Raw genomic sequence first — 57671 nt, forward strand, 5'->3', positions numbered from 1 at the left:
ACCCTGGACCAGGACCTCATCCTGTACCTGTTCGGCACCCCCGGACAGGACCGCTTCTGGTTCATGTGGGACGACCTCGTCCGCGGCGCCATCGGTGCCGTCGTCCTCGTCGACACGCGGCGCCTGGCGGACTGCTTCCCGGCCGTGGACTACTTCGAGAACAGCGGTCTGCCGTTCGTCATCGCCCTCAACGGCTTCGACGGCCACCAGCCGTACACGCCGGAGGAAGTCCGCGAGGCCCTGCAGATCGGCCCGGACGCCCCGATCATCACCACCGACGCCCGCCACCGCGCGGACGCCAAGAGCGCGCTCATCACGCTCGTCGAGCACGCCCTCATGGCCCGCCTGCGGTAGGCACCGCGGCCCACGCGAAAGGCCCCCCGCACTCCGAGGAGTGCGGGGGGCCTTTTCGGTCTGTCCCGGAAGAGCCGTGGGGCTAGCCCTGCCAGCTGTGCGGGGCGCGGAAGCCGGGGGTGCGCTCCAGGCGGCGCCAGCGGGCCTGGGAGCCGATGCGGTGCACCGGACGGCCCTCGGGGGCGGACGCGGCGCGGGCCAGCAGGATCGCGGTGATCGCGGCCAGCTCCTCGGGGGCGGCGTTGCCCTTTTCGACGCGCAGCAGGGTGTCGGCGGACTTGGTGGTCATGGGTGGCAGGTCTCCTTCGCTTTACTGCGGCGGGTTGCCGTGCTTGCGGGACGGCAGGTCGGCGTGCTTGCTGCGGAGCATCGCCAGGGCGCTGATCAGGGTTTCGCGGGTCTCCGCCGGGTCGATGACGTCGTCGACGAGACCGCGCTCGGCCGCGTAGTACGGGTGCATCAGCTCGGCCTTGTACTCCTTGACCATGCGCGCGCGCATCGCCTCGGGGTCCTCGGCCTCCGCGATCTGCTTGCGGAAGATGACGTTGGCGGCGCCCTCGGCGCCCATGACCGCGATCTCGTTCGTCGGCCAGGCGTACGTGATGTCCGCGCCGATGGACTGCGAGTCCATGACGATGTACGCGCCGCCGTAGGCCTTGCGCAGGATCAGCGAGATCCGCGGGACGGTGGCGTTGCAGTACGCGTACAGCAGCTTGGCGCCGTGGCGGATGATGCCGCCGTGCTCCTGGTCGACGCCCGGCAGGAAGCCGGGGACGTCCAGCAGGGTGATGATCGGGATGTTGAAGGCGTCGCACATCTGGACGAAGCGCGCGGACTTCTCGGAGGCCTCGATGTCGAGGACGCCGGCGAGGTGGGCGGGCTGGTTGGCGACGATGCCGACGACCTGGCCGTCGAGCCGGGCCAGGGCGCAGATGATGTTGCGGGCCCAGCGCTCGTGGATCTCCAGGAAGTCGCCTTCGTCGACGAGCTCCTCGATCACCTTGTGCATGTCGTACGGGCGGTTGCCGTCCGCGGGGACCAGGTCCAGCAGGACGTCCGAGCGCCGGTCGGCGGGGTCGGAGGTCTCGTGGACCGGCGGGTTCTCCCGGTTGTTGGAGGGCAGCATCGAGATGAGGTAGCGCACCTCGGAGATGCAGGTCTCCTCGTCGTCGTACGCGAAGTGCGCGACGCCGGAGGTCTCGGCGTGCACGTCGGCGCCGCCGAGGCCGTTCTGGGAGATCTCCTCGCCGGTGACGGCGCGGACGACGTCGGGACCGGTGATGAACATCTGCGAGGTCTCGCGGACCATGAACACGAAGTCCGTCAGGGCCGGGGAGTACGCGGCGCCACCGGCGCACGGGCCGAGCATGACCGAGATCTGCGGGATGACTCCCGAGGCCTTGGTGTTGCGCTGGAAGATGCCGCCGTAGCCGGCGAGCGCGGAGACGCCCTCCTGGATACGGGCGCCGGCGCCGTCGTTCAGGGAGACCAGCGGGGCACCGGCCGCGATGGCCATGTCCATGATCTTGTGGATCTTCGTGGCGTGGGCCTCGCCCAGGGCGCCGCCGAAGATGCGGAAGTCGTGCGCGTAGACGAAGACCGTGCGGCCCTCGACCGTGCCCCAGCCGGTGATGACACCGTCGGTGTACGGCTTCTTGCTTTCGAGGCCGAAGCCGCTCGCACGGTGGCGGCGCAGCTGTTCGACCTCCTTGAAGGAACCCTCGTCGAGCAGCAGCGCGATGCGCTCGCGCGCGGTCAGCTTGCCCTTGGCGTGCTGCGCCTCGGTCGCCCGGTCACTGGGTCCACGCCGCGCCTGCTCGCGCAGGGAGTGCAGCTCGGCCACGCGCCCGCGGGCGTCCGTCGGCTCGCTCGGAGTCTGGTCCACAACGGTCATGTATCGACCTTACGAAGCGGTCGAAGAAAAACCTCCGTTGATTCCACACAGTCTCGGAAGTGTTCCGCTGTCCGGCCCGGACAGAACCGCCATGTGATGCGCGGACACCACCAGGCGGGGCCCCTCTCCTTTGTGGAGGGTCGACAAAACGTCGACACGCCGACCCTAGATGTTGAAATTTGAACGGAATAGGTCTAGCGTCGTTCTCGTTGAAAGTTCAACCAACATCGGGCACGACCGCACCAAGGAGCACATCATGGGTCTCTTCAACCGCCGCAGCCAGACCGCGAACGTCCAGGAGGGCACCGCCGCCGTCGCCACGCTCGACGTGGACCCGGCCCTCGCCGCCCTCACCGGCGACTACGTCATCGACGCCGCCCACAGCAGCATCGGCTTCACCGTCCGCCACGCGATGGTGACCAATGTCCGCGGCAGCTTCACCGACTACTCCGGCACCCTGCGGCTCGACGGCGGCGACCCGGCCCGCTCCGCCGCCTCCATCGAGGTGAAGATCGCCTCCGTGGACACCGGCATCGCCGACCGCGACGGCCACCTGCGCAGCGGCGACTTCTTCGACGCCGAGGCCTTCCCGGAGATGACCTTCCGCTCCACCCAGGCGGCCCAGCTCGGCGGCGACGCGTACCGCATCACCGGCGAGCTGACGATCAAGGACGTCACCCGCCCGCTCTCCATCGACCTGGAGTTCAACGGCTCGGCCACCGACGTCTACGGCAACGAGCGCGTCGGCTTCGAGGGCTCCGCCGAGATCCTGCGCTCCGACTGGGGCCTGACCTGGAACGCCGCGCTGGAGGCCGGCGGCGTCATGGTCAGCGACAAGGTGAAGCTGACCTTCGACATCTCGGCCATCAAGCAGGCCTGAACCGCCTGACGCCGCCGGGGCCCGGGGGCGGTGGCTAGAAGCCGCCCCCACCGTCGAACCCGCCGCCGCCGTCGAATCCACCGCCGCCGCCGAAGTCCCCTCCCCCGAAGTCGGAGGAGTTGAAGTCGGCGCCGGAGTAGTCCCCGCCGTCGTAGCCGCCCATGTCGGAGGCGTAGGCGGGGCTCGACATCATCGAACCGAGCACCGTGCCCACGAGCAGACCGGGCAGGATGCCGCCGCCGAAGTATCCGCCCGCCCAGGGCCCGTACGCCGGGCCCGCGTCGTAGTACGGGCGCGGCCCGTACTCGGTGTCGACCGTACGGACCATCGGGTCCTTGCCCTCGCCCAGCCGGACGGCGTCCGCCGCGCACACGGGGACGGTGCGCGCCGCCCCGCCGGCCGGCGACCACTGGGCGTCCTGCGTGCTCGGCCCGTGCCGCGGGTCGAAGAAGCAGGGGGACCGGCGCTCGGGCAGCGGCCTGCCCTGACGGCGGGCATCGAGGCTGGCCAGCGCGAACCTGCCGTCCTCCAGGGCCTGGGTGACTCCCTTGACCTCGTCGGGGTGCTGGACCGAGGCCATGATGTCCTTGGCCTTCTCGTACGAGTCGAGGCCCTGTTCGTAATCCGCCCGCATGGCGTCGTCCGCTCCGGGCTCACCGGGGTGGAAGTCCAGCCGGTCGAGCTCCTCGCCGAAGGCCGTGATGTCCTCGTCCACGACCACGCGCAGCTTCTCGATGGCCTCGCGCTCCGCCTCTTCCTTCTTCTTGCGGTTGCGACGCACCAGCGCGTACGCACCGCCGCCGCCGATCACGGCCACCGCGCCGAGCGCGACCAGACCGCCGACCGGGGTCCCGCCGTCGGCCCCCGTGTCACCCCAGGAGGCGGGAGCCTTGCCCCTGACCTGCGTCAGGGCCTGGTCGACGAAGTTGTTGATCTCGGTGCCCGCGTCCACGGCCCCGCCGGCCTTCACCGCGTCCGTCAGGTTGCGGACGGCATTGGGGGGCATGACCGCCCGGTCGGCGCCCGCGTTGAAGCCGTCGCCGAGCCGGATCGCATAGAGCCCGGTGATGCCGGTCTCGGCCCGGACCGTACGCAGCACGCTGTCGGCGGGGAACTCGGAGCCGGCCGGCAGCACGGCGACGAACACCGGCTTCCCGGCGTCCTTGATCTTCTTCGCGAGCGCGTCCGCCCGGGCCTTCGGCAGCTGTGCCTCGGCGCGGGGGTCCACGTAGACCGGGCCCTGCTTGAGGGCCTCCGCCACGGCAGCGGGCCCGGTGGCCGCCGATGCCTGCGGGGCGACCACGAGGGCGCTCGCGAACAGGGCCAGCAGCACAGCGGCCAGCAGCCGGCCGGGATACACGGACATCAGCCTGGTCCTCATACCCCCGAAACTACCCGAACGGGCCAGTTTCTGTGTGAGTGGGACATAAGCCCGCCCGGGCCCCAAGCGGGATCCGCACCCGTACGCCGGACGAACCGCGCCTCGAGCCCGGCAGGGAGTACGGCCTGAGCTTCCACGCCCCGGGCTACGCCGACGATCGGGGGAGCGTCGACTTCACGGCCGAGGACCTCGCCGGGCCGGAGCCCGGCGAGGTGTGGGGCGACGACAAGGCCATGAACCCGCGGAAGTTCCGCAAGCTCGTCGCGGACAAGTGCCGAACCGCGCCGGGACTACTCGGCGGGCTCGACGCCCGCGTGCAGGAGGCCGTACGTGATGGCGTCCTCCAGGGCCTGCCAGGACGCGGCGATCACGTTCGGGGCGACGCCCACCGTGGACCACTCGCGGATGCCGTCCGTCGTGGCGATCAGGACGCGGGTCGTGGACTCCGTGCCGTGCTTGCCCTCCAGGATGCGGACCTTGTAGTCGACCAGCTCGAACTTGGCCAGCTGGGGGTAGAACCGCTCCAGGGCCACCCGCAGCGCCCGGTCGAGGGCGTTGACCGGGCCGTTGCCCTCCGCCGTGGCGACGATCCGCTCGCCCTTGGCCCACAGCTTGACCGTGGCCTCGTTGGCGTGGGTGCCGTCGGGGCGGTCCTCGACGATGGCCCGCCAGGACTCCGTACGGAAGTACTTGCGGGCGCGGCCCTCGACCTCGGCGCGCAGCAGCAGCTCGAAGGAGGCGTCGGCGGCCTCGTACGTGTAGCCCGAGAGCTCCCGCTCCTTGACCCGCTCGACGACCCGGGAGACCAGGGCGCGGTCCCCGCCGAGGTCGACGCCGAGCTCCTTGCCCTTGAGCTCGATGGAGGCGCGGCCGGCCATGTCGGAGACCAGCATCCGCATGGTGTTGCCGACCCGCTCGGGGTCGATGTGCTGGTAGAGGTCCGGGTCGACCTTGATGGCCGAGGCGTGCAGGCCCGCCTTGTGCGCGAAGGCCGAGACGCCGACGTACGGCTGGTGGGTGGAGGGCGTCAGGTTGACGACCTCGGCGATGGCGTGCGAGATGCGGGTCATCTCGGCGAGCGCGCCCTCCGGGAGGACGCGCCGCCCGTACTTGATCTCCAGCGCGGCGACGACCGGGAAGAGGTTGGCGTTGCCGACGCGCTCGCCGTAGCCGTTCGCGGTGCACTGGACGTGCGTGGCGCCCGCGTCGACGGCGGCCAGGGTGTTGGCGACGGCGCAGCCGGTGTCGTCCTGGGCGTGGATGCCCAGGCGGGCCCCGGTGTCGGCGAGCACGGTCGCGACGACCGCGGTCACCTGGGCCGGCAGCATGCCGCCGTTGGTGTCGCAGAGGATGACCACGTCGGCGCCGGCCTCGTGGGCGGCGCGCACGACCGACTTCGCGTACTCGGCGTTGGCCCGGTACCCGTCGAAGAAGTGCTCGCAGTCGACGAAGACGCGACGGCCCTGGGCGACCAGGTGGGAGACGGTGTCGCGGACCATCTCCAGGTTCTCTTCGAGCGTGGTGCGCAGGGCGAGCTCGACGTGCCGGTCGTGGGACTTGGCGACCAGGGTGACCACCGGGGCGCCCGACTCCAGCAGGGCCCGTACCTGCGGGTCCTCGGCGGCCGATCCGCCCGCCCGGCGGGTCGCGCCGAAGGCGACCAGCTTCGCGTGCTTGAAGTCGATCTCGGCGCGGGCGCGGGCGAAGAACTCGGTGTCGCGGGGGTTGGCACCCGGCCAGCCGCCCTCGATGAAGCCCACTCCGAAGTCGTCCAGGTGCCGGGCGATCGCCAGCTTGTCGGCGACGGTGAGGTTGATCCCCTCACGCTGGGCGCCGTCGCGCAGGGTGGTGTCGAAGACGTGGAAGCTGTCCGTGTCGTCGGCGGGGTGGTGCGCCGCCGGCCCTGTCGCCTCTGTCGTCGTCATGCTGATCTGACTCCTGTCGGATGAGTGGTTCCGGACGCCCGCCCCGGGGCGGGCCGCCTCCACTGCCCCCATCATCGCGCGCGGCCCGCTCCCGGCAGGAATGGAGCCGGGAAACGAAAAGACCCCTCGCGGGTGCGAGAGGTCTGCGCGCGGGTCTGGGGCACTGTGGCCGCTTCCGCGAAGTTCTTCCACGGTTCAGCGGCCACTGCGGACCGGCGCGCTGCTGTCCATAATCATGAGCTGAGCAGGCACGTCCGCAGTGTGTCACACCGTCTCACCGCAAGAGCAGCGCGTCTCACGATACGAGAGCCTCGTCAAGGAATTCCGAGACGTGGGCCAGGATGTCCGCCCGCCCTATGCCGGGCAGGCCGACGGCGACCTGGATGCTGAACCCGTCGAGCAGGGCCCGCAGCCGGGCGCCGAAGCGGTCCGGGTCCACGGGCCGGAACTCCCCGCGCGAGATGCCCTCGGCGAGCAGGGCCACCAGGTCGCGGTGCCAGGCGCCCTCGATGGCGGCCTGGCGTTCGCGCTCCTGCGGGCCGGCGTTCTGCGAGCGGTTCCAGACCTCCAGCCACAGCGTCCAGTGCGGATCCCGGGCCTCCTCGGGCACGTACAGGTCCACGTACGCCTGGAGCCGCTCGCGCGCCGGGCCGCGGCGGGCCAGCAGGGCCCGGCGCTTGGCGCCCAGCGCCGCCTCGCTCCACTCCAGGGTCTGCAGCAGGAGCTCGTCCTTGCTGCCGAAGTAGTAGAGGAGGTGGCCGCTGCTCATGCCGACCTGGCGGCCCAGCCCGGCCATGGTCAGGCCCTCCAGGCCGCGCTCGGCGATCGTGGCCATGGCGGCGACGAGTACGTCCTCGCGCGGCGGCGCGTTCTTCCGTACCGCACGCACTCCACCCGCCGCCATGGGTCACTCCTTCGTCGATCCGCCGCAGGTCAGACCTGCGGCTGCTGCTGGGTGACGCAGTGGATACCGCCACCCCCGGCGAAAATCGTACGTGCGTCAACCAGCGTCACGGTCCGCTCGGGGAACAGGCCGCGGAAGATCTCGGCGGCCTCCTCGTCGCGCGGGTCGTCGAACGAGCACAGCACCACGCCGCCGTTGCACAGGTAGTGGTTGATGTAGGAGTAGTCCACCCACTCCCCGTCCTCCTCCAGCACGGTCGGCGCCGGGATCTCCACGACCTCCAGCCGCCGGCCCCGCGCGTCCGTGGAGGAGCGCAGGATGGCGGCGATGGTCTTGCAGCGCTCGTGGTCCGGGTGGGCCGGGTCGGGCTGGGTGTGGACCATCACCACGCCGGGGCGGGCGAAGGCGGCCACGATGTCCACGTGGCCCTGGGTGCCGTAGGTGCCGTAGTCGCCGGCCAGGCCGTACGGCAGCCAGATCGCCTTGGTGGTGCCGAGGTGGGCGTGGATCTCCTCCTCGACCTGCTGGCGGGTCCACTCGGGGTTGCGCCCGGCGCCCAGCTGCACGGTGTCGGTGAGGAGCACGGTGCCCTCGCCGTCGACGTGGATCGCACCGCCCTCGTTGACCAGACGGGTGCTGTACGTACGGGTGCCGGCGAGGTCCGAGACGTGCCGGGCGATCTTGGAGTCGTGCTCCCAGCGGGCCCACTCCTGGGCGCCCCAGCCGTTGAAGGTCCAGTCCACGGCGGCCAGCTCGCCGGCCTCGTTGGTGACGAAGGTCGGGCCGATGTCGCGCATCCAGGCGTCGTCGAGCTCCCGCTCCACCAGCTGTACGTCCTCGCCGACGAGTGCGCGGGCGCTCTCGGCGTCACCGGGCGAGACGACCAGGGTCACGGGCTCGTACGTGCGCACCGCGCGGGCGACGGCGCCCCAGGCCTCGCGGGCCTCGGCGAGCTCCTGCTCGTTGGTGAAGGTGGGATTGGGGCTCGGCCAGGCCATCCAGGTGCGCTCGTGGGGCGTCCACTCGGCGGGCATCCGGAAGCCGTGGTCCGTGGGCTTTGCAGTCATGGCAGGGGTCCTTTTTACAAGAAGTACAGGCGGTTGAGGGAGACCGAGTCGGCCGCTTCGGAACGCAGCGGGTCGCCGTCGAGGGTGACGAGACCGCTGCGCGCGTCCACATCGACCGCGCCCACCCGGGAGTTGAGGAGGAGGTTCCCGGGGCCGATGCCGCGGGTGCCGCGGACGGCGACGCGGCGGCGGCGGGTCGGCATCTCGTCGCTGCCGAGGGCGGCCGCGGCGGCCGAGACGAAGGCGACGGAGATGTCGGCGGCGGTGGCGCCGTACGAGCCGAACTGCGGGCCGAGGACCAGCGGTTCGCAGGTGTCGGTGGCCGCGTTGGGGTCGCCGGTGACCCCGTACGCGGGGAAGCCGGATTTGAGGACCAGCTGGGGCTTGGCGCCGAAGAACTGGGGGCGCCACAGCACGATGTCGGCGAGCTTGCCGACCTCGATGGACCCGATCTCGTGGGCCAGGCCGTGGGCGATGGCCGGGTTGATGGTCAGCTTGGCCATGTAGCGCAGGACGCGGGCGTTGTCGTCGCCCTCGCCGTCGCCTTCGAGCGGGCCGAGCTCGCCCTTCATCTTGGCGGCCATGGCGAAGGTGCGGCGGATGGTCTCGCCGGCGCGGCCCATGCCCTGGGCGTCGGAGGAGGTGATGCCGATCGCGCCCAGGTCGTGCAGCACGTCCTCGGCGCCCATGGTGCCCGCGCGGATGCGGTCGCGGGCCATGGCGGCGTCGCCGGGGAGGTCCGGCTTGAGGTCGTGGACGGAGACGATCATGCCGTAGTGCTCGGCGACCGCGTCCCGGCCGAAGGGCAGGGTGGGGTTGGTGGAGGAGCCGATGACGTTCGGCACTCCCGCCATCTTGAGCACGTTGGGGACGTGTCCGCCGCCGCAGCCCTCGATGTGGAAGGCGTGGATGGTGCGCCCGTCCAGCACGCGCAGGGTGTCCTCGACGGAGAGGCACTCGTTGAGGCCGTCGCTGTGCAGGGCGACCTGGACGTCGTGCTCCTCGGCGACGCGCAGCGCGGTGTCCAGGGCGCGGGTGTGCGCGCCCATGTCCTCGTGGACCTTGAAGCCGGAGGCGCCGCCCTCGGCCAGGGCCTCGACGAGCGGGGCGGCGTCCGAGGAGGAGCCGCGGGCGAGGAAGCCGATGTTGACGGGCCAGGCGTCGAAGGCGTTGAACGCGTGCTTCAGCGCCCAGGGGGAGTTGACGCCGACGCCCCAGACCGGGCCGAACTCCTGGCCGATGATCGTGGTGACGCCCGCGGCGAGCGAGGCCTCCATGACCCGCGGGGACAGCAGGTGCACGTGGGTGTCGACGGCGCCGGCGGTGGCGATCAGGCCCTCGCCGGAGACGATCGACGTGCCGGTGCCGACCACGACGTCCACCCCGTCGAGGGTGTCCGGGTTGCCGGCCCGGCCGATCGCGTGGATCCGGCCCTCGCGGATGCCGATGGACACCTTGCGGATGCCGAGGACCGCGTCGATGACCAGGACGTTGCTGATCACGACGTCGCAGGTCTCGCGGACGGCGGCGGCCTTCAGGTGCAGTCCGTCGCGGGCGGTCTTGCCGAAGCCGGCCAGGAACTCGTCGCCGGGCTTCTGGGCGTCGTACTCGACCCGGACGGTGAGCCCGGAGTCGCCGAGCCGGACCCGGTCGCCGGCGCGGGGGCCGAAGACGGAGGCGTACTCGTGGGGGTCGATGTGCCGGCTGCCCGGCGCACAGTGGTCGCTGTGCGGAGTCTTCTTGCTCATGCGGAGGTTCCTCCCGCGCGCGGGCCGTCGGTGTCGGGGGCGTCGGTCCCGGCCGTATGCCCCTCCTCGGTGTCCTGGTGCGCCTCGGCGCCCAGGTAGCCGCAGGCCGCGGCGCGACGCAGGGCCTCGTCCTTGGCTCCCGGGGCGTCCAGGGGGCCGTCGACCAGCCCGGCGAAGCCGATCGCGATGCGGGCGCCGCCGATGGGGACGAGGCCGACCTCGGCCTCGCCGTGCGGGTCGAACCGTACGGACGAGCCCGCGGGCACGCACAGCCGCATGCCGTAGGCCGCGGCGCGGTCGAAGTCGAGGCGGGGGTTGGCCTCGAAGAAATGGAAGTGGGAGGTGACGCTCACCGGCACGGAGGCCGTGTTGCGCACGTGCAGGTGCAGCGCCGGCTCCGGCTGGGGGGCGCCCGGGCCGGGTACGACCGCTCCCGGGGCGTCCTCGCCGAGCGGCACCGCGCCCCGGATCGGGGCCGAGACCACCGCGAGGCGGGAGCCGTCGTCGAAGACGGCCTCCACGTGCACCTCGGTGACCACGTCGGCGACGCCGGGCAGCACATCGGCCGGGCCCAGCACGCTGCGGGCCTCCTCGACGGCCTCCGCGAGCCGCTTGCCGTCGCGCGCGGCCTCGCAGACCGTGTCCGCGATGAGCGCGGTGGCCTCCGGGACGTTGAGCTTGAGTCCGCGGCCCCTGCGGGCCCTGGCCAGTTCCGCGGCGCTGCGCAGCAGCAGCCGGTCGCGCTCCGTAGGGGTCAGCCGCACGCCGATCCACCACCTTTTGAGTCGATGGGTTAGAGCATCACTCTAACTCTTCATTTCTCCGCAATGAAGCATTGACCTGGGACCAGGGGTTAGGTCACATTGAGTGTCGCTCAAACACATGCGAACCACCCCCCGCCCTGCCAAGGGAGTCCCCCCATGCCCATCGAACAGCGCGGAGTCGACACCATCCCCGAGGAGGAGCGGACGAGCGGTCCCCGTGACCTGATCTCGATCCTGCTCGGCTCCAATCTCTGCCTCGGCGTGATCGTGTTCGGCTGGCTGCCCCCGTCCTTCGGACTGGGTCTGTGGCCCTCGGTCACCGCCATCGTGACCGGCACGCTCGTCGGCATCGCCTTCACCGCGCCGCTGGCGCTGGTGTCCCTGCGCACGGCGACCAACCTCTCCACCTCCAGCGGCGCCCAGTTCGGCGTCCGCGGCCGGCTCGTCGGCTCGGTCGTCGGCCTGCTGCTCTCGCTCGGCTACACCGCCCTCACCCTGTGGATCGGCGGCGACGTGATGGTCGGCGTCCTCTCCCGGCTCACCGGGCTGCCGGACACCGGCGTCTCGCGGGCCGTCATGTACGGGGTACTGGCCGCCTGTACCGTCGTCGGGGCCGTCTTCGGCTACCGGCTTCTGCTGCGCATGAGCAAGGTGCTCTCCATCGGCATGGTGATCCTGCTCGCCGTCGGCCTCTTCGCCTACGCCCCCGACTTCACCACCGCCGCCCCGCCGCAGACCTCGTACCTGCTCGGCTCCTTCTGGCCGACCTGGCTGCTCGCCGCCGTCGCCGCCGGGCTCAGCGGGCCCGTCGCCTTCATCACCCTGCTCGGCGACTACACCCGCTACATCTCCCCCCGCAAGCACGGCTCCCGCAAGGTGTTCTGGTCCACGGCCCTCGGCCTGCTGATCGGCCTGCTGATCCCGCAGCTGTTCGGCACCTACACCGCGCTCGCCGCCAAGGCCGGGACCGACTACGCCGGGCCCCTCGTCGAGGCCGCGCCGTTCTGGTACCTGCTGCCGCTGCTCGCCGCCGCCGCGGCCGGCTCGGTGGGCAACGCCGGGCTGATGCTCTACTCCATGGGCCTCGACCTCGACGCCATCGTGCCCAGGGCCACGCGCGCCAAGGCCACGCTGGTCGCCGCCGCCGTGGCCACCGCGTTCGTCTTCATCGGCTCCTTCGAGTGGGACGTGCAGTCCGCGATGACCTCGTTCGTCCTGCTGCTGACCGCGATCGGCACCCCCTGGGCCGTGATCACCCTGATCGGCTACGTCCGCTGCCGCGGGCAGTACGACGCCGACGCGCTCCAGGTCTTCAACCGCCGTTCGGTGGGCGGGATCTACTGGTACCGCGCCGGCTGGAACGTGGCCGCCACCGTCTCCTGGGCCGTGGGCGCCGCAGTCGGCCTGCTCGCCGTGACCACCCCGTTCTACGAGGGCCCGCTGCTCGCCCTGACCGGCGGGGTGGACTGCTCCTTCGTCCTGTCCGGCCTGGCCGGCGGCCTGGTCTACACGGCCTTGACACTGCGGACCGCGAGCACGGCCGCACCCGCCGGCGCGAGCGAGGCCGCGGGCAAGGTGGCGGTCGCCGTCGACTGACGGCGGACGCCGGGAGCGGTGCACGGCGCGGGCCCCGGGGGGACGTCCCCCCGGGGCCCGCGTGGCGTCGCCGCCGCCCGCTAACGGCAGTTGTTGGCGGTCGTCGCCTGGGTGGCCGCGGTGTCCAGCGCCTGGATCTGCGGCTGGAGCTGGGTGACCGCGTCCTTGCCGGTGGTGTCGCCCGGCAGGGCCTCGTAGGCCTTCTTCAGGTTCTCCGCGGCCGACGTCACGGCGTCCTTCTCGGCCGACTTCAGTGCCGAGGAGTTCTCCTTGACGTTCTTCCAGTCGGTCTGGACCGCGTCGTACGCCGATTTCAGCTGGTCCTTGGTGGCCGTGGCCGGGTTCAGCGCCTTGAGCGCGGCGTTGTCCGACTTCAGCTGGACCAGGTTGGTGCACAGCGCGGCGCTGGCCGACGAGGCTGCCTCCTCCGGCGTCGCGTTGTCGTCGCTGGAGCATGCCGAGGCGCCGAGTACCGCGGCCGCGCAGAGCAGGCCGGAGGCAACGAACCGCTTCATGGGGATCCGCCTTCCCGCCGGCTTCGACGGCCGGCGCACGTGAGATTCACCCCGGTGGGGGCGCGCCGTGCCGCTCGGAGCCGGTGTCCGGCGCCGCATCGGCAGGCGCGATCAACGTCGCATGCCGGTACGCCCACCGCATCTCCGTACGGACCGGACCCGCGCGCCGGCACCGGGCGGCGCGCGGGGCCGCGAGGCATGCGGGCCCCGCCTCGGGAGGGCCGCCGCGCCGGTGGCGGGCGACGGCGCGGAACACTTCCCGGCGTACCCCCGTACGGGTGGCACGAACGGGTGCGCCGGCCCGCCCCCACGGCCCGGCGGACCGGGTCCCGGACACACGAAGAGGCCCCGGCCTCCCGGCCGGGACCTCGTCGTGACGTGCGGCGCCGCGGACTAGCCGAGCGGGTGCATCCAGCCGTGGGTGTCGGCGGTGCGGCCGGTCTGGAGCTCCAGCAGCGCCTTGCGGAGCTTCATGGTGACCTCGCCGGGCTCGCCGGTGCCCTGGGTCCAGTCGGCGCGCTCGGACTTGACCGAGCCGACCGGGGTGATGACGGCGGCGGTGCCGCAGGCGAACACCTCGGTCAGGGTGCCGTTCTCGTTGTCGCGCTTCCAGTCCTCGGTGGAGATACGTCCCTCCTCGGCGGTGTAGCCGAGGTCGCGGGCGATGGTGAGGAGGGAGTCGCGGGTGATGCCCGGCAGGAGCGAGCCGGTCAGCTCGGGGGTGACGATCCGGTCGCCGTACACGAAGTACAGGTTCATGCCCCCCATCTCCTCGATCCAGCGGTGCTCGACGGCGTCGAGCCAGACCACCTGGTCGCAGCCGTGCTCGGCGGCCTGGGCCTGGGCGACGAGGGAGGCCGCGTAGTTGCCGCCGGTCTTGGCCGCGCCCGTACCGCCCTTGACGGCGCGGACGTACTCCTCGGAGAGCCAGACGGAGACGGGCTTGACGCCGCCGGGGAAGTACGCGCCGGCGGGCGAGGCGATGACCATGAAGAGGAACTCGTTGGCCGGGCGGACGCCGAGGCCGACCTCGGAGGCGAACATGAACGGCCGCAGGTACAGGGAGGCCTCGCCGGAGGAGGGCACCCAGGCGCTGTCCTGCTTGATGAGCGCGTCGCAGGCCTCGATGAAGAGGTCGGCCGGCAGCTCCGGCATCGCCATGCGGCGGGCGGAGGCCTGGAAACGCTCGGCGTTGGCCAGCGGGCGGAACGTGGCGACGGTGCCGTCGGGCTGGCGGTAGGCCTTGAGGCCCTCGAAGATCGTCTGCGCGTAGTGCAGGGTCATGTTCGCCGGGTCGATCGACAGCGGCGCGTACGGGACCAGCTCGGCATCGTGCCAGCCGCGGCCTTCGGTCCACTTGATCGTCACCATGTGGTCGGTGAAGTGGCGGCCGAAGCCGGGGCTGGCCAGGATCGCCTCGCGCTCCGCATCGGACAGCGGGTTCGAGGAGGGCTTGAGCTCGATCGTGGGCGTCGTCATGAGTGCTTGTCCTTCACCGGTTTCGTAGGGCGGACCGCGCTCACGGCGTACCAGGACGTCCGAGCTTCCCCGCATTCCGCGGTCTCGCGTTCGATTATCGCGCGCGAGGTGCCTTCGGAGAAGCGGGGTGAAGCGGAGTGAATGCGGCCCAGGGGAGATGGTGGCACCCGGGGCCGCACAGGAAAAGCCGCCGGGTGCGTGCGTACGCGCGACCCGGCGGCTTCCTGAGGTGGAGCTGCCGGGTCAGCCGGCTACTCGGGCGGCGAGCGCGTCGCCGATCTGCTCGGTGCTGCGGAAGGTCCCGTCGCGCTCCGCGAGGTCGGCGCAGACGGCGTCCTCGATGCGGGCGGCCTGGGCTTCGTGGCCGAGGTGGCGCAGCAGGAGGGCGACCGAGAGGATCGTCGCGGTCGGGTCGGCCTTGCCGGTGCCGGCGATGTCCGGGGCCGAGCCGTGGACCGGCTCGAACATGGACGGGAAGGTGCCGGTCGGGTTGATGTTCCCGGAGGCGGCGAGGCCGATTCCGCCGGTCACGGCGGCGGCCAGGTCGGTGAGGATGTCACCGAAGAGGTTGTCCGTGACGATGACGTCGAAGCGCTCGGGCTGCGTGACGAAGAAGATCGTCGCGGCGTCGACGTGCAGGTAGTCGGTGGTGACCTCGGGGTACTCCTGGCCGACCTTGTCGAAGATGTTCTTCCACATGTGGCCCGCGTACACGAGGACGTTGTTCTTGTGGACCAGCGTCAGCTTCTTGCGGGGACGGGCGTTGGCCCGCTCGTACGCGTCACGCACGACGCGCTCCACGCCGTACGCGGTGTTGATGCTGACCTCGGTGGCCACCTCGGCGGGCGTACCGGTGCGCAGGCTGCCGCCGTTGCCGGTGTACGGGCCCTCGGTGCCCTCGCGGACCACGACGAAGTCGATCTCCGGACGGCCGGCGAGCGGGGTGGCCGTGTTGGGGAAGAGCTTCGACGGGCGCAGGTTGATGAAGTGGTCGAAGGCGAAGCGGAGCTTCAGCAGCAGGCCGCGCTCCAGCACACCGGACGGCACCGACGGGTCGCCGATGGCGCCCAGCAGGATCGCGTCGTGGTGCTTGAGAGCCTCCAGTTCCGCGTCCGGGAGGGTCTCACCGGTGCGGTGCCAGCGCTGGGCGCCGAGGTCGTACTCCTTGGTCTCCAGCTTCACATCCTGGGGCAGGACCGCGGTAAGGACCTTGAGGCCCTGAGCCACGACTTCCTGGCCGATGCCATCACCGGGGATCACTGCGAGATTGATGCTGGTCGACATGTCGGAACCGTACTCCCTGTCCCAGCCCTCAGACATCTTGCGTCCACCATGTGGACCAAGGGTTCGGGCGCAAGAGGTCCGGGGCGCCGGGAATCGCTCAGTGGCCGGTCGAGCCGCCGTTGTCCCGGCGGTCGAGGGCGCGCTGGAGGGCGGCCGCTGCGTTCTTGCGGTCGGCGTCGGCCGTGGAGGAGTGGCGGACGCGGCGGGCTGCGGTGGATGCGGTCATGGTGATCGACTCCTTGAGATCACGGCGTGGCGGGGCCACGGATGAGGGGTTCCTTCAAGGCGCCGGAAGAGGCGGGGAGCGATGCGCGGCAGGGGTTGCCTGCCCAAGGGCGCGCGCTCTCGACCGCCATTCGCCGGATCGGCGAGACGTTCGGCTTCTACAAAGCTAGGGCAGCTCCCGTTGTATGTCTCCGCAATTAGTCGGGCTTCCTACTATCTGAGACGGACAGCCCCTCGGAAGGCCGCTTCCCCGGCCTCCGATTCACGCCTTCTCGGAGCGAAGTTCCCTGATCAGAGCCCGTACGGCGAGAGTGGCGGCGGATTCCGTCGTGGTGACGTATCCCACGCGTCTCACCGGCCCCGAAGGGCCCAGTCCGGTGATGTCCACGGCGTTCGTGGCCTCGCGGAGCGACAGCTCGGGCAGGATCGCCATGCCGAGCCCGCGCCCGACCATGGTCAGCACCATCCCGTCGTCCTCCGCTTTGACGGTGGCGCGCGGGATCCAGTCCTGGGCCCGCCACCAGTCGCGGGTGTACGAGCCGCAGTTCTCGTCCCAGTCCAGCAGGGGCAGGGCCTTCGGGTCCGGGTGTCCGGCCGGGTGGACCAGGGCGTACGCCTCCTCCCGGAGCACCCCGGTCAGCAGGCCGGCCCCTCCCCCGTCCCGCGCCTCGGGCCCGGTCGCGTTCAGCGTCGCGATGCCGAGGTCCGCGCGGCCCGCGGCCACCTCCCCGGCCGTGCCGGCGCCGAGCTCGCGCACCACCCGGACCTCGGGGCGGATGCCGGGGTGGCGGGCCGTGAGCCGCTCCAGGGCCGGGGGCAGCAGGTGCAGGGCCGCGCTGCGGAACGCCGCGATGCGCAGTACGCCCTCCACCGTGTCCCGATCCGGCGCGGTCCGGCCGGCGGCGCCGGCGCCGCGCGCCTCCGCGCCGAGGACCTCGTACAGCCGCAGGATCCGGCGCGCGAGGCCGACCGCCCGCTCCCCCGCCGGGGTGGGCGAGGCTCCACTGCGCCCGCGCTCGAAGAGGACCGCGCCGACCTTGGCCTCGCTGCCGCGCACCGAGTGCGACACGGCCGACTGGGTGAGGCCGAGCCGGGCGGCCGCGGCGGAGAAGCCTCCCGTCTCGGCGACGGCGACCAGGACCCGGAGTTCGTGCGGAGCGAGCTCGGCCACAGTGGCTCTCACCTCGTTCTATGAGCGGTGTTCATGGATGTGCGGCTTCCATGAGCGAAACCCCCTGCCCGGGCCGGTGATTCCTTCCTAGCGTCTTCGCCATGACCACGAACCCCACCGCTCACGCCGTCCACCTGACCGCCCGCCCCCACGGCTTCCCCGTCGCGACCGACTTCGCGTACGTGGCGAGCCCGGTCCCCTCCCCCGCCGCGGGCACCGCCCTGGTGCAGAACCTCCTGCTCTCGGTGGACCCGTACCACCGCGGGCTGATGGACGGCGGCGAGGGCGGCTTCGAGCTGAACACCCCGCTGGAGGGCCGCGCGGTGGGCCGGGTGCTCGCCTCCCGCGACCCGGGGCTGCGCGAGGGCGACCTGGTCTTCCACCGCGAGGGCTGGCGTACGCACGCCCTCGTCACGCTCGGCGCGAACGGCACCCGGAAGCTGCGCGGCCACGAGGGCGTCCCGCTGGAGGCGTACCTGAGCATCCTCGGCGGCACCGGCCTGACCGCGTACGCCGCCCTCACCCGGACCGCGGCGCTGCGCGAGGGCGAGGACCTCTTCGTCTCGGCCGCCGCGGGCGGGGTCGGCACCGCCACCGGGCACATCGCGCGGCTGCTGGGCGCCCGCCGGATCATCGGCAGCGCGGGCTCGGCGGCGAAGGTCCGCCACCTCACCGGCACGCTCGGCTTCGACGCGGCGTTCGACTACCACGACGGGCCGGTCGGCGAGCAGCTCGCGCAGGCCGCGCCCGACGGCATCGACGTGTACGTGGACAACGTGGGCGGGGAGCACCTGGCCGGCGCGATCGACGTACTGCGCGAGTACGGGCGGATCGCCTGGGTCGGCGGGATCTCGATGTACAACGGGGACCGCTCGCCGGCCGCCCCGCGCAACCTCTTCGAGGTCGTACACAAGTCGTTGCGCCTGGAAGGGGTATTGGTTCGCAATCACACCAATTTGCAGGACGAGATGGAGGACTTCCTGGTCCCGCATCTGCAGAGCGGCCGGATCGGCACGGACACCACCGTTGTCCAGGGAATTGATCACACGGTGGATGCCTTCCTGGGCATGCTGCGAGGCGACAACCTGGGCAAAATGCTGGTCCGCCTCGGGGACTGAATCCAGCCAACCGGATGTTCACCGACTTCTTACCGCACGGATGTAGACCTTTGGCCCGGCGCCCGCCACTCTTTCCGTCAATGTGCCAGCGGGGCACTTGAGTTGGAGGCGAGTAGCCAGTGACACCGATCAGCCGCAGAGGTTTCGTGGGAATCGGCGCCGGGCTGATGGCCGGGGCCGCCCTGCCGGCGATCGGGCCGGCGTCTGCGGCCGCTGCCGCCGCGACCGGCACGATCACCGACGTGAAGCACGTGGTGATCCTGATGCAGGAGAACCGCAGCTTCGACCACTACTTCGGCAGGCTGAAGGGTGTCCGCGGCTTCGGCGACCGCGCCGCAGGCAACATCCCGGGCGGCTGGGGCATGTTCAACCAGCCCAACTGGGGCGGCCGCCAGTACCCGTGGAAGCTCAGCTCCACCCCCGCGGCCGGCGGCGTCGACGGCGAGACCCTCGCCCAGTGCAACGGCGACCTCCCTCACAGCTGGACCTCGCAGCACGCCGCCTGGAACAAGGGCCGGATGGACAACTGGGTCACCGGCGTCGGCAACACCCGCACGCTCGGCTACCTCGACCGCGGGGACATACCCTTCCATTACGGGCTCGCCGACAACTACACGATCTGCGACGCCTACTTCTGCTCCACGCTGAGCGCGACCGGCCCGAACCGCACCTTCCTGTGGAGCGGCAAGGTCGACGCGGGCAGCAAGGACGGCGGCGACGAGTCCGGGCTGACCTGGGAGACGTACGCGGAGGCCCTCCAGCGGGCCGGCATGAGCTGGAAGGTCTACCAGAACGCCCAGGACAACTACGGGGACAACGGGCTCGCCTACTTCAAGAAGTTCACGGACGCGGCGCCCGGCAACCCGCTGTGGGACCGCGGCATGGGCTCCGTCCCCAAGGTCACCGGCTCCACCCCCGACGACATCGCGGCCGCCATCCGCGCGGACGTCGTCGCGGGCACCCTGCCGCAGGTCTCCTGGGTCGTCGCGAGCGAGGCCTTCTCGGAGCACCCGTACGCCCCGCCCGGCGACGGCGCGCACTTCGTGGACCTGGTCTACCGGGCGCTGGCCGCGAACCCCGAGGTCTTCGACTCCACCGTCCTCTTCCTCAACTACGACGAGAACGACGGCTTCTTCGACCACGTCCCGCCGCCCGTCGCCCCGCCCGGCACCCCGGGCGAGTACATCGACGGCACCCCGATCGGCCTCGGCTTCCGCGTGCCGATGATCGTCATGTCCCCGTGGACGCGCGGCGGCTGGGTGAGCTCGGAGGTCTTCGACCACACCTCGGTGCTCCGGTTCATGGAGAAGTGGACGGCGGCCCTCGGCACCCCGGCGAACTGTCCGAACATCAGCGACTGGCGCCGCAAGGTGACCGGCGACCTGACCGGCGTCTTCGACTTCGCGCGCCCGGTGTACGGGGTGCCGGCCGGGCTGCCCTCGACCGCGAAGGTCATCGGCCAGTCGACCTGCGGCCCGCTCCCCAACCCTGCGCCGCAGGACAACGCGCTCCCGGCGCAGGAGGCCGGGACCCGCCCCGCGCGAGCCCTTCCGTACCAGGTGAACGGCAACCTGGACCGCTTCGAGTTCGGCGCGGCCGGCAAGATCCTGGCCTGGTTCTCGATGACCAACCAGGGCGCGCAGGCGAAGCAGGCGGCACACTTCTCGATCCACCCGCACCAGTACCGGGACACGGCGGCCTGGCAGTACACGGTGGACCCGGGCGCGACGGCGACGGACTACTTCAACATCGGGCTCGGCAGCGGCTCCGGGAAGTACGACATCTCGATGTACGGACCCAACCGCTTCCTGCGCCGGTTCATCGGCGACGCGTCGAAGGCGGGCAAGGCGATCGAGGCGGCGGCCCGCTTCGCGGTGGAGCCGGGTACGGGCAAGACGGCGCTCTACTTCAAGATGACGAACACGTCGGCCGCGCCGGTCACCTTCACGATCCGCTCGAACGCCTACCGCTCGGACGGCCCGTGGACGTACACCGTCGCGGCGAACTCCTCGCGCGAGGACTACTTCAACGCGGTCGCGTACAACGACGGCTGGTACGACTTCACGATCCTCGCGGACAACGACGGCACCTGGTCGCGCCGCTACACGGGCCACATCGAGACGGGCACGCCCAGCATCAGCGGCAGCTAGAGCACGTCCCCGTCACGCCGGTCGAAGTCGAGCCGCCCGGCGGGATCCTCCAACGCCCCGCCGGGCGGGCACCTTCGTCCTGGTCAAGGGCAATGCCTCAGGTCATGGTCGAGGTCCAGGGGCGCGCCGGCTGTCTACTGTGGGATCTCCCGAAGATCGAAAACAGGAGGTTCCATGCTGCGTGTCCGCTACGAGGTACCCGGCGGACCCGAGGTGCTGTTCACCGAGGAGGTGCCCGTGCCGGTGCCCGGGCCCGGTGAGCTGCTCGTACGGTGCGAGGCCGTCGGGGTGACCCTGCCCGTCGTCCGCAAGGTGCGGGAGGCGGCCGAGCCCATAGCCCTGGGCGGTGAGGTCGCCGGGACCGTGGCCGTGCTCGGCGAGGGCGTGGCCGGGTACGCCGTCGGCGACCGGGTCACCGGCCTGGTCTTCGGGCACGGCTACGCCGAGTACGCCCTGGTCCACACCGCGATGGCCTCCCCCGTGCCCGCTGCGGCCGGAGCCGTCGACGCCGTCGCGCTGGTGCGCAGCGGGCTCGTCGCCCGTGGCGCCGTCGAGGCCGGGCGGATCCGGCCGGGTGAGTCCGTGCTGGTCACGGCGGCCGCGAGCGGGGTCGGGAGCCTCGCCCTCCAGCTCGCGAGGGCGGCCGGGGCAGGTCGCGTCGTGGCCGCCGTCTCACGCCGGGACAAGGCCGCCTTCGTGCGCGGGCTCGGCGCCGACGAGGTCGTGCTGTACGACGAACCCGCCGCCTGGGGCGACCCGTACGACGTGGTCCTCGACGGGGTCGGCGGCGAGCTGCTCGGCCCCGCCGTGCGGGCGCTGGCCACGGGCGGCCGGCTGGTGGCGTACAGCTCGGGCGGCGGCTCGGTGGAGGCGTACGAACTGCTGGTGCGCGGCGCCTCGATGATCGGCTTCCAGATCCGGGCGGTCGCCCAGGGCCGGCCCGAGGAGTACGAGGCCTGGCGGCAGGAGCTGTGGGAGGCGTACGCCCGCGGGGCGCTGCGCCCGGCCGTCCACGGGGTGGTCCCGCTGGCCGAGGCGGGCCGCGCCCACGCGCTGATCGAGGAGCGGCGCAACCTGGGGAAGGTGGTCCTCACGGTGTGAGGCTGGGAACTGGAACCGCCCCCGATCCGGACTTGGGGGTACCGGAACGGGGGCGGGGTTCAGCAGGGGGCCGGATCAGCCCATGTGCGGGTACGCGTAGTCCGTCGGCGCGACCAGCGTCTCCTTGATGGAGCGCGTCGAGGTCCAGCGCATCAGGTTCGACGCGGCGCCCGCCTTGTCGTTCGTACCCGAGGCACGGCCGCCGCCGAACGGCTGCTGGCCGACCACGGCACCGGTCGACTTGTCGTTGATGTAGAAGTTGCCCGCCGCGAAGCGGAGCTTCTCCATCGCGTCCGCCGCCGCGTAGCGGTCACCGGCGATGATCGAGCCGGTCAGCGCGTACGCCGACACCGACTCCATCTGGGCCAGCATCGCGTCGAACTCGGCGTCCTCGTAGACGTGGATCGCCAGGATCGGGCCGAAGTACTCGGTCGTGAAGACCTCGTTCTCCGGGTCGGTGCACGCGATGACGGTCGGGCGGACGAAGTAGCCCTCCGAGTCGTCGTACGTGCCACCGGCGATGATCTCGCAGGTCGGGTCGGCGATCGCACGGTCGATCGCGGCCTTGTTCTTGGCGAACGACCGCTCGTCGATGACGGCGCCGATGAAGTTGGTCAGGTCGCGGACGTCACCCATGGTGATGCCGTCGACCTCGGCCGCGAAGGCCTCCTTGAAGCCGTCGTTCCAGATCGAGGCCGGGACGTAGGCGCGCGAGGACGCCGAGCACTTCTGGCCCTGGAACTCGAAGGAACCGCGGGTCAGGGCGGTCTTCAGGACGGCGCGGTCCGCGGAGGGGTGCGCCACGACGAAGTCCTTGCCGCCGGTCTCGCCGACCAGGCGCGGGTAGGACTTGTACTTCTCGATGTTGTTGCCGACCGTCTTCCACAGGTACTGGAAGGTCTTGGTCGAACCGGTGAAGTGGATGCCGGCCAGCTCGGGGTGGTTCAGGGCCACCTCGGAGACGGCGATGCCGTCGCCCGTCACCAGGTTGATGACGCCCTTCGGCAGGCCGGCCTCCTCCAGCAGCTCCATCAGGAGGACCGCGGAGTGCGTCTGCGTCGGGGACGGCTTCCACACGACCACGTTGCCCATCAGGGCGGGAGCGGTCGGCAGGTTGCCGGCGATGGCCGTGAAGTTGAACGGCGTGATCGCGTAGACGAAGCCCTCGAGCGGGCGGTGGTCGCTGCGGTTCCACACGCCGGCGGAGTTCGCGACCGGCTGCTCGGCCAGGATCTGGCGGGCGAAGTGGACGTTGAAGCGCCAGAAGTCGACGAGCTCGCACGGGGTGTCGATCTCGGCCTGCTGCGCGGTCTTCGACTGGCCCAGCATGGTGGAGGCGGCCAGCTTCTCGCGCCACGGGCCGGAGAGCAGCTCGGCGGCGCGCAGGATGATCGCGGCGCGGTCGTCGAAGGACATCGAGCGCCAGGCCGGGGCCGCGGCCAGGGCGGCGTCGACGGCCTCCTGGGCGTCGGCCTCGGTGGCGTTCGCGTACGTGCCGATGACCGACTTGTGGTCGTGCGGCTGCACGACGTCGAAGCGCTCGCCGCCGCCCATCCGCTTGACGCCGTTGATCGTCATCGGCAGGTCGATCGGGTTCTCGGACAGCTGCTTCAGCTGCGTTTCGAGGCGCGCGCGCTCCGGGGTTCCGGGGGCGTACGAGTGGACCGGCTCGTTGACCGGCACGGGGACCTGGGTCACAGCATCCATGGGGCTGGTAACTCCTTGACCTGGTTCTTGGCTAGTTCTTGGTGATCATCGAGCGGAGGAAGAACAGGAGGTTGGCCGGCTTCTCGGCGAGGCGCCGCATGAAGTAGCCGTACCAGTCCGTCCCGTACGCGGTGTAGACGCGCATGCGGTGGCCCTCGGCGGCGAGCCGCAGGTGCTCCTCGCTGCGGATGCCGTACAGCATCTGGAACTCGTACTCGTCCAGCTTGCGCCCGGCCTTGCGGGCGAGCTCCTGCGCGATGGCGATCAGGCGCGGGTCGTGCGACCCGATCATCGGGTAGCCCTCGCCCTCCATCAGCGTCTTGAGGATGCGGACGTACGCCTTGTCGATCTCGGCCTTGTCCTGGTACGCGACCTCGGCGGGCTCCTTGTAGGCGCCCTTCACGATCCGGACGCGGCTGCCGGCGGCGGCCAGGCGGCGGGCGTCGGCCTCGGTGCGGAAGAGGTACGCCTGGATCACGCAGCCGGTCTGCGGGAAGTCCCGGCGCAGCTCCTCGTGGATGGCGAACATCGAGTCGAGGGTGGTGTGGTCCTCGGCGTCCAGCGTGACGGTGGTGCCGATGGCCGCGGCGGCCTCGACGACCGGGCGGACGTTGGCGAGCGCGAGCTCGTGGCCGCCCTCCAGCGCCTGGCCGAACATCGACAGCTTGACCGACATCTCGGCCTTCTCGCCGAGGCCGAGGTCCGCCAGGTGCGCGATGAGGTCGAGGTAGGCGTCACGGGCGGCGTAGGACTGCTCCACGGTGGTGATGTCCTCGCCCACCACGTCGAGCGTGAGCTCCAGGCCCTTCTCCGTGAGGTCCACGACGATCGGGATGACCTGGTCGACCGTCTCGCCGGGGATGAACCGGTTCACCACGGGCTTGGTCACCGGGGCGGCAGAGACGATTCGGCGCATCTTGTCGCTGCGCGAAGCGGCGAGGATCGCGGGACCCAGCACGGGGCACCTCCAACAGGTGGCAGAAGCAGGCATACGGTCCGCGCGGGGGGTGGGCGGGGCCGTAAAGAAAACGCAAGTAAAACCACCGTGAAACCTAAGGATCGCTTTGATCCTCTGCCATCGACAGCTGTCACGCATCCGTGTCCCCGATCTCATACATCTGTCTGAAGACCGGCTTTCCGGTGGGAGAATGTCCGGGTGAAGGGCGATTACCAGGACCTGGTGGATGAGATCTCGGCGCTCCTCGGCGCCCCGGCGACGCTGGAGAACCGGGATTTCCGCCTCATCGCCTTCGGCGCGCACGACAGCGACGACGATCTCGCGATGGATCCCGTACGCACCCGCTCGATCCTGACCCGCCAGTCGACGGCGGCCGTACGGGCCTGGTTCGAGGCCTTCGGCATCGCGCGGGCGACGGGGCCGGTGCGGATCCCGGCCGCACCGGACGCGGGGGTCTTCCGGGGACGGATCTGCCTGCCGGTGCGGTACCGCGGCATCGTGCAGGGGTACGTGTGGCTCCTCGACCAGGAGCCCGGCCCCGGGCCGGACACCCTGGCGGCGGCCATGGAGGTGGCCGAGCGCATCGGGGTCCTGCTCGCCGAGGAGGCGAAGGCGGGGGCCGACCTGTCCCGGGAGTTCCGGGAGGTGCTCACGGCCGGACGGGGCTGGCAGCAGGACATGGCGGTGGCCGCGCTCCGGCTGGCCCTGGGCCCGGGGGCGGACGGGCTGCACGCCGTGGTGTGCGTGGAGCCGTGGTCCGGTGAGGCCCCGGCGTCGGTGCCGGGCACGGCGGCGGTGTGCACGGTCCCCCGGCCGGGGCGCGGGGAGGACGGCGGTGAGGCCCGCGGGGCCGGGGCGGGGACGGGTGGCCCCGGAGCCGAAACCTCCGGACCATCGGCCGTCCGGGCGGGGCGGAAGGCCGGCCAGGCACTCGCCGTCCTGGTCAGGCTCCGCTCGGCGGAGGTGCTCGCCCCCGCCCTCGGCGTCGCGACCCGGCTGCTGGCGGGCGGCTCGGCGGCCGCCGGGATCGCGGAGCCCCGCCGGGGACTGGCGGCGCTGGCCGACGCCTGGTCGGAGGCTTCGGCGGCGGCGCAGGCGGCCGCGGCCCAGCCCCGGTTCGGCCCGGTGGCCCAGTGGTCGGCGATCGGCCCGTACCGGATGCTGGCGGCCCTGGCGGCCGCCGACCCGGCGGGCGATCCGGCGACCCGGGTCCTGCTCGGGCCGGCGCACCGGGAACTCGCCCGTACCGCCGAGCTGTTCCTGGACTGTGCGGGCCAGGCGGGCCGTGCGGCGGCGGCCCTGGGCATCCACCGCCAGACCCTGTACTACCGGCTCGCCCGGGTGGAGCAGCTGACCGGCCTGGACCTGGACGAGGGCGAGGACCGGCTGTTGCTCCACATGGCCCTCAAGGCGGCCCGCCTGTACGGCTGAACGCGGGCGCGGGCGCGCCTCGTACGCGGCACGCCGGTGCACCGCGTACGCGCGGCGCCGGCACCCCTCGTACGCGCGGCGCCGGCACCCCTCGTACGCGCGGCGCCCGCGCTCAGGCGGGGTCGGCGGAGTCCTCGGCCTTCGCCGCCATCGCCGCGGCGCGCCGCATGCCTTCCGTCAACTCCTCGGCGGTGACGGCCCCTTCCGGGTCGAACATCCACAGCGCCATCACCCCGGTGACGAGCGCCTGGTACAGCGCGCCGACCGTTCGCAGGTCCCGCTCGTCGAGGTCCTCCTCGGGGATGCCGGTGAACGCGGCGATCAGCCCCTTGCGGCCGTCCCCCGCCGAGGCCGCGAGCAGTTCGCGCAGCTCCGGCATCCCGCCGCGGCTGAGCGCCACCTCCATGCCGGCCGCCCACATCGGCGCCGACTCCTCCCGGCGGCCGATCACGCCCTCCCAGACCGAGCGGAAGCGTTCCAGCGAGCCGCCCTCCCCGGCGAGGTCGGGCACGGACGAATCGCCCCGCTCCTGCGCGAGGGCGATGTACGCCTTCGACATCAGGGCGTCCTTGGAGCCGTAGTGGTAGCCGATCGACGCCAGGTTCGCGCCCGAGGCGTTGACGATGTCGCGCGCGGTCGTCCGCACGAATCCCTTCTCGACCAGGCACTTCTTGGCGCCTTCGAGCAGATCTTCACGGTGTCCCATGCGCTCACGGTATCAAGACAACCGTCCTATACGAATGTCCCATACGACCGTACTAGACATGCGTCTACCGCCTCCGCATGCTGCCCGGGATCGGCGGAGCGGCGGCGGAACACGCAGAAGGGCCCGGGGTCTCCCCCGGGCCCTTCTGCGTGTCGTGCGGGTCAGCCGAGGCTGACCGTGCGCGCCGAGACCGCGCCGATCTCGGCGGAGATCTCCGCGAGGACGTTCACCGGCACCTCCGCGTCGACCGTGAGGACGCCGAGCGCCTCGCCGCCCTCCTCGGCGCGGGCGACCTGCATGCCCGCGATGTTCAGGCCGGCCTCGCCGAGGATGCGGCCGACGGTGCCGACCACACCCGGACGGTCGGTGTAGCGCAGCACGAGCATCTGGTCGGCGAGCGCCAGGTCCACGTCGTACTCGCCGATGCCGACGATCTTCTGCAGGTGCTTCGGACCGGCGAGGGTGCCGGAGACCGACACTTCCTGACCGTCCGACAGGGTGCCGCGCACGGTCACCACGTTGCGGTGGTCCGGGGACTCCGAGCTGGTGGTCAGGCGTACCTCGACACCGCGCTCCTGCGCGAACAGGGGGGCGTTGACGTAGGAGACCGTCTCGTCGACGACGTCCTCGAAGACACCCTTGAGGGCGGAGAGTTCCAGCACCTTGACGTCGTGCTGGGTGATCTCGCCGCAGACCTCGACGTCCAGGCGGACCGCGACCTCGCCCGCGAGGGCGGTGAAGATGCGGCCGAGCTTCTCGGCGAGCGGCAGACCGGGACGGACGTCCTCGGCGATGACACCGCCCTGGACGTTGACCGCGTCCGGTACGAGCTCGCCCGCGAGCGCCAGGCGCACCGACTTGGCGACCGAGATGCCGGCCTTCTCCTGGGCCTCGTCCGTGGACGCGCCGAGGTGCGGGGTGCAGACGACCTGGTCGAGCTCGAAGAGCGGGGAGTCCGTGCAGGGCTCCTTCGCGTACACGTCGAGGCCGGCGCCGGCGACGCGGCCCTCCTTGATGGCCGAGTACAGCGCGGCCTCGTCCACGATCCCGCCGCGCGCGGCGTTGACGATGCGGACGGACGGCTTGACCTTGTGCAGGGCCTCGTCCCCGATGAGACCGAGGGTCTCGGGGGTCTTGGGCAGGTGCACGGTGATGAAGTCGGCGACTTCGAGGAGCTCGTCCAGCGTCAGCATCTTGACGCCCATCTGGGCGGCGCGCGCGGGCTGTACGTAGGGGTCGTACGCGACGATCTTCATGCCGAAGGCCGACATGCGCTGGGCGACCAGGACGCCGATGCGGCCGAGGCCGACGACACCGAGGGTCTTCTCGCTGAGCTCGACGCCCGTGTACTTGTTCCGCTTCCACTCGCCGTTCTTCAGGGCGGTGTTGGCCTGCGGGATGTTGCGGGCCGAGGCGACGAGCAGGCCGCAGGCGAGCTCGGCGGCGGTGACGATGTTGGAGGTCGGGGCGTTCACGACCATCACGCCGGCCTTGGTGGCGGCGGAGACGTCGACGTTGTCGAGACCGACACCGGCGCGCGCGACGACCTTCAGCTTCTTGGCGGCGGCGATGGCCTCCGCGTCGACCTTGGTCGCGGAGCGCACCAGGATGGCGTCGACGTCCACGATCGCGGGGAGCAGCTCCGCGCGGTCGGCTCCGTTGACGTGCCGGATCTCGAAGTCCGGACCGAGCGCGTCGACGGTGGCGGGCGACAGCTCTTCGGCGATGAGTACGACAGGTTTCGAGCTCACGTGGGTCATCCTCACAAGTCCAGTGCGGACGGCCGTCCCGACGGCCGCAGGCGGTGGAGGGGGTAGCCGCGTGGAAGACGCACGACACTGTGGGCCTGACGCGTTGTGTTGAGCAGTGTAGTGGCGGATTCCGCTCTGGATTCCGCCTGTCCGGAAGGATCACCCGTCCGGGGTTGGCCAGGGTGGACAAGCCCCGCGTGCAGAGTGGTCCGATCCGGCCCGTCATGCGCGGCGGGGCCGGGACTCATCGCCCCGGCCCCCTCGCGTACGGATCAGCTCTCGTCGCTGTCGACCCAGCTCATGAGCTTGCGCAGCTTCTTGCCGGTGGTCTCCAGCAGGTGCGCCTCGTCGGCCTTCTTGTACTCGTTGTACTTCGGCAGACCGGCCTTGTACTCGGCCATCCAGGTGTTGGCGAACTCGCCGCTCTGGATCTCCGCGAGGACCTGCTTCATCTCGGCCTTGGTGGCGTCGGTGATGATGCGGGGACCGGTGATGTAGTCGCCCCACTCGGCGGTCTCGGAGACCGACCAGCGCATCTTCTCCAGGCCGCCCTCGTACATGAGGTCCACGATGAGCTTCAGCTCGTGCAGGCACTCGAAGTACGCGATCTCCGGCTGGTAGCCGGCCTCGGTCAGGGTCTCGAAACCGGCCTTGACCAGGGCGGAGGCGCCACCGCAGAGGACGGCCTGCTCACCGAACAGGTCGGTCTCGGTCTCCTCGGTGAAGGTGGTCTTGATGACGCCGGCGCGGGTGCCGCCGATGCCGGCCGCGTACGAGAGCGCGAGGGCGAAGGCGGTGCCGGAGAAGTCCTGCTCGACGGCGGCGATGCAGGGCACGCCGCGGCCTTCCTCGTACTGGCGGCGGACCAGGTGGCCCGGGCCCTTCGGGGCGACCAGGGCGACGTCCACGTTGGTGGGGGGCTTGATGAAGCCGTAGCGGACGTTGAAGCCGTGGCCGAAGAAGAGCGCGTCGCCCTCCTCGAGGTGCTCCTTGATGGACTCCTCGTAGATCTCGGCCTGGAGCGGGTCCGGGGTCAGGATCATGATGACGTTGGCCCAGGCGGCGGCCTCGGCGACCGGGACGACCTTCAGGCCCTGCTCCTCGGCCTTGGCCTTGGACTTCGAGCCCTCCTTCAGGCCGACGACGACGTCGACGCCGGAGTCACGGAGCGACAGCGCGTGGGCGTGGCCCTGGCTGCCGTAACCGATGACCGCGACCTTGCGGCCCTGGATGATGGACAGGTCGGCGTCGTTCTCGTAGAACAGCTCGGCCACTGGGATATCTCCTTGGTGCGCTGGTGTTGCTCCCACCGTACGGCGGGGAACGTGAAGGAAGTTTCTTGGTCTCGCGATGCGAGAGGCAACGCGACGCGGGGGTGTTGCTCAGGCGCCGTGTCGGTCAGGCACTGTGTTGCTCAGGCGCTGCGGTCGAGCGCGCGCAGGCTGCGGTCCGTGATGGACCGGCCGCCGCGCCCTATGGCGATCGTGCCGGACTGCACGAGCTCCTTGATGCCGAAGGGCTCCAGCATCTTGAGCATCGCGCCGAGCTTGTCGGCGCCGCCCGTCGCCTCGATGGTGACGGCCTCCGGGGAGACGTCGACCGTCTTGGCGCGGAACAGCTGGACGATCTCGACGATCTGGGAGCGGGTCTCGTTGTCGGCGCGGACCTTCACCAGAACGAGTTCGCGTTCGATGGCGTTGTGCGGCTCCAGCTCGACGATCTTGAGCACGTTGACCAGCTTGTTCAGCTGCTTGGTCACCTGCTCCAGCGGGAGGTCCTCGACGTTCACGACGATCGTGATGCGCGAGATGTCGGGGTGCTCCGTGACACCGACCGCGAGGGAGTCGATGTTGAACCCGCGGCGGGAGAACAGCGCGGCGATCCGGGCGAGGATGCCGGGCGTGTTCTGGACCAGGACGGAGAGCGTGTGCTTGGACATGTGAGGCGTTCTCTCTCTCAGGCTCTCTCGGCTCAGTCGTCTTCGTTGTCGCCGAAGTCGGGACGGACGCCCCGGGCTGCCATGACCTCGTCGTTGGAGGTGCCGGCGGCGACCATCGGCCACACCATGGCGTCCTCGTGGACGATGAAGTCGATCACGACGGTACGGTCGTTGATCGCGTTGGCCTCGGCGATGACCTTGTCCAGGTCGGCCGGGTCCTCACAGCGCAGCGCCACGCAGCCCATGGCCTCGGACAGCTTGACGAAGTCCGGGACGCGGGTGCCCTTGCGGGGGGCGGTGGACTCCCCGAGCTGGGAGCCGACGGTGCCGTGGCCCGTCTCGTCGGCGTGCAGCACGGTGTTGGAGTACCGCTGGTTGTAGAACAGGGTCTGCCACTGGCGGACCATGCCCAGCGCACCGTTGTTGATGATCGCGACCTTGATCGGGATGTTGTTCAGCGCGCAGGTGACCAGTTCCTGATTGGTCATCTGGAAGCAGCCGTCGCCGTCGATCGCCCAGACCGTGCGGTCCGGCATGCCGACCTTGGCGCCCATCGCGGCGGGGACCGCGTAGCCCATGGTTCCGGCGCCGCCGGAGTTCAGCCAGGTGCGGGGCTCCTCGTAGTTGACGAAGTGCGAGGCCCACATCTGGTGCTGGCCGACGCCGGCCGCGTAGATGGTGTGCTCGGGGGCGAGCTCGCCGATGCGCTGGATGACCTGCTGCGGCGAGAGCATGCCGTCGTCGGGCAGGTCGTAGCCCAGCGGGTACGTGTCGCGCCAGCGGCTGAGGTCCTTCCACCAGGCGGTGTAGTCACCGGTGTTGCCCTCGGTGTGCTCGGCCTGGACCGCCTGGATCAGGTCGGCGATGACCTCGCGGGCGTCACCGACGATCGGGACGTCGACCTCGCGGTTCTTGCCGATCTCCGCCGGGTCGATGTCCGCGTGGATGACCTTGGCGAACGGGGCGAAGCTGTCCAGCTTGCCGGTGACGCGGTCGTCGAAGCGGGTGCCGAGCGCGATCAGCAGGTCCGACTTCTGCAGGGCGGTGACGGCGGTGACCGCGCCGTGCATGCCCGGCATGCCCACGTGCAGCGGGTGGCTGTCGGGGAACGAGCCCAGCGCCATCAGCGTGGTGGTGACCGGGACCCCGGTCAGCTCGGCCAGGACCTTGAGTTCGGCGGTCGCGCCGGACTTCATGACGCCGCCGCCGACGTACAGGACCGGGCGCTTGGCCTGGCAGATGAGCTTGGCGGCCTCGCGGATCTGCTTGGCGTGCGGCTTGGTGACCGGCCGGTAGCCCGGGAGGTCCTGCGACGGCGGCCACGAGAAGGTGGTCCTCGACTGCAGGGCGTCCTTGGCGATGTCGACCAGGACCGGGCCGGGGCGGCCGGTGGAGGCGATGTGGAAGGCCTCGGCGATCGTCTTCGGGATGTCCTCGGCCCTGGTCACCAGGAAGTTGTGCTTGGTGATCGGCATCGTGATGCCGACGATGTCCGCCTCCTGGAAGGCGTCGGTGCCGATCGCCTTGGAGGAGACCTGGCCGGTGATCGCGACCAGCGGCACCGAGTCCATGTGCGCGTCGGCGATGGGGGTCACCAGGTTGGTGGCGCCCGGGCCGGAGGTGGCCATGCAGACGCCCACCTTGCCGGTGGCCTGCGCGTAGCCGGTCGCGGCGTGGCCGGCGCCCTGCTCGTGGCGGACCAGGATGTGGCGGACCTTGGTGCTGTCCATCATCGGGTCGTACGCCGGGAGGATGGCCCCGCCCGGGATACCGAAGACGGTGTCGCACCCCACCTCTTCGAGAGAGCGGATGAGGGACTGCGCACCCGTGACGTGCTCAACTGCGGCGGGCTGGTGTCCGCCGGAACGGGGCCGCGGCTGCGGATGGTGGGCCCCGGTGGCCTGCTCGGTCATCGGCATTCTCTTCTCGAAGCTGAGGGTTTTACGAGGATTCGAAGGTGTGCCAGTGCAACAAAAAACCCCTCGTGCCAGGAGGCAAGCGAGGGGAGCGCGTCGGGTGTGCGGAGCGGGGACATGCAGGTCCCAGCTTCAGCCGACGCGCTTTCCAAGTACGAGAATTCGGGTGCGCATGGCACTGACCCTCCCTCCGGCGGGAGGGGGATGTCAAGCGGGTGGGACGGGCGTCTCATTATGTGAGCCTCTACGGATGGCCATCGAGCCCCCGGACGAACCACCGGCCAAGGCGGGCTGGGCCGCTCCGCCCGGTACTGGGAACGTACCGCGCACCAGCGCGCGGCGCAGCCTGTACTCGTCGAGTGGGCCGGAAAAAGCCACTCCCTGGCCGTGTGTGCACCCCATCGCGCGCAGTGCCATGACCTGCTCGGGCAGGTCCACCCCGTCGGCCACCGACTGCATGCCCAAATCATTTGCAATGCGCAACAAACCAGCGGTGATCTTGTGGAGGCGGGCGGATTCGACCACGCCCTCGACGAGTCCCCGGTCCAGCTTCAGGATGTCCACGGGGAGTCTGCGCAGGGCGCTGATGGCCGCGTAGCCGCTGCCGAAGCCGTCCAGGGAGATCAGGACCCCGAGCCGGCGCAGGGCCGCCAGGCGCCGCTCCAGCTCGTCGAAGGGGACCCTGGGGTCGGACACGGTCAGTTCGATCACGAGGGCCCCGGACGGCAGCCCGTGCCGGGTCAGCAGGGCCTCCACGGAGCCGAGCGGCACCGCCCGGTCCAGCAGCCGCTGGGCGCTCATCCGTACGGCCACCGGTACGTCGTGCCCGATCCGCTGCCGCTCGGCGGCCTGCGCCACGGCCTCCTCCAGCAGCCAGTGCCCCAGCTCGGCGGCCCGGGTGGGCGTGCCCGCGGGGAGGCCAGAGCGGCCGTCGGGCCCGGCCGCCGCGCCCTCGCTGTACTCGGCCACCCGGAGGAATTCCGCGGGGGTGAACAGGATCCCCTGGGCCGAGCGCCAGCGGGCCTGCGCCGCCACGGCCGTGACCTCGCCGGTCGCCAGCGAGACCACCGGCTGGTGCAGCAGGGCGAACTCCCCGTCGTGGAGCGCGCTGCGCAGCCGCCCGGCGAGCTCCGCCTTGCGTACGACCTCGGCCTGCATCTGGGGCGCGTACAGCTCGACCCGGTCCTTGCCGCCCGCCTTGGCGCGGTACATCGCGAGGTCCGCGTTGCGCATGAGGTCCGAAGGGGTGATGCCGGGGTCGGCGAAGGCCACGCCGATGCTGGCGGCGACCCGGACCTCGCTGCCGCCGATCCGGTACGGCTGGGACAGGGTGGTGCGCAGCCGGTCCGCGATCTCGTGCACCTGGTACTCGCGGGCGCTGCGGTCGCGGCTGCCGTCGCCCAGGATCAGCGCCGCGAACTCGTCGCCGCCGAGCCGGGCCGCGGTGTCCCCGGCGCGCACCGAGTCCTGGAGCCGGCGCGCGGCCTCGATCAGCAGCTCGTCGCCGGCCTGGTGGCCGATGGTGTCGTTGACCGCCTTGAACCCGTCGAGGTCGATGAAGAGCACGGCGGTGCTGTGGTCCCCCGCGCGGCGGCCGGTCAGGGCCTGGCGGACCCGGCCGGTGAACAGGGCCCGGTTGGGCAGGTCGGTCAGCGGATCGTGCTCGGCGCTGTGCTGGAGCTGCGCCTGGAGGCGGACCCGCTCGGTGACGTCGCGGCTGTTGAGGATGAGGCCGCCCTGGTGGCGGTTGACGGTGGACTCCACGTTGAGCCATTCGCCGTTGCCGGACTTGAAGCGGCATTCGATGCGGGTGGTCGGCTCCTCGCCGGGCTGCGCGGCGAGGAAGCGGCGTACCTCGTGGACCACCCGGCCCAGGTCGTGCGGGTGGATCAGGGTGGCGAGCTCGGTACCGACGAGCTCCTCGGCCTCACGCCCGTAGACCCCGGCGGCCGCGGGGCTGACGTAGCGCAGGGTCCCGGTGGGGGCGGCGATCATGATGACGTCGCTGGAGCCCTGGACCAGGGAACGGAAGTGGTTCTCCTTCTGGGCGAGCTCCTGCGTCAGCGCGATGTTGTCGATGAGCATGATGCCCTGCCGGATGACGAGGGCGAGCACGACCGTGCAGCCGGTGAAGACGACCACGCGGTCGACCTTCCGGCCGTCCACCACGTTGTACAGGATGCCCAGGGTGCAGACGGCTGCCGCGAGGTACGGGGTGAGGGCGGGCAGCGAGCCGGTGATGGGGCGGCTGACCGGGCGGTCGGGGCGCGGCAGCCCCGGTGCTCCCGGCTCCGGATGGGCGCGCCGGGCCCCCCAGGGCGCGTAGGCGAGCAGCAGCGAGCCGGCGAACCAGCCGGCGTCGAGCAGCTGACCTGACTGGTATTCGGCGCTGAGCAGCGGCGAGGTGAACAGGGCGTCGCTGAGCACGGTCAGGGCCAGGGCCGCGATGGCGGTGTTCACGGCCGAACGGTTGGCCTCGGAGCGCCGGAAGTGCAGGACGAGCACCATGGAGACGAGCGCGATGTCCAGCAGCGGGTAGGCGAGCGAGAGCGCGGCGCGCGGGACGCTGCCGGGGGCCCCGGACTGGGCGGTCCGCGCCGCGTGCGCGAGGGCCAGGCTCCAGGACAGGGTGAGCAGGGAGCCGCCGATGAGCCAGGAGTCGAGACCGAGGCAGACCCAGCCGGCGCGGGTGACCGGGCGTTTGGCGAGGACGAGCAGGCCCACGATGGCGGGCGGAGCGAAGCAGAGGAACGCGAAGTCGGCGACCGAGGGCTTCGGCACTGCCTCGCCGAGGACCACCTCGTACCAGCCCCAGACGCCGTTGCCGCAGGCTCCCATGAGGGAGGAGAACGCGAAGAGCAGCCAGGCCGGGCGCTCGCGGCTGTCGATCGTCCGCGCGTACGTGTAGCAGGAGACGGCGGCGAGTAACGCGGCCGCGCTGAGTCCGAAGTCGCCCATGATCTCGGCGAGTTCCTCGGAGCCCCAGCCGAGGGCGGCGCCGACGGCGTACCCGCCGCTGATCACGGCGAGGAGCAGCTGCATCGCCAGGCTCCTGCCGCCGCCCGGGACGGGCGGCCTGGTCAGCAGCGCCGCCCCCGGGGCATTCACCGGTCCCCCTCGCTGGCTGGTTCCGGCGCAGCCCAGTCCCGGCAGCGCCGCCTCCGGCGGCCGTGCCGCATCGGATCCTTCGTCCATTGGCCGTACATCGCCCGTCGCCCCCCAAAGTGTCCGATCACTCCCCAGCGCCAGACGAACGCGCTGCAGCCCCTTGTTCCGGACGATACACCACTTTCGTCACTCAGGGACATAGATGGTCTACTCTCCGTTACCACGCGGGGAGTTGTTGCCACTGTGCGCGTCCGGACGGATGCGGAGCGTGCGCACTGCGCGTCAGTCGGTGATCAGGACCGTGTTCTCGACCGGCTCCCCCGCGGCGAACCGGTGGAGCTGGCGGGCCACCAGGCGCCTGGCCCGCGGCGCGAACGCCGTGCTGCTGCCGCCCACGTGAGGCGTGATCAGGACATTCGGAGCATGCCAGAGCGGATGGCCGGCGGGCAGCGGTTCCGGGTCGGTGACGTCGAGCGCCGCGCGCAGCCGGCCCGACTCCAGCTCCGCCAGCAGGGCGCCGGTGTCGGCGACGGGGCCGCGCGCCACGTTCACCAGCAGGGCGCCGTCCTTCATCCGGGCGAGGAACGCGGCGTCGGCCAGGCCCCGCGTCGCGTCGGTCAGCGGGGTGGAGAGGATCACCACGTCGGCCTCGGGGAGCAGCCGGGGCAGTTCGGCCTGGGCGTGCACGGGCCCGCGCGTGGTGGTGCGCGCCGAGCGTGCGACGCGTACGACCCGCGCGCACTCGAAGGGTGCGAGCCGGTCCTCGATGGCCGCGCCGATCGATCCGTAGCCGATGATCAGTACGGACTTGTCGGCGAGGGCGTCGTAGAAGCCGGAGCGCCACTCCTCGCGGTCCTGGCCGCGCACCATCCCCGGGATGCCGCGCAGCGAGGCGAGGGTGAGGGTGAGCGCCAGTTCGGCGGTGCTCGCCTCGTGGACGCCGCGCGCGTTGCACAGCCGTACGCCCGGACGCAGCAGGTCGAGGCCGCCCAGGACGTGGTCCATGCCCGCGGTCAGCGTCTGCACGACTTCGAGGTTCGGCATGCCGGCCAGCGGGCGCAGGGTGACCTCGGCGGACTTCATGTACGGGGCTACGTAGAAAACGCAGGCGGCCGGATCGGCCGGGAAGGCGTCCTCGCCGTCCCACCGGCGGTAGGTGAAGGCGTCGGGGAGGCCCTCGATCTCGTCGGCGGGGAACGGCAGCCAGACGTCCGCAGTCTTTGCATCCATGGCCAGGAGGCTATGCCAAGGCCAATGGATCCTGATCAAGCCGTTAGTTTGTTTTCCGGACCGGGAGGGGGACGCACGGGTGGAGCGCAGGTCGATCGGGGCGGGGGCGCTGACGGTGGGCGCCATCGGGCTCGGGTGCATGCCGATGAGCTGGGCGTACGCGCCCTCGCGGCGCCGCGGGGCGGAGTCGCTGGCCACGGTGCACACGGCGCTGGACCTCGGGGCGAACCTGCTGGACACCGCCGACATGTACGGGCCGTTCACCAACGAGCTGCTGCTGGGGCGCGTGCTGCGGGAGCGGCGGGCGGACGCGTTCGTGTCCGCCAAGGTGGGGCTGCGGGCGGGCGAGCAGCACGTGGTGGCGGACGGGCGGCCCGGATACATGCGGCGGGCCTGCGACGCCTCGCTGCGGCGGCTGCGGACGGACGTCATCGACCTCTACCAGCTGCACCGGGTGGATCCGGAGGTCCCGGTCGAGGAGACCTGGGGGGCGATGGCGGAGCTGGTGGGTGCCGGGAAGGTGCGGGCGCTCGGGTTCTGCGCGCTGGGGGCGGGCGCGGGGCCGGGGGCGGGGCGGCGCGGGGACCGGGCGTACGAGGTGACCTTGCGGCACCTGGAGCGGGTCCAGCAGGTGTTCCCGGTGAGCGCGGTGCAGGCCGAGCTGTCGGTGTGGTCCCCGGAGGCGGTGCGGCGGCTGCTGCCGTGGTGCGCGGCGCGCGGGGTGGGGTTCCTGGCGGCGATGCCGCTGGGCAGCGGGTTCCTGACCGGGACGCTCCGGCCGGGCGAGGGCTTCGAGTGGGAGGACGTGCGGGCCCGGCATCCGCGGTTCACGGCGGAGTCGATGGCGGCGAACCAGGTGCTGGTGGCGGGGCTGCGGCGGGTGGCGCGGCGGCTCGGGCCACAGGTGACGGCGGCGCAGGTGGCGCTGGCGTGGGTGCTGGCGCAGGGGCCGCACGTGGTGCCGGTGCCGGGGGCCGACCGGGCGCACTGGGCGGCGGAGAACGCGGGGGCGGCCCGGCTGCGTCTGACGGCCGGGGACTTGGCCGAGATCGCGGCGCTGCCGGCGGCGGTGGGAGCCTGGGACTGAGCGTCGGCGCGGGCCGGGGAGCAGGCCCGGAACACCACTCGATCGGGTGTACGAGCGTTGGAACTTCGGGAAGTGCCGCGGCTGTTGAAACAGGTGAAGGGCACGATCGCCGACCGGAGGGGAGCAGGACGATGCGATACGGACAGGTGCACAAGGGGTACGAGGGGTACGAGGGCCCGCGCATGCGGACCCGTGGGGTGCTGGCGGCGTTCGCCCTGGCGGGATGCGGGGCTCTGCTCGCAGCGGGGTGCGCACCGGCGGGCTCCCCCGCCGCCAAGCCGGGCACGTCACCACCCGGCGCGTCACCCGCCGCATCGGGGTCCGGTCCCGCCGGCTCCCCCTCCGGTTCCGCGGAGGCCGCGCCGCCGGCGAAGGGCTCCGTGACGGTGGCGGGCGAGGTGGCCAAGGGTCTGGAGTCCCCGTGGGGCGTGGCCCCGCTGCCCGACGGGGACCTGCTGGTCGCCTCGCGGGACAAGGGGACCATCAGCAGGGTCGCGGCGGCCACCGGCACGGTGACGCAGATCGGCAAGGTGCCCGGGGTGGCCCCGGGCGGCGAGGGCGGGCTGCTGGGGCTCGCGCTGTCGCCCTCGTACGCCTCGGACCGGATGGTGTACGCGTACTTCACGACGGAGTCCGACAACCGCATCGCCCGGATGAGGTATGACGAGCAGCGGGATCCCGGCCAGCAACTGGGCGCACCGGACACGGTGTTCCGGGGCATTCCCAAGGGGCTGATCCACAACGGCGGCCGGATCGCCTTCGGCCCGGACAAGATGCTCTACGCGGGGACGGGCGAGACCGGCGACACCGGGCTGGCGCAGGACAAGAAGTCGCTGGGCGGCAAGATCCTGCGGATGACCCCGGACGGGCAGCCGGTGCACGGGAATCCCGAGGCCGATTCGGTCGTCTACTCCTACGGGCACCGCAATGTGCAGGGCCTGGCCTGGGACAAGGACAAACGGCTGTGGGCGGCCGAGTTCGGCCAGAACACCTGGGACGAGCTGAACCTGATCGAGCCCGGCGCGAATTACGGCTGGCCGGAGGCCGAGGGCAAGGCCGGCAAGCCGGGCCTGCGCGATCCGGTGGCCGTGTGGAAGACCGACGAGGCTTCGCCGAGCGGGATCGCCTGGGCGCAGGGCTCGGTGTGGATGGCCGGGCTGAAGGGTGAGCGGCTGTGGCGGATCCCGCTGGCCGGGGCGAATCCGGTCGCCGGGCCGGAAGCTTTCCTGACGGGGAAGTACGGCCGGCTGCGCACGGTGATCGCCCTCGGCGGGGACAGATTGCTGCTGGTCACGAGCGAGACCGACGGGCGCGGCTCACCAGAGGCGGGCGACGACAGGATCCTGACACTGACGGTGCGGTAACCGACGGAGCCCTGGTGGGGGGCAGAAGGCACGGTGGACGCGGTGTTCAACATGATCGAGGAGCTCTTCAACCCGGGACGCAAGCATACGGACGAGGAGAAGAAGCGGCTGGAGCTGTCCCGGACCGACGTGAACGACGGCGATCCGGGACGCGGTCCGATAGACCTGGACTCCGGCAAGGTGCTCATACGCCCGGCGAAGCCGTCCCCGCGGGAGTGACCGGCCCGAACAGCCGCAGACGGTGGGCCAGGGCGGCCGCCTCGCCGCGGCCGGCGACGCCCAGCTTGGCCAGGATGTTCGAGACGTGCACGCTGGCCGTCTTCGGGGAGATGAACAGCTCCTCGGCGATCTGGCGGTTGCTGTTGCCCGCCGCGACCAGGCGCAGGACGTCGCGTTCGCGGCTGGTCAGGCCCAGGGCCTCGACGGGGTCGGGGGCCGGTGCGGGCAGGGCCGGGGGTGCGTCGGCCCCGGTGAGCGGGAGCCGGGCGCGCTGGGCGAGCAGGGCCAGGTCCTCGCGGAGACTGCGGGAGCCGAGCCGGTCCGCGGTGGCGTAGGCCTCGCGGAGCAGCACGGCGGCGGGTTCGCGGTCGCCGCCGGCGGCCAGCAGGGCCTCGGCGAGCCGGTGGCGGGCGCGGGCCAGCAGGTACGGACGCTCCAGCGGGCGGATGGCCCGTTCGAGGCCGGCCCAGTCGGCGGTGGTGTCCCGGTCCTCGGCCCGCAGCAGTTCCACCCGGAAGAACTCGGCGTGGGCGGCCCACACGGGCACGGGGGTGGCCAGGGCGCGGGCGGCGGCGCGGAGCACGTCCAGGGCGGCTTCGCGGCTGGCGTCGGCGACCGGCAGTCCGCGGGCGTCCGCCTCGGCGGAGGCGGCGGCGAGCAGCAGCGGCCAGGCGTAGCGGTGGTGGCCCAGCGGGAAGCCGTAGGCGACCGCGTCGGTGATCTCCGCACGGACGTCGGCGATCCGGCCCTCGCCCGCGGCGATGCCGACGGCGAGGCGGTAGAGCGGTATGCGGTGCTGGGGCTGGCTGTCGTGGGTGCCGAAGTGGGCGTGGGCGGCGGCGAGTCGGCCGGTGGCCTCGGTCAGTTCGCCGCGCCCCAGGGCCAGGTAGGACAGCCGTGCGGAGGCGGAGCCGCGCGGGGCGGCGCTCTGGCCGACGCTCAGGCCGCGCTGGGCGGCTTCGGCGGCCTCGTCCCAGCGCCCGAGGCTGTACAGGCTCTCCGCCATGTTCCCGCTGAGCCAGGCCTCGGTGTCCAGCAGCCGTGACCTCTTGACGAGTTCGACCCCCTGTTGGGCCAGTTCCACGGCTTCGCGGGACCGGCCCATGCTTTCCAGCTGAGAGGTGAGGTTGATATGTGCACGTCCCGCCAACATGACGAACCCGAGTGCGGTGGCCCGCTCGCGGACCGCGAACATCTCGGAGAGGCCGCGTTCGGCGTCGCCGGAGTCGGTGAGCAGGCAGCCCACCGTGATCCGGGCGTTGAGCTCTATCTCCTCCGCCCCGACCATGCGGGCGTAGGCGACGGCGCGTTCCGCGGCTTCGATGTTGCCGGGGCCGGGGTTGTGGAGCATGCCCCAGCCCGCGGCCCGGACCAGGACCTCGGCGTGCACCTGGGACGGGGGCAGCCCCTTGACGAGCTCCTGGGCCTTGGCGAGTTCCTCCCAGCCGTCGCCGCGGGCCAGGCTGGAGACGAGCCGGGAGCGCTCGGTCCAGAACCAGGCGGCGCGCAGCGGGTCCTGGTCGTCCTCCAGCAGCCGCAGCGCCGTTTTGGTGAGCTTGAGGGCGCGTTCGCGCTCGCCGCCGAAGCGGGCGGCAACGGTCGCCTCGGCCAGCAGGTCGAGCCGCTTGAGCGGGGTGGTGGCCGGGTCGCAGCCGCACGGAGGGTACACATCGGTGTAGTCCACCGGGCGCAGCGCCTCGCGGATCTCCTCCGGCGCGCTCTCCCACAGGTCCAACGCCCGTTCCAGCAGGCTCAGCTGCTCGGAGTAGGCGTGCCGGCGGCGAGCGGCGACCGAGGCGGCCAGGACGGCGGGCAGCGCCTTGGCCGCGTCGTTGGCGTAGTACCAGTAGCTGGCCAGCCGGATGACCCGCTCCTCGGCGCGGATCAGCGTGTCGTCGGCTTCCATCGCCTCCGCGTAGCGGCGGTTGACGCGGGCGCGCTCGCCGGGCAGCAGGTCGTCGCTGACGGCCTCGCGGACCAGCGAATGGCGGAAGCGGTAGCCGTCCCCGTCGGGGGTGGCGAGGAGGATGTTGGCGCCGACGGCGGCCCGCAGGGCCTCGATCAGCTCGTCCTCCGTGAGCCCGGCGACGGCGCGCAGGAGCGGGTACTCCACGGTGGAGCCGCCCTCGGCGACGAAGCGCACCACGCGCTGGGCGGCGTCCGGCAACACCTCGACGCGGACGAGCAGCAGGTCGCGCAGGGATTCGGTGAGTCCCGCCTGGCAGCCGCTCCGCTTGCAGGCGGCGAGTTCCTCGACGAAGAAGGCGTTGCCGTCGGAGCGGTCGAACACCGAGTCCACGAAGGCCTCGTCGGGCCGCGAGGCGAGGATGCCGGCGAGCTGGCGGCGCACCTCGGCCCGGTTGAAGCGGGGCAGTTCGATGCGCTGGACGGTGCGGAGCCGGTCGAGTTCGGCGAGCAGCGGGCGCAGTGGGTGGCGGCGGTGGACGTCGTCGGCCCGGTAGGTGGCGACGACGACGAGCCGGCCGCTCGCGAGGGTGCGGAAGAGATAGGAGAGCAGGTGCCGGGTGGAGGTGTCCGCCCAGTGCAGGTCCTCCAGGACGAGGACGACGGTGCGGTCGGCGGCGAGCCTCTCCAGCATCCGGGCCGTCAGTTCGAAGAGCCGGGCGGTGCTCTCCTCGTCGTGCGGTCCGCGGGGGGTGTCGCCGAGTTCGGGAAGGATCCGGGCGAGTTCGTCCTCCTGGCCCGCGGCCGCGGCCGCCAACTCCCCCGGGAGCTGGCGGTGCAGGGTGCGCAGGGCCGTCGAGAAGGGGGCGAAGGGAAGGCCCTCCGCCCCGATCTCCACACAGCCTCCGACGGCCACCACCGCGCCGCGGCGGGCCGCCTCGCAGAGGAACTCCTCGGTGAGGCGGGTCTTCCCGACCCCGGCCTCGCCCCCGATGAGCATCGCCTGGGGCTCGCGGCCCTCGGCTCGGGCCAATGCGTCGGTGAGTACGGCCAGTTCGTCGGCTCGGCCGACGAACACCGGGCTGACAGATCTGGTCTCCACGTCGCCGAGCATCGCACAGGAGTCCTGGCCTGCGGCACTCGTCGGAGGTGCGCTTCTCATCACGTGTCAGTCCACGCGGTCCGCGGCGCGGGTCACGCGGCGCGCGTGAAGCGGCTCCGCTGTCCTCTCACCTGCCGTTCGGGTTCCTGGCTGCGCGAGGAGGCGCGGTGCGCCTTCTTGGCCTCCTGGACCAGGCGGTACCGGTCGGCCTGGCGGATGAGGTCGGCGCGGCGGGCGGTGGCGATCTCGTACTCGAACATCTCGTACTCCTCGGTTCGCGTTTCTCGGCACCTCGTTCGGTGTGATCCAAGATTCGCGTCCCAGGGGGTGCCGGCACATCGGGCGCATGCCGCATCTGTACGGGACAGGGGTCCTTAGGCCGCAGCCGAAGGACCCCGGGTCGGGCCGGGAGTGCCTAGGAGGGGGTCCTAGGCGGGGGAACGAGGGTCCTAGGCGGCCTTCGGGAGGGGAGCCAGGATGTCGAAGTACATGAGGCCGAAGAGCAGTACGCCCAGGGCGCCGAGGGCCACGGCGGCCCAGGAGACGGCGCGGACCCAGGTGGGGAGGGTGCGGCCGGGGGCGCCGAAGGCGGGGCGGGCCAGCACGAAGACGGCGAGCAGCAGGGCCAGGGTGGACAGGACGCCGTTGACGAGGGCGGTCATGTGCCAGGCGTCGCCGTACAGGGCCTCGATCTTCGCCTCGGTGGTGGCGGCGTTGACCGACTCGATCTGGCCCACGAGGGTCTGGCGCTCGGCTATGACGCGCGAGACCCAGCTTCCGCTGAGGGCGACGAGCCCGAGCCCGGCCGCGACCACGGCGGAGGCCGCGGCGCCGACGCCCTCGGACCGCTGCTCCGGCTCGTCGAGCTCGTCGTGGAGCTCGTCCTCGAGGTCCTCGTCGGAGAGGTCGGCCTCGGTGGCCTCGGCGGTCTCGGTGGTCTCCGCGGCGGGGGCGTCCTTGAGGTCGGCCTTGGCCTCGGCGGCTTCGGCGGCCTCGGTGGCCTGGGGCTCGGCGGTGTCCGCCTCGGGAGCGGTCGGGTCGGCGGTCTTCGTGGTGTCCATGCGGGGCACCGTAGGCGGCTTGTCTGAGAGGTTTCTGAGAAGGCCCCGGCGCCTTCGGGCGGGGCCGGCCGCAGGCCCCGGACCGGGGCCGCGGCGGGTGGTGTCAGGCGGTGGGGGCCGGCGGCCACTCGCGGGCGAGGACCGCCCAGATCTCGGTGTCCTGGCGGACGCCGCGGTGGGGGTAGCTCTCGCGCAGGACGCCCTCGCGGGTCATGCCGAGGCGCTCCGCGACGGCGAGGCTCCTGCCGTTGGCGGCGGACGCGTGCCACTCGGCGCGGTGCATGCCGCGCTCCCGGAAGGCCCAGTCGATCAGGATGCGGCAGGCCTTGGTCACCAGGCCCCGGCCGGCCGCTTCGGGCTCCAGCCAGCAGCCGACCTCGCAGTTGCCCAAATCGGCCTCGAAGACCCGGAAGAGGACGCCGCCGACGAGGGTGCCGCCGACCCGGATGCCGTAGATCCGTCCGCCGTCGGCGGCCGTCTTCTGCGCGTACGAGGAGAGGAACCGGCGCGCCGAGTCGAGGTCGGTGACGATGTCGGCCAGGACGATGTGCTCGCCGATGAACTCGCGGCCGCGGTCCATGTGCGCCAGGAACTCCTCGGCGTGCCACACCTCCAGCGGAAACAGCTGGGCGTCGTCGGCGAGGTCTATCGAGAACATGCGGGTTCTTCCTTGGGTCTCATACGGCCGGTTGCCGCATCACCGGGATGCTGGGGCGGGCTCGGCGCCGTCCTCGCTCGTGGCGGGATCCGCGGCGGGCCGCTGCGCGGGCAGTGTCGCACGCGAACCACGCTCCGGGGGCTCGATGCTGATCTTGGGCAGCCGGCGGTCCAGCCAGGCGGGCAGCCACCAGTTGGCGCCGCCGAGCATGTGCATCAGCGCCGGGACGAGGAGGGTGCGCAGCACGAAGGCGTCGAGTGCGACGGCCGCGGCGAGCGCGATGCCGAACATCGCGATGATCCGGTCGCCGCTGAGCACGAAGGCCAGGAAGACGGCGATCATGATGACCGCCGCCGAGTTGATCACCCGGCTGGTCTCGGCGAGGCCGACCCTCACGGCCCGCCGGTTGTCGCCGGTCTCCAGCCACTCCTCGTACATCCGGCTGACCAGGAACACCTGGTAGTCCATGGACAGCCCGAAGAGGACCGACACCATGATCACCGGCAGGAAGGGCTCTATCGGGCCGGCGCTCCCCAGGCCCAGCGGCTCACTGCCCCAGCCCCACTGGAAGACCGCGACGACGACGCCGAAGGAGGAGGCGACGGCGGCGACGTTCATGGCGGCCGCCTTGAGCGGGATGCCGAGGGACCGGAAGGCCATCAGCAGCAGGACGCAGCCGAGGGCGATCACCACCCCGACGAACAGCGGCAGTTTCCCGACGATCACGTCGGCGAAGTCGTCGTAGCCCGCGGTCACGCCGCCGACGTGGACGGTCATGGAGTTGCCCTGTCCGGCGGCCGGGATGACGCTCTCGCGCAGCGTCGTGACGAGCTCGCTCGTGGCCCGGGACTGCGGGGCGGAGTCCGGGATGACGGTCAGGACGGCGGTGTCACCGCTCCGGTTGAAGACGGCCGGGCCGGTGGCGGCGACGCCGTCGGTCCTGCGGAGCGCCTCGGCCAGCTGGTCGACGGCGAGCCGGTCCCCGGCGCCGTCGAGGCGGGAGACCACCGTGAGCGGGCCGTTCACGCCGGGCCCGAACCCGTCGGCGAGCAGGTCGTAGGCCTGCCGGGTGGTGGAGCCCGCCGGGTTGTTGCCCTGGTCGGAGGTGCCCAGGTGGAGCGAGAGCGCGGGCAGCGCCAGGACCACCATGACCAGCGTGGCGAGGGTGCCGAGCAGCTTGGGGTGCCGTTCCACGAAGGCCGACCAGCGGGCGGCGAACCCGGTGGGCGTCTCGGGCCGCGGGCCCTCGGCGGCGAGCCTGCGGCGCTCGCGGCGGGAGAGGGCGCGCATGCCGATGTACGAGAGGAGGGCGGGGAGCAGGGTGACCGAGGCGGCGACGGTCAGCACCACCGTGAGGGAGGCGGCGATCGCGACGCCGTTCAGGAAGTTCAGCCGCAGCACCAGCATGCCGAGCAGCGCGATGCAGACGGTGGCCCCGGCGAAGACGACGGCCCGTCCGGTGGTGGCGACGGCCCGCTCGGCGGCCTCCTCGACCGGCAGGCCGCGCATCAGGCCCTTGCGGTGCCGGGTCACGATGAACAGCGCGTAGTCGATTCCCACGCCGAGCCCGACGAGGGTGCCGAGCATCGGGGCGAAGTCGGCGACGGGCATGGCGTGCCCGAGCAGGGTGATGCCGAAATACGCGGTGCCCACGCTGACGAGGGCGGTCGCGATGGGCAGCAGGCTCGCGGCGAGCGAGCCGAAGGCGAGGAAGAGCACCAGGGCCGCGACGGCCACGCCGATGACCTCGGCGAGGTGGGCGGTGGGCGCCTCGGTCAGGGCGACGGCCCGGCCGCCGAGCTCGACCTGGAGTCCGTCCGCCTCGGTGGTGGGGTTCTTCGCGGCGTCGACGACGGCCTTGGCCTGCGCCTTGGGTACGGAGTCGGCGTGCCGGTCGAACGTCACCACGGCATAGGCGGTCCGCCCGTCGGGGCTGATCTGCGCAGCGCTCTCGGGGCCGGCGCCGTACGGGCCGGCGACCGAACCGACGCCGGGGAGGGCGGCGATGGTGTCGAGGGCCTTGGCCATGCGCTGTTCGACGGCGGGAGTACGGACGCTCTGATGCTCCGGGGCCCGCCACACGACGGTGTCGGTGTCGCCGCCCTGGCCGTGGAAGCCCGCGCGCAGCAGGGCGTTGGCGCGGCTGGACTCGGTGCCGGGGACCTCGTAGTCGTTGGAGAACGCCGATCCGGCGGTCCCCGCGGCCACGGCCGTGGCGCCGAGGGCGAGCAGCCAGAGGAGGACGGCCACCAGGCGGTGGCGCAGGCACCAGCGTGCGATCGCTGCCAACGGACGTGCTCCCTGGTGGTTCGGATCTTTACCGGGGCTGCCCGACGCAAAGAACGCTAGAACTCGTGAAGGCCCGGCCGACGGCCCGGGGGATCGCCCAGGGATCGGTCAGGGATCAGCCAAGATGGTCTACACCGACACGATCCCAGCGTTTCGTGATCGTTGGCCCCTTTCGTGTGCATCGTCACAGGCGCGCGGGGCGGTACGGGACCAAGGTCATCCGCCCGAGGGGCCGTTCGACGGGCCGCCCGAGGGGCCGTCCGGCTCGTCGGCCCGGTAGCCCGGGACGGAGGGCCACCTGACGGTGAGCACCACCGCGTCCTCCTCGGCGTACCAGGAGTGGTCGACTCCGCGGCCCCAGACGACGTAGTCGCCCTGTTCGGCGAGGACGACGGTCCGGCCGGGGAACTCCAGCCGGAAGCGGCCGCTGATCAGCACCTGGAGCGCGGTGCGCTCCTCGCCCCGCACCCACTGGGCCCGCTCGTCGCCCTTCGGGTGGACTCCCCACTTGATCTCCACGTCCTTGCTGTGGCGCGGATCGGCCGGGTCTTTGAAGTGGCCGAGCAGCCAGCCGCGGTCGGTGGCGGCGTCCGGGGTGGCCTTGCCGGTGTAGACGGAGCCGGTGGGGGTGGCGGAGGTGGGGTCGGTGGAAGTGGGGTCGTCGTTCACGGGGGTGAGGCTAATGCAGTTGTGCGGCGGCGCGGACGGCTGGTGAGCTGGGCCGATGACGATGGATGCAGAGGAACTGACGAACGTACGGGCCGCGTACGACCGGGAGGTGCGCCGCGACGCGCTGCCGGACACCGCGGACGCCCGGGTGGAGCGGGCGGGGGCGGTCGTACGGCAGACCGCGGCCGGTCCCGGGTGGAACGGGGTGCTCTGGTCGGACCTCGACGAAGAGACGGCGGACGCGGAGATCGCCGCGCAGCTGGCGTTCTTCGCGGCGCAGGGGGCCGGCGAGTTCGAGTGGAAGCTGTACGGCCACGACCGGCCGGCGGATCTCGGGGACCGGCTGCGCGCTGCGGGCTTCGTACCCGAGCCGGCCGAGACCCTGATGGTGGGACGGGTGGACGAGCTCGCCGCACTGCCGGTGGAACCGCCGGAGGGGATCACCCTGCGGGCGGTGACGGACGAGGCGGGCGTCGACCTGATGATGGACGTCCACGCGCAGGCCTTCGGAACGGAGCGCCCCGCGATCCGGCACCTGATGCTCACCCTGCTGAAGAACGAGCCGGAGACCCTCGCGGCGGTCGTGGCGATGGCCGGGGACACCCCGGTGAGCGCGGCCCGCATGGAGATGCGACCGGGCTCCCCGTTCGCCGGCCTCTGGGGCGGCGGCACCCTGCCGCAGTGGCGGGGCCGCGGCATCTACCGCCTCCTGGTCGCCCACCGCGCCCGCATCGCGGCGGCCCGCGGCATCCGGTACCTCCAGGTGGACGCCTCCCCCGACAGCCGCCCGATCCTCCACCGCCTGGGCTTCTCGACCCTGGGCACGACGGTCCCGTACATCTGGACCGCAAAGCCGTAGCGGGCGCGGGAGGCTCCGGGAGAAGATCGCGGGATGGAACGTATCGGGCCGCCCCTGACCGGCGACGAGCGCCAGACGCTGCGCGCATTCCTCGACTACCACCGGGCCACGCTCGCCTGGAAGTGCGAGGGGCTCACCGACGAGGAGCTGCGGCGGCCCTCGATGCCGCCGTCCACCCTGTCCCTGCTGGGCCTGGTCCGGCACATGGGCGAGGTCGAACGGCACTGGTTCCGCCGCACCCTGAACGGCGAGGAGCTCCCCCACCTCTGGTCCGACACCCACGACTTCCAGGCCGCCTACGAGGCCTCCGGCTCCACGCGCGAGGAGGCGTTCACCGCCTGGGAGGCGGAGGTCGCGCACGCGCGCCGCATCGAGGCGGCCGCCGAGTCCCTCGACGTGACGGCGTACGTGGCCAGTTGGAAGGAGGAGGCCTCGCTGCGCCTCGTCATGCTCCACCTGATCCACGAGTACGCGCGGCACAACGGCCACGCCGACTTCCTCCGCCAGGCCATCGACGGCGCCACCGGAGCCTGACGGGCCCGCGGAGCCCGCGGGAGCCACGGGGCCGGGGCCGCCCGATCCGTCCGGCGGCCCGACCGGCAGTCCGTTCGGAGGTCCGTCCGGAGATCCGACCGGCGGCCCGTCCGGGGACCCGTCAGGCCGCCCGCCAGTAGCCCAGGCCGTTCACCCGCTGCTTCGGCAGGGCCAGGTCCTTGCGCAGGTACGCCGTCAGCGTGCGCGTCGTCGCCGTGTCGCAGGCCAGCCAGACGTACGCCGCCTCCGGGTCCGCGACGAGCTCCGGGAGCTCCGCCTTGACCTGCTCCACCAGCGCCGAGCCCGCGCGCCCGACCCGCCGGATCTCGTGCCGGTCCGGGTCCAGCCGTACCGGGAGGCCGGCGTCCGAGGCGTGCTGCGTCTCCAGCCAGATCGTCGCCAGGGTCCGGGGGTACGCGTCCAGCAGGGAGTTGATCGCCGGGACGGAGGCCGGGTCGCCGATCACCAGCAGCCGCTCCGGCTCCGGCGCCGGGGCGGTGAAGCCGGTCCCCTGGACGGTGGCCTCGATGGTGTCGCCGGCCTTCGCGGCCCGGGCCCAGGCGCTCGCGGGGCCGTCGTGGAGGGCGAACTCCAGGGCAAACGTTCCTGCCTGCGGATCCGGGTCGACGAGCGTGTACGCCCGCGTGTGCGGCTTGCCCGCGTTGTCGAACCACAGCCGCACCCACATCGTCGGGTGGAGCGATTCGCCCGCCGCGGCGAGCAGTCCGCCGTCCTCGACGTACACGCGGCGGTAGTGCTCCGTGACCTCCTCCGCGCCCGTGACCGTGAACGTGAAGTCCTTGCCGCGCAGAAGCCGCAGGACCACGCCTTCCCATCCCTTGCCGACGCCTGCCATGTGCGACCACCCCTCCCCATCGAACCCCTATAGTTAGGGCAGCCTAACCTAATGCCCTGGGGGATGAGTGTGAGCCTTCTGAACAACGCCGGCGCCGACGCGTTCGAGCTCTACCGCGACGACTGGGGCGTCCCCCATCTCCGCGCCCCCGACGCCGACCGCCTCGCCTACGCCCAGGGCTACGCCACCGCCCTCGACCGCGCCTGGCAGCTGGAGGTCGAGCGCCACCGCGCCCAGGGCTCCAGCGCCGCCTTCCTCGGCCCGGACTCCGTCGCCTGGGACCGCTTCGCCCGCCGGTCCCGGCTCGCCGACACCGCCCGCCGCTGCCACGAGGCCCTCGACCCCGGCACCGCGGCCTGGGTCGGATCCTACGTGGACGGCGTCAACGACGGGCTCGCCCAAGGCGCCGCCCGCGACGAGCGGTTCGCGCGCACCGGCCACGCCCCGACCCCGTGGGAGCCGTGGGTCCCGCTCGGCATCTGGATCGCCACCCACATCCTCTTCGCCGGGTTCGCCACCAAGCTGTGGCGCGAGCGCGTGGCCCGTGCCCTCGGCGACGAGGCCGTCACCCTCTTCGCCACCGACGGCCCCGGCACCGCCGGCAGCAACGGCTGGCTGGTCCCGGGCGAGCGGACCGCCGCCGGCTCGGCGCTCATCGCCGGCGACCCGCACCGGTTCATCGAAGACCCGGGCGTGTACCAGCAGATACGGCTCTCCTGCCCCGAGTACGACGTCCTCGGCCTGGCCGTCCCCGGCATCCCCGGCCTCGGCCACTTCGGGCACACCGGCAGCGCCGCCTGGGCGATCACCAACGCCATGGCCGACTACCAGGACCTGTACGTCGAGAAGCTGCGCCCCGGCGCCGACGGCGAGGGCATCGAGGCCCTCGGCCCCGACGGCGCCTGGGAGCCCGTCCACCGGCACACCGAGACGATCGCCGTCGCCGGAGCCGACCCGGTCGAGGTCGAGGTCCTGGAGACCGCCCGCGGCCCCGTGATCACCGGCGGCGGAACGACGGACCGGGAGGAGGGCGAGGAGGGCGAGGAGGGCGAGGAGCAGACCCTCTCGCTCCGCTACCCGCCCCGCGTCCGCCGCGACCTCGGCTTCGCCGTTCTCCCCGCCCTGCTGCGCGCCCGTACGGTCGCCGACGTCGACCGCGCCCTCGACGGCTGGGCCGAGCCCGTCAACGTCGTCCACGCCGCCGACACCGAGGGCGGCCTGCTGCACCGCGTCGCCGGCGCCGTCCCGCTGCGCGACCCGGCCAACCGCCTGCGCCCGGTGCCCGCCTGGGATCCGCGGTACGCCTGGCAGGGCTGGGCCGAGACCCCCGCCGAGCCCGTGCAGGGCTTCGCCGTCATGGCCAACGCACGCGGCATCGCCTCGCCGCTCGGCGTGGAGTTCGCGCCCCCGCACCGCGCCAACCGCATCCGCGAGCTGCTCTCCGGCTCGGCGGACTGGTCCCCCAAGGCGATGGCCGACGTACACCGGGACACCCACCTGGCCTCGGCCGCGCCGCTGCTGGCCCTGCTGCCCGGGCTCGACGGCCTGTCCCCCGCCGCGGGGGCGCTGCGCTCCCGGCTGCTCGCCTGGGACCGGCACATGGCCGCCGAGAGCACCGACGCCACCGTCTTCTCGGCGCTGCGGACCGCGACCGTACGCCGCTTCGCCGCCGATCCCGCCCTCGCCGCTCTGGCGGGGGCGCCGACCGGCCCCGAGGTGTTCCACCCCTGGCTGTACCTGGTCCCCCGCGTCGGCTACGCCCTGGAGGGGCTGCTGACCACCGCCCTCCTGCCGGCCCTCGACCGGGCGGCCCACGTACGCGCCGCCCTGGAGGAGACCGCCGCGGCGGGCGCCCCCGACACCCCGTGGTCGCAGGTGCACCGGCTCGCGCCCTGGTCGGCGCTCCCCGACCCGGACGCGCAGTGGCCCGGCCTCGGCGGCGACCACGACTGCGTGAACGCCACCTCCACCGTCCCCGGCTTCACCGATCTCACCGCCCGCGCCTCGGCGGCCCGCTACGTGTGGGACCTGGGCCGCCGCGAGGACAGCCTCTGGGCGGTCCCGCTCGGCGCGGACGGCGTCACCGGATCACCCCACCACCGCGACCAGCTCCCGTACTGGGCTCAGTGCGAACTCGTCCCCGTCGTCACCGACTGGACCCGTCTCACCAAGGAATCCGTATGACCAGCAGCAGCGCGTCCGCGTCCGCCTCGACCCCCGGCACCACCGCCGCCCCCACCACCCCCGGAACCCGGCAGCCCGTGTACTCCCAGCGCGTCGAGGGCGTCGGCACGGTCACCCTCACCCCCGTCGACCCGGCCGCCGATGCCGCGCTGATCCACTCCTGGGTCAGCGAGGAGCGGGCCCGCTTCTGGGGCATGCGCGAGGCCAGCCAGGAGCTCGTCCAGGAGATCTACGAGGACGTCGACCGCCGCACGACCCACCACGCGTTCCTGGCGCGCCGCGACGGCGAGCCCGTCGGGCTGTTCCAGACGTACGACTGCGCCGAGGACCGGATCAGCGAGTGCTACGAGGTCCTGCCCGGTGACACCGGCGTGCACCTGATGATCGGCCCGGCGCGGGGCGGGTCCGAACGCGGCTTCAGCGCGGGCCTGATCGGGGCCTTCCTCTCCTACGTCCTCTCGGACGGAACCACCCGCCGGATCGTCGCGGAGCCCGACGCCCGCAACGAGAAGGCCATCGCCCGCCTGGTGCGGTCCGGCTTCGAGCTCGGCCCGGAGGTCGAGCTTCCGGAGATCGACCTGCCCGAGGTGTACCTGCCGGCGAAGCAGGCCCGCCTCGTCTTCTTCCACCCCGAGGCAAACTGACCGTTCCGATTGACCGTGTGATTCCGGCCACGCCAGACTGATGCCCACTCAAAGCATCGGCGCTGGGGGGAAATTGACCAGCCAGGATTTGCACATCGGGCCGGATGCGGCAGCAGACCGGTACCGGCTGCTCCGGTCGATCGGGCGCGGCGGGGAGGCCGTGCTCTATCTCGCGGAGATCGAGCTCGCGGGCGGCAGCGAACCGGTGGTCGTCAAGGTGCTCGACTCCAAGACGACCATCACGCCCGACGAGTTCGACCGGATCAGCCGCAAGTGGAACGAGCAGGCCGAGCTCCTGCGCTTCGTGCACCGCCCGGGCGTGGTCGGCGTCCGGGAGCACTTCGAGGGGCCGCCGATCCACCGGTCGGGGGAGTCCGGGACGCTGACCGGGCGGGCCCTCGTCCTCGTGATGAACCACGTCGACGGGCTCGACCTGCGCGACTGGCGCGCCGAACGGAACCTCGCCACCGCCGCCGAGCGGCGCGAGGTGATGCGGACGCTGGAGCAGCTCGCCGACGTACTGGACTGGCTGCACTCGGGGAAGGCCACGCCGTCCGGGCGCCAGGTGATCCATGGTGACCTGTCACCCGGCAATGTGATGGTCGACGGTCACGGGCAGGCCACGCTGGTGGACTTCGGGCTCAGCAAGCTGACCGCCGACCACCAGACGGCGGAGGTGTGGTTCACCCCGGGGTACGCGGCTCCCGAGGTCTTCGACGGCAAGCGCACCCCGGCGGCGGACCGCTACGCCTTCGGGGCGATCGCGTACTTCCTGCTGAGCGGCGAGTCCCCGCCCAACTCCCCGGATCAGCTGGCCCGGGCGATGGGGGCGCTGCCGCAGATCGCGGTACTGGACGCCGAGCGGCGCGCCCGGATCGCCGCCGTCTACGCGGGCGATCCGGCAGAGCGGCCCGTCAGCCTGGCCGGCTGGATGAAGGACGTACGGCACGCGGTCGTGTCCACGACCTCCTCGACCTCGCAGCGGGCGGTGCAGGACGCCGTCCCGGCCCCGGCCCCGGCGCCGGTCCCGTCGAAGCCCGCGGTGCCTCCGCAGCCCGCGAGCCCGCCGCCGGTCCAGACTCCCGTCCGCACCCCCGCCTACTCCCCCGTCCACTCCCCGCCCCCGCCCCCGACCTCGCCGGCGCAGGACGCTCAGCCGCAGCAGGAGCACGTACCCGCCGGGTACGGGCCGACGTACCCGCTGCACGAGTCCCCGCCCCCGGGGCCCGCCGCGGCGAGGAAGCGGCGGGCCGGGCTCGTCCTGGGCTCGGTGGCCGCCGTCCTGGTCGTCGCGGCGCTCGCCGTGCTCGGCGTACGGCTGCTGGACAAGGACAAGGGCGGCGACCAGGCATCGGGCGGCAAGGGCGGCAGCTCCGCCTCCGACTCGGCCGTGGCGCAGGAGGAGTCCCCGACGCCCAGTCCCTCACCGAGCGAGAGCGAGAGCGGGAGTTCGGACGACGGGGCGACGCCCGGCCCCAGCGCCAGCGGCACCCAGCCGGGCGGCGTGGCGGCGGACATCAAGGCCGCCGACCTGACCCTGTTGACGCCCATCTCGGGGCTGGGCAACTTCACCGTCGGGGCCGCGAAGATCAACACCAAGCAGTACGGGGCGGCATTCATCGCTCAGCCCGACTGCAACGACGAGGCGATCACGGAGTTCGACCTCAACCGCGAGTGGAAGCACCTGGAGTTCACCGCCGGGATCGACGACGGCTCCACGCACGAGAAGGGGCGGGTCAGCATCTCGCTCGACGGGAAGCCCGCGGCCTTCTCCGAGCTGGTCGAGCTCGGCAAGCCGGCCACGCAGTCGGTGGACGTGACCGGCGCGCTGCGGCTGCGCGTCAAGGTGGACATGGGCTGCGACAACGGCACCGTCGTCATCGCCGCACCGCAACTGACCCGCTGAGCCGGGAGCGGCCCGGGCGGGAGCCGCCCGGGCGCGCGACGGCCCCGCACCGGATACCGGTGCGGGGCCGTCGCGGCCGTGCAGGGAACTACTACGGGGAACTGCCGCAGGCACCTACTCGGAGACGCCCAGGCGCTCCAGGATGAGCTCCTTGACGCGGGCCGCGTCGGCCTGGCCGCGGGTGGTCTTCATGACCGCGCCGACCAGGGCGCCGACGGCCGCGACCTTGCCGCCGCGGATCTTGTCCGCGATGGCCGCGTTGCCCGCGATGGCCTCGTCCACGGCCGCGCCGAGCGCGCCCTCGTCCGAGACGACCTTCAGGCCGCGCTTCTCGACGACCTCGTCCGGGGTGCCCTCGCCGGCGAGCACGCCCTCCAGGACCTGGCGGGCCAGCTTGTCGTTCAGCTCGCCCGCCGCGACCAGGGCCGCGACGCGCGCGACCTGCGCCGGGGTGATCGGCAGCTCGTCGACGACGACGCCCTGCTCGTTGGCGTTGCGGGCCAGCTCGCCCATCCACCACTTGCGCGCGGCGGTCGAGTCGGCACCCGCCTCGATCGTGGCGACGATGGAGTCCACCGCGCCCGCGTTGAGGATCGACTGCATGTCGTGCTCGTTCACGCCCCACTCCTCGCGGAGGCGGTTGCGGCGCACGCGCGGCATCTCGGGCAGGCCGCCGCGCAGCTCCTCGACCCAGTCGCGGGCCGGGGCGACGGGGACCAGGTCGGGCTCCGGGAAGTACCGGTAGTCCTCGGCGTTGTCCTTGATGCGGCCGGCGGTGGTGGAGCCGTCCTCCTCGTGGAAGTGCCGGGTCTCCTGCACGATCGTGCCGCCGGACGACAGCACGGCCGCGTGGCGCTGGATCTCGAAGCGGGCGGCGCGCTCGACGGAGCGCAGCGAGTTGACGTTCTTCGTCTCGCTGCGGGTGCCGAACTCGGACTCGGGGGTCGGGCGCAGCGACAGGTTCACGTCGCAGCGCATCTGGCCCTTGTCCATGCGGGCCTCGGAGACGCCGAGGGCCTTGATGACCTCGCGCAGCTCGGCGACGTACGCCTTGGCGACCTCGGGGGCCCGCTCGCCGGCGCCCTCGATGGGCTTGGTGACGATCTCGATGAGCGGGATGCCGGCGCGGTTGTAGTCCAGCAGGGAGTGGGACGCGCCGTGGATACGGCCGGTGGCGCCGCCGACGTGCAGCGACTTGCCGGTGTCCTCCTCCATGTGGGCGCGCTCGATCTCCACGCGGAAGATCTCGCCGTCCTCCAGCTGTACGTCGAGGTAGCCGTTGAAGGCGATCGGCTCGTCGTACTGGGAGGTCTGGAAGTTCTTCGGCATGTCCGGATAGAAGTAGTTCTTCCGGGCGAAGCGGCACCACTCGGCGATCTCGCAGTTCAGCGCGAGGCCGATCTTGATGGCCGACTCGACGCCGATCGCGTTGACGACGGGCAGCGAGCCGGGCAGACCGAGGCAGGTGGGGCAGGTCTGCGAGTTGGGCTCGGCGCCCAGCTCGGTCGAGCAGCCGCAGAACATCTTGGTCTTGGTGCCGAGCTCGACATGGACCTCAAGGCCCATGACGGGGTCGAACGAGGCGAGAGCGTCCTCGTACGACATCAGTTCGGTGAAGGTGGTCACGGTGAAACTTTCCCTCTCAGCCCAGCAGGACGTCGTCGTCGCCCAGGCGCTTCAGCTCGCGGTACAGGATCGCGAGGCCGGTGACGATGGCGGCGGCGGACACGACGGCGTCGACGAGCTTCAGCGTGTCGTGCTCGGTGCGGGCCTTCTTGACCTGCTTGATCACGCCGAGGGCGCCGAAGGCGGTGGTGCCCATCGACAGGTACGTACCGGTCTTGGACTTCTTGAAGCCCTTGGCCTTGGACAGTGCACTGGTGCTCACAGGGACGGTGCCTCCTCAAGCAGCGGGTGACCCCAGCGTGCGACGAAGGCGGCCTCTACGGCGGCGCCGACCTTGTACAGCCGGTCGTCCTTCATCGCGGGGGCAATGATCTGGAGCCCGACCGGCAGGCCGTCCTCCGGTGCCAGGCCGCAGGGCAGCGACATGGCGGAGTTGCCTGCCAGGTTGGTCGGGATGGTGCACAGGTCCGCGAGGTACATGGCGAGGGGGTCGTCGGTGCGCTCGCCGATGGCGAAGGCGGTGGTCGGGGTCGTCGGGGAGACGATCACGTCGACCTGCTCGAAGGACTTCTCGAAGTCCTTGGTGATGAGCGTGCGGACCTTCTGGGCGGAGCCGTAGTACGCGTCGTAGTAGCCGGAGCTCAGCGCGTACGTACCGAGGATGATGCGGCGCTTGACCTCGTCGCCGAAGCCGGCTTCGCGGGTGAGCGCGGTGACGTCCTCGGCGGACTTGGTGCCGTCGTCGCCGACGCGCAGGCCGTAGCGCATGGCGTCGAAGCGGGCCAGGTTCGAGGAGCACTCGGACGGCGCGATCAGGTAGTACGCGGCCATCGCGAGGTCGAAGGAGGGGCAGTCCAGCTCGACGATCTCGGCGCCCAGCTCCTTGAGGAGCTCGACGGACTCGTTGAAGCGCTGGACGACGCCGGCCTGGTAGCCCTCGCCGGCGAACTGCTTGACGACGCCGACGCGCATGCCGGCGACGGAGCCGTTGCGGGCCGCCTCGACGACCGGCGGGACCGGGGCGTCGATGGAGGTGGAGTCCATCGGGTCGTGGCCGGCGATGACCTCGTGGAGGAGCGCCGCGTCCAGGACCGTACGGGCGCAGGGCCCGCCCTGGTCGAGGGAGGAGGAGAAGGCGACCATGCCGTAGCGGGAGACACCGCCGTACGTGGGCTTCACGCCGACCGTGCCCGTGACGGAGGCGGGCTGGCGGATGGAGCCGCCGGTGTCCGTGCCGATGGCGAGCGGGGCCTGGAAGGCGGCCAGCGCGGCCGCGGAGCCGCCGCCGGAGCCGCCGGGGATGCGGGTGAGGTCCCAGGGGTTGCCGGTGGGCCCGTACGCGCTGTTCTCGGTGGAGGACCCCATGGCGAACTCGTCCATGTTGGTCTTGCCGAGGATGACGACGTCGGCTTCCTTGAGCTTGCGCGTCAGGGTGGCGTCGTACGGCGGGATCCAGCCTTCGAGGATCTTCGAACCGACGGTGGTCGGGACCCCGACGGTGGTGAAGATGTCCTTGAGGGCGAGCGGGACTCCGGCCAGCGGGCCGAGCTTCTCGCCGCGCTCGCGCTTGGCGTCGACGGCGCGCGCCTGGGCGAGGGCGCCCTCGCGGTCGACGTGCAGGAAGGCGTGGACCTTCTCGTCGGTCGCGTCGATGCGGGCCAGGTGGGCCTCGGTGACCTCGACGGCCGTGAGCTCGCCGGAGGCGATCTTCTCGGCGGTCTGGGCGGCCGTGAGCTTGATGATCTGGTCAGTCATGGTTGTTAGTCCTCCCCCAGGATCTGCGGCACCTTGAAACGCTGCTGCTCCTGGGCGGGAGCGCCGGAAAGCGCCTGCTCGGGGGTGAGCGACGGTCGGACCTCGTCCGCGCGCATGACGTTCGTCAGCGGCAGCGGGTGGGAGGTCGGCGGGACGTCTTGGTCGGCGACCTCGGAAACGCGGGCGACCGCGCCGATGATGTCGTCGAGCTGTCCGGCGAAGTGGTCCAGCTCTTCGCTCTTGAGCTCCAGACGTGCCAGCCGAGCGAGGTGGGCAACCTCCTCGCGCGTGATGCCAGGCATGCAGCGATCCTCTGGGGGTGGTGAGTGTGTAGTTTCGTGCCCAATCCTATGGGGCGGGGCCCCGGACCCACGAAACCGTTTCCCACCAGGGGCGCCCCGGGCCCGGCGGGGGCCACGGGGCGGGGTGCTCCCGGGTGCTCGTACGAGTGCTCGTACGGGCGCTGGTACGGGTGCTCGTACGGCTGCTCCCGCGGCCGCCGGACCGGCTGCCGGCCCGGCTTACTGTGCCGGGGTTTCCGCCGGGGCCGGGGAGGCCGCCAGCTCCGCCGTGATGTCCGCCGGACGGCGCCAGCCGCGTTCGCCGCGGGCCAGGAGCCAGGCCGTGGCCTCCTGCGGGGGCATGGCGGCC

The 57671-nt window shown here is 71.9% G+C and carries 49 protein-coding genes (1 of these 49 running past the window's edge); 15 read left to right on the forward strand and 34 right to left on the reverse strand.

Annotation, left to right across the window (positions count from 1 at the left end; translation table 11 throughout):
- Window positions 1-354, forward strand: a 354-nt coding sequence (locus IF02_RS0120735; protein WP_030159059.1) for a GTP-binding protein, incomplete at its 5' end; no start/stop codon positions are given.
- An 82-nt stretch (window positions 355-436) separates the two neighbouring features.
- On the opposite strand, the gene IF02_RS0120740 is transcribed toward IF02_RS0120735, so the two are convergent.
- Together IF02_RS0120740 and IF02_RS0120745 are read right to left on the reverse strand one after the other, a co-directional pair.
- Complete coding sequence (locus tag IF02_RS0120740; RefSeq protein ID WP_030159060.1) at window positions 437-643, reverse strand: acyl-CoA carboxylase subunit epsilon; 207 nt, start codon at window positions 641-643, stop codon at window positions 437-439.
- A 21-nt stretch (window positions 644-664) separates the two neighbouring features.
- Window positions 665-2248: an acyl-CoA carboxylase subunit beta gene (locus IF02_RS0120745; RefSeq protein WP_030159062.1), complete on the reverse strand. Its 1584-nt coding sequence runs from the start codon at window positions 2246-2248 to the stop codon at window positions 665-667.
- 256 nt (window positions 2249-2504) lie between these two features.
- Here IF02_RS0120745 and IF02_RS0120750 point away from each other — a divergent pair, with 256 nt between their 5' ends.
- Entirely contained in the window at window positions 2505-3128 is a 624-nt protein-coding gene (locus IF02_RS0120750; RefSeq protein ID WP_030159064.1) for a YceI family protein, read from the forward strand.
- Between the two features lie 34 nt (window positions 3129-3162).
- Here IF02_RS0120750 and IF02_RS0120755 read toward each other — a convergent pair whose 3' ends face one another.
- The 6 genes from IF02_RS0120755 to ureA form a co-directional block, all read right to left on the reverse strand.
- Complete coding sequence (locus tag IF02_RS0120755; RefSeq protein ID WP_030159066.1) at window positions 3163-4509, reverse strand: hypothetical protein; 1347 nt, start codon at window positions 4507-4509, stop codon at window positions 3163-3165.
- A 290-nt stretch (window positions 4510-4799) separates the two neighbouring features.
- Window positions 4800-6434, reverse strand: a complete 1635-nt coding sequence (gene cimA, locus IF02_RS0120760) for a citramalate synthase (protein WP_030159068.1) — start codon at window positions 6432-6434, stop codon at window positions 4800-4802.
- Window positions 6435-6729: 295 nt separating this feature from the next.
- Entirely contained in the window at window positions 6730-7338 is a 609-nt protein-coding gene (locus IF02_RS0120765) for a TetR/AcrR family transcriptional regulator (RefSeq protein ID WP_030159070.1), read from the reverse strand.
- A gap of 29 nt (window positions 7339-7367) precedes the next feature.
- Window positions 7368-8405 (reverse strand): agmatine deiminase family protein, encoded by a 1038-nt coding sequence (locus IF02_RS0120770; protein WP_037836784.1) that lies wholly within the window; start codon window positions 8403-8405, stop codon window positions 7368-7370.
- Window positions 8406-8419: 14 nt separating this feature from the next.
- Window positions 8420-10153, reverse strand: a complete 1734-nt coding sequence (locus tag IF02_RS0120775) for an urease subunit alpha (RefSeq protein WP_199809260.1) — start codon at window positions 10151-10153, stop codon at window positions 8420-8422.
- Window positions 10150-10917 carry an urease subunit gamma gene (ureA, locus tag IF02_RS0120780; protein ID WP_234318280.1) on the reverse strand — a complete coding sequence of 256 codons (768 nt, stop codon included), beginning with the start codon at window positions 10915-10917 and terminating at the stop codon, window positions 10150-10152. Before ureA ends, IF02_RS0120775 begins: the two co-directional genes overlap by 4 nt.
- A 156-nt stretch (window positions 10918-11073) precedes the next feature.
- Between ureA and IF02_RS0120785 the strand changes: the two genes are divergently transcribed.
- Window positions 11074-12513 (forward strand): cytosine permease, encoded by a 1440-nt coding sequence (locus IF02_RS0120785; protein WP_030159078.1) that lies wholly within the window; start codon window positions 11074-11076, stop codon window positions 12511-12513.
- Between the two features lie 80 nt (window positions 12514-12593).
- On the opposite strand, the gene IF02_RS0120790 is transcribed toward IF02_RS0120785, so the two are convergent.
- From IF02_RS0120790 to IF02_RS0120810, 5 genes are all read right to left on the reverse strand, one after another.
- Window positions 12594-13028, reverse strand: coding sequence for a hypothetical protein (locus tag IF02_RS0120790; RefSeq protein ID WP_051696409.1), 435 nt, complete (start codon window positions 13026-13028; stop codon window positions 12594-12596).
- Window positions 13029-13421: 393 nt separating this feature from the next.
- Window positions 13422-14507, reverse strand: coding sequence for a branched-chain amino acid aminotransferase (locus IF02_RS0120795; protein ID WP_030159083.1), 1086 nt, complete (start codon window positions 14505-14507; stop codon window positions 13422-13424).
- 243 nt (window positions 14508-14750) lie between these two features.
- Entirely contained in the window at window positions 14751-15791 is a 1041-nt protein-coding gene (locus IF02_RS0120800) for a 3-isopropylmalate dehydrogenase (protein ID WP_030159085.1), read from the reverse strand.
- Window positions 15792-15888: 97 nt separating this feature from the next.
- Window positions 15889-16017 carry a hypothetical protein gene (locus IF02_RS35945; protein ID WP_266625109.1) on the reverse strand — a complete coding sequence of 43 codons (129 nt, stop codon included), beginning with the start codon at window positions 16015-16017 and terminating at the stop codon, window positions 15889-15891.
- A 261-nt stretch (window positions 16018-16278) separates the two neighbouring features.
- Window positions 16279-17187, reverse strand: a complete 909-nt coding sequence (locus tag IF02_RS0120810) for a LysR family transcriptional regulator (RefSeq protein ID WP_030159087.1) — start codon at window positions 17185-17187, stop codon at window positions 16279-16281.
- 101 nt (window positions 17188-17288) lie between these two features.
- On the opposite strand from IF02_RS0120810, the gene IF02_RS0120815 reads away from it, so the two are divergent.
- From IF02_RS0120815 to IF02_RS0120825, 3 genes are all read left to right on the forward strand, one after another.
- Window positions 17289-18305 (forward strand): NADP-dependent oxidoreductase, encoded by a 1017-nt coding sequence (locus IF02_RS0120815; RefSeq protein WP_030159089.1) that lies wholly within the window; start codon window positions 17289-17291, stop codon window positions 18303-18305.
- Between the two features lie 119 nt (window positions 18306-18424).
- A complete protein-coding gene (locus IF02_RS0120820) occupies window positions 18425-20455 on the forward strand; it encodes a phosphocholine-specific phospholipase C (protein ID WP_030159091.1) in 2031 nt (676 codons plus the stop codon).
- A gap of 174 nt (window positions 20456-20629) precedes the next feature.
- Complete coding sequence (locus IF02_RS0120825) at window positions 20630-21556, forward strand: quinone oxidoreductase family protein (RefSeq protein ID WP_030159092.1); 927 nt, start codon at window positions 20630-20632, stop codon at window positions 21554-21556.
- Window positions 21557-21631: 75 nt separating this feature from the next.
- On the opposite strand, the gene pruA is transcribed toward IF02_RS0120825, so the two are convergent.
- Together pruA and IF02_RS0120835 are read right to left on the reverse strand one after the other, a co-directional pair.
- Window positions 21632-23263 carry an L-glutamate gamma-semialdehyde dehydrogenase gene (gene pruA / locus IF02_RS0120830; RefSeq protein ID WP_030159094.1) on the reverse strand — a complete coding sequence of 544 codons (1632 nt, stop codon included), beginning with the start codon at window positions 23261-23263 and terminating at the stop codon, window positions 21632-21634.
- Window positions 23264-23294: 31 nt separating this feature from the next.
- The gene (locus IF02_RS0120835) at window positions 23295-24221 is read right to left on the reverse strand and encodes a proline dehydrogenase family protein (protein ID WP_030159096.1); all 927 of its coding nucleotides are present in this window, start codon (window positions 24219-24221) and stop codon (window positions 23295-23297) included.
- Between the two features lie 198 nt (window positions 24222-24419).
- Here IF02_RS0120835 and IF02_RS0120840 point away from each other — a divergent pair, with 198 nt between their 5' ends.
- Window positions 24420-25652 (forward strand): helix-turn-helix domain-containing protein, encoded by a 1233-nt coding sequence (locus tag IF02_RS0120840; RefSeq protein ID WP_030159098.1) that lies wholly within the window; start codon window positions 24420-24422, stop codon window positions 25650-25652.
- A 112-nt stretch (window positions 25653-25764) separates the two neighbouring features.
- On the opposite strand, the gene IF02_RS0120845 is transcribed toward IF02_RS0120840, so the two are convergent.
- The 7 genes from IF02_RS0120845 to IF02_RS0120875 form a co-directional block, all read right to left on the reverse strand.
- Window positions 25765-26358 (reverse strand): TetR/AcrR family transcriptional regulator, encoded by a 594-nt coding sequence (locus tag IF02_RS0120845; protein WP_030159100.1) that lies wholly within the window; start codon window positions 26356-26358, stop codon window positions 25765-25767.
- Window positions 26359-26519: 161 nt separating this feature from the next.
- A complete protein-coding gene (gene serA, locus IF02_RS0120850; RefSeq protein ID WP_030159101.1) occupies window positions 26520-28109 on the reverse strand; it encodes a phosphoglycerate dehydrogenase in 1590 nt (529 codons plus the stop codon).
- A gap of 272 nt (window positions 28110-28381) precedes the next feature.
- Window positions 28382-29383 (reverse strand): ketol-acid reductoisomerase, encoded by a 1002-nt coding sequence (gene ilvC, locus IF02_RS0120855; RefSeq protein ID WP_030159103.1) that lies wholly within the window; start codon window positions 29381-29383, stop codon window positions 28382-28384.
- Window positions 29384-29523: 140 nt separating this feature from the next.
- Window positions 29524-30048, reverse strand: a complete 525-nt coding sequence (gene ilvN, locus IF02_RS0120860; protein ID WP_030159104.1) for an acetolactate synthase small subunit — start codon at window positions 30046-30048, stop codon at window positions 29524-29526.
- A gap of 32 nt (window positions 30049-30080) precedes the next feature.
- On the reverse strand, window positions 30081-31967 hold the full coding sequence (locus IF02_RS0120865) for an acetolactate synthase large subunit (RefSeq protein WP_030159106.1): 1887 nt from the start codon (window positions 31965-31967) through the stop codon (window positions 30081-30083).
- Window positions 31968-32171: 204 nt separating this feature from the next.
- On the reverse strand, window positions 32172-35006 hold the full coding sequence (locus IF02_RS0120870) for a putative bifunctional diguanylate cyclase/phosphodiesterase (protein ID WP_234318284.1): 2835 nt from the start codon (window positions 35004-35006) through the stop codon (window positions 32172-32174).
- Between the two features lie 348 nt (window positions 35007-35354).
- Window positions 35355-36302, reverse strand: coding sequence for a 2-hydroxyacid dehydrogenase (locus tag IF02_RS0120875; RefSeq protein WP_030159109.1), 948 nt, complete (start codon window positions 36300-36302; stop codon window positions 35355-35357).
- A 79-nt stretch (window positions 36303-36381) separates the two neighbouring features.
- On the opposite strand from IF02_RS0120875, the gene IF02_RS0120880 reads away from it, so the two are divergent.
- From IF02_RS0120880 to IF02_RS32565, 3 genes are all read left to right on the forward strand, one after another.
- Window positions 36382-37389 carry an aldo/keto reductase gene (locus IF02_RS0120880; protein WP_030159111.1) on the forward strand — a complete coding sequence of 336 codons (1008 nt, stop codon included), beginning with the start codon at window positions 36382-36384 and terminating at the stop codon, window positions 37387-37389.
- A 131-nt stretch (window positions 37390-37520) separates the two neighbouring features.
- Window positions 37521-38753: a PQQ-dependent sugar dehydrogenase gene (locus tag IF02_RS0120885; RefSeq protein WP_078622224.1), complete on the forward strand. Its 1233-nt coding sequence runs from the start codon at window positions 37521-37523 to the stop codon at window positions 38751-38753.
- A 33-nt stretch (window positions 38754-38786) separates the two neighbouring features.
- Complete coding sequence (locus IF02_RS32565; protein WP_037836791.1) at window positions 38787-38972, forward strand: DUF6191 domain-containing protein; 186 nt, start codon at window positions 38787-38789, stop codon at window positions 38970-38972.
- Here the strand turns inward: IF02_RS32565 and IF02_RS36125 are convergent.
- The 6 genes from IF02_RS36125 to IF02_RS0120920 all read right to left on the reverse strand — a co-directional run bounded on the left by IF02_RS36125 (window position 38938) and on the right by IF02_RS0120920 (window position 46656).
- Window positions 38938-41991, reverse strand: coding sequence for a helix-turn-helix transcriptional regulator (locus IF02_RS36125; RefSeq protein WP_030159114.1), 3054 nt, complete (start codon window positions 41989-41991; stop codon window positions 38938-38940). The genes IF02_RS32565 and IF02_RS36125 overlap by 35 nt on opposite strands.
- A gap of 80 nt (window positions 41992-42071) precedes the next feature.
- Complete coding sequence (locus IF02_RS35210; protein ID WP_199809261.1) at window positions 42072-42239, reverse strand: hypothetical protein; 168 nt, start codon at window positions 42237-42239, stop codon at window positions 42072-42074.
- Between the two features lie 189 nt (window positions 42240-42428).
- Window positions 42429-43040 carry a hypothetical protein gene (locus IF02_RS0120905; RefSeq protein WP_030159116.1) on the reverse strand — a complete coding sequence of 204 codons (612 nt, stop codon included), beginning with the start codon at window positions 43038-43040 and terminating at the stop codon, window positions 42429-42431.
- Window positions 43041-43143: 103 nt separating this feature from the next.
- Window positions 43144-43698: a GNAT family N-acetyltransferase gene (locus IF02_RS0120910; RefSeq protein WP_030159118.1), complete on the reverse strand. Its 555-nt coding sequence runs from the start codon at window positions 43696-43698 to the stop codon at window positions 43144-43146.
- A gap of 39 nt (window positions 43699-43737) precedes the next feature.
- Complete coding sequence (locus tag IF02_RS0120915) at window positions 43738-45987, reverse strand: MMPL family transporter (RefSeq protein ID WP_030159119.1); 2250 nt, start codon at window positions 45985-45987, stop codon at window positions 43738-43740.
- A 216-nt stretch (window positions 45988-46203) separates the two neighbouring features.
- Window positions 46204-46656, reverse strand: a complete 453-nt coding sequence (locus IF02_RS0120920) for a signal peptidase I (protein WP_051696410.1) — start codon at window positions 46654-46656, stop codon at window positions 46204-46206.
- A gap of 55 nt (window positions 46657-46711) precedes the next feature.
- Here IF02_RS0120920 and IF02_RS0120925 point away from each other — a divergent pair, with 55 nt between their 5' ends.
- Window positions 46712-47515: a GNAT family N-acetyltransferase gene (locus IF02_RS0120925; RefSeq protein ID WP_420708185.1), complete on the forward strand. Its 804-nt coding sequence runs from the start codon at window positions 46712-46714 to the stop codon at window positions 47513-47515.
- 33 nt (window positions 47516-47548) lie between these two features.
- Complete coding sequence (locus IF02_RS0120930) at window positions 47549-48049, forward strand: DinB family protein (protein ID WP_030159125.1); 501 nt, start codon at window positions 47549-47551, stop codon at window positions 48047-48049.
- 121 nt (window positions 48050-48170) lie between these two features.
- Here the strand turns inward: IF02_RS0120930 and IF02_RS0120935 are convergent, their stop codons facing one another.
- Window positions 48171-48905 (reverse strand): siderophore-interacting protein, encoded by a 735-nt coding sequence (locus tag IF02_RS0120935; RefSeq protein ID WP_030159127.1) that lies wholly within the window; start codon window positions 48903-48905, stop codon window positions 48171-48173.
- A gap of 63 nt (window positions 48906-48968) precedes the next feature.
- Between IF02_RS0120935 and IF02_RS0120940 the strand changes: the two genes are divergently transcribed.
- The 3 genes from IF02_RS0120940 (at window position 48969) to IF02_RS0120950 (ending at window position 53639) form a co-directional block, all read left to right on the forward strand.
- Window positions 48969-51089: a penicillin acylase family protein gene (locus tag IF02_RS0120940; RefSeq protein WP_051696420.1), complete on the forward strand. Its 2121-nt coding sequence runs from the start codon at window positions 48969-48971 to the stop codon at window positions 51087-51089.
- Window positions 51086-51733 (forward strand): GNAT family N-acetyltransferase, encoded by a 648-nt coding sequence (locus IF02_RS0120945; RefSeq protein ID WP_051696411.1) that lies wholly within the window; start codon window positions 51086-51088, stop codon window positions 51731-51733. The genes IF02_RS0120940 and IF02_RS0120945 overlap by 4 nt, the downstream gene beginning before the upstream one ends.
- A 73-nt stretch (window positions 51734-51806) precedes the next feature.
- A complete protein-coding gene (locus IF02_RS0120950) occupies window positions 51807-53639 on the forward strand; it encodes a protein kinase domain-containing protein (protein WP_030159133.1) in 1833 nt (610 codons plus the stop codon).
- 114 nt (window positions 53640-53753) lie between these two features.
- On the opposite strand, the gene gatB is transcribed toward IF02_RS0120950, so the two are convergent.
- The 5 genes from gatB to IF02_RS0120975 all read right to left on the reverse strand — a co-directional run.
- The gene (gene gatB / locus IF02_RS0120955; protein ID WP_030159134.1) at window positions 53754-55244 is read right to left on the reverse strand and encodes an Asp-tRNA(Asn)/Glu-tRNA(Gln) amidotransferase subunit GatB; all 1491 of its coding nucleotides are present in this window, start codon (window positions 55242-55244) and stop codon (window positions 53754-53756) included.
- Between the two features lie 37 nt (window positions 55245-55281).
- The gene (locus IF02_RS0120960) at window positions 55282-55461 is read right to left on the reverse strand and encodes a hypothetical protein (RefSeq protein ID WP_229345000.1); all 180 of its coding nucleotides are present in this window, start codon (window positions 55459-55461) and stop codon (window positions 55282-55284) included.
- A gap of 62 nt (window positions 55462-55523) precedes the next feature.
- A complete protein-coding gene (gene gatA, locus IF02_RS0120965; protein ID WP_030159138.1) occupies window positions 55524-57020 on the reverse strand; it encodes an Asp-tRNA(Asn)/Glu-tRNA(Gln) amidotransferase subunit GatA in 1497 nt (498 codons plus the stop codon).
- A 5-nt stretch (window positions 57021-57025) separates the two neighbouring features.
- Window positions 57026-57322 carry an Asp-tRNA(Asn)/Glu-tRNA(Gln) amidotransferase subunit GatC gene (gatC, locus tag IF02_RS34425; protein WP_007266718.1) on the reverse strand — a complete coding sequence of 99 codons (297 nt, stop codon included), beginning with the start codon at window positions 57320-57322 and terminating at the stop codon, window positions 57026-57028.
- 219 nt (window positions 57323-57541) lie between these two features.
- Window positions 57542-57671, reverse strand: the 3' portion of a protein-coding gene (locus IF02_RS0120975) for a bifunctional diguanylate cyclase/phosphodiesterase (RefSeq protein ID WP_324603777.1). The gene runs 2069 nt beyond the window's last position; only the last 130 of its 2199 coding nucleotides appear in the window; its start codon lies beyond the right edge, outside the window; the stop codon is at window positions 57542-57544.

This window comes from Streptomyces sp. NRRL S-244, from assembly GCF_000717915.1.
Classification (GTDB): Bacteria; Actinomycetota; Actinomycetes; order Streptomycetales; family Streptomycetaceae; genus Streptomyces.

Coding starts and splice junctions, on each gene's coding strand:
- IF02_RS0120740 (WP_030159060.1), bottom strand. CDS start 643: ATGACCACCAAGTCCGCCGACACCCTGCTGCGCGTCGAAAAGGGCAAC.
- IF02_RS0120745 (WP_030159062.1), bottom strand. CDS start 2,248: ATGACCGTTGTGGACCAGACTCCGAGCGAGCCGACGGACGCCCGCGGG.
- IF02_RS0120750 (WP_030159064.1), top strand. CDS start 2,505: ATGGGTCTCTTCAACCGCCGCAGCCAGACCGCGAACGTCCAGGAGGGC.
- IF02_RS0120755 (WP_030159066.1), bottom strand. CDS start 4,509: ATGAGGACCAGGCTGATGTCCGTGTATCCCGGCCGGCTGCTGGCCGCT.
- cimA (WP_030159068.1), bottom strand. CDS start 6,434: ATGACGACGACAGAGGCGACAGGGCCGGCGGCGCACCACCCCGCCGAC.
- IF02_RS0120765 (WP_030159070.1), bottom strand. CDS start 7,338: ATGGCGGCGGGTGGAGTGCGTGCGGTACGGAAGAACGCGCCGCCGCGC.
- IF02_RS0120770 (WP_037836784.1), bottom strand. CDS start 8,405: ATGACTGCAAAGCCCACGGACCACGGCTTCCGGATGCCCGCCGAGTGG.
- IF02_RS0120775 (WP_199809260.1), bottom strand. CDS start 10,153: ATGAGCAAGAAGACTCCGCACAGCGACCACTGTGCGCCGGGCAGCCGG.
- IF02_RS0120785 (WP_030159078.1), top strand. CDS start 11,074: ATGCCCATCGAACAGCGCGGAGTCGACACCATCCCCGAGGAGGAGCGG.
- IF02_RS0120790 (WP_051696409.1), bottom strand. CDS start 13,028: ATGAAGCGGTTCGTTGCCTCCGGCCTGCTCTGCGCGGCCGCGGTACTC.
- IF02_RS0120795 (WP_030159083.1), bottom strand. CDS start 14,507: ATGACGACGCCCACGATCGAGCTCAAGCCCTCCTCGAACCCGCTGTCC.
- IF02_RS0120800 (WP_030159085.1), bottom strand. CDS start 15,791: ATGTCGACCAGCATCAATCTCGCAGTGATCCCCGGTGATGGCATCGGC.
- IF02_RS35945 (WP_266625109.1), bottom strand. CDS start 16,017: ATGACCGCATCCACCGCAGCCCGCCGCGTCCGCCACTCCTCCACGGCC.
- IF02_RS0120815 (WP_030159089.1), top strand. CDS start 17,289: ATGACCACGAACCCCACCGCTCACGCCGTCCACCTGACCGCCCGCCCC.
- IF02_RS0120825 (WP_030159092.1), top strand. CDS start 20,630: ATGCTGCGTGTCCGCTACGAGGTACCCGGCGGACCCGAGGTGCTGTTC.
- pruA (WP_030159094.1), bottom strand. CDS start 23,263: ATGGATGCTGTGACCCAGGTCCCCGTGCCGGTCAACGAGCCGGTCCAC.
- IF02_RS0120845 (WP_030159100.1), bottom strand. CDS start 26,358: ATGGGACACCGTGAAGATCTGCTCGAAGGCGCCAAGAAGTGCCTGGTC.
- ilvN (WP_030159104.1), bottom strand. CDS start 30,048: ATGTCCAAGCACACGCTCTCCGTCCTGGTCCAGAACACGCCCGGCATC.
- IF02_RS0120865 (WP_030159106.1), bottom strand. CDS start 31,967: ATGCCGATGACCGAGCAGGCCACCGGGGCCCACCATCCGCAGCCGCGG.
- IF02_RS0120870 (WP_234318284.1), bottom strand. CDS start 35,006: ATGCAGCTGCTCCTCGCCGTGATCAGCGGCGGGTACGCCGTCGGCGCC.
- IF02_RS0120875 (WP_030159109.1), bottom strand. CDS start 36,302: ATGGATGCAAAGACTGCGGACGTCTGGCTGCCGTTCCCCGCCGACGAG.
- IF02_RS0120885 (WP_078622224.1), top strand. CDS start 37,521: ATGCGATACGGACAGGTGCACAAGGGGTACGAGGGGTACGAGGGCCCG.
- IF02_RS36125 (WP_030159114.1), bottom strand. CDS start 41,991: ATGCTCGGCGACGTGGAGACCAGATCTGTCAGCCCGGTGTTCGTCGGC.
- IF02_RS35210 (WP_199809261.1), bottom strand. CDS start 42,239: ATGTTCGAGTACGAGATCGCCACCGCCCGCCGCGCCGACCTCATCCGC.
- IF02_RS0120905 (WP_030159116.1), bottom strand. CDS start 43,040: ATGGACACCACGAAGACCGCCGACCCGACCGCTCCCGAGGCGGACACC.
- IF02_RS0120910 (WP_030159118.1), bottom strand. CDS start 43,698: ATGTTCTCGATAGACCTCGCCGACGACGCCCAGCTGTTTCCGCTGGAG.
- IF02_RS0120925 (WP_420708185.1), top strand. CDS start 46,712: ATGACGATGGATGCAGAGGAACTGACGAACGTACGGGCCGCGTACGAC.
- IF02_RS0120930 (WP_030159125.1), top strand. CDS start 47,549: ATGGAACGTATCGGGCCGCCCCTGACCGGCGACGAGCGCCAGACGCTG.
- IF02_RS0120935 (WP_030159127.1), bottom strand. CDS start 48,905: ATGGCAGGCGTCGGCAAGGGATGGGAAGGCGTGGTCCTGCGGCTTCTG.
- IF02_RS0120940 (WP_051696420.1), top strand. CDS start 48,969: ATGAGTGTGAGCCTTCTGAACAACGCCGGCGCCGACGCGTTCGAGCTC.
- IF02_RS0120945 (WP_051696411.1), top strand. CDS start 51,086: ATGACCAGCAGCAGCGCGTCCGCGTCCGCCTCGACCCCCGGCACCACC.
- gatB (WP_030159134.1), bottom strand. CDS start 55,244: ATGTCGTACGAGGACGCTCTCGCCTCGTTCGACCCCGTCATGGGCCTT.
- IF02_RS0120960 (WP_229345000.1), bottom strand. CDS start 55,461: ATGGGCACCACCGCCTTCGGCGCCCTCGGCGTGATCAAGCAGGTCAAG.
- gatA (WP_030159138.1), bottom strand. CDS start 57,020: ATGACTGACCAGATCATCAAGCTCACGGCCGCCCAGACCGCCGAGAAG.
- gatC (WP_007266718.1), bottom strand. CDS start 57,322: ATGCCTGGCATCACGCGCGAGGAGGTTGCCCACCTCGCTCGGCTGGCA.